Origin of the sequence: Pseudomonas fluorescens (assembly GCF_902497785.1) — a bacterium.
Taxonomy (GTDB): Bacteria; Pseudomonadota; Gammaproteobacteria; order Pseudomonadales; family Pseudomonadaceae; genus Aquipseudomonas; species Aquipseudomonas fluorescens_BO.
Map to the genome: position 1 here is coordinate 115,344 of NZ_CABVHK010000002.1, position 56,764 is coordinate 172,107.

Consider the following 56,764-nt stretch of genomic DNA (forward strand, 5'->3'; position numbering starts at 1 on the left):
ATCACCAGGTACATCGCCGCCACTGCGAGGAAGAAGGTGAAAGGCTCGCGGGTGGCATCGGCCGCCTGCTTGGCCTTGAACATCATGTCTTGCAGACCCACCACCGAAATCAGCGCGGTGGCCTTGGTCAACACCAGCCAGTTGTTGGTGAAGCCCGGAATCGCCAGACGGATCATCTGCGGCACCAACACCCGGAAGAACACCTGAAAACTGCTCATGCCGTAGGCCATGCCGGCTTCTGCCTGACCTTTGGGGATCGCCATGAACGCGCCACGAAAGGTTTCCGACAGGTACGCACCGAAGATGAAACCGAGGGTGCCGATACCGGCGACCAACGGGTTCAGGTCGATGTAATCGTCATAACCGAGCATCGGAGCGACGCGGTTGAGCAAGTCCTGACCACCGTAGAAAATCAGCAGGATCAGCACCAGATCGGGAATCCCGCGAATGACCGTGGAATACAGGTCGCCCAGCCAGGCCAGCCAACGCACCGGCGACAGACGCAGCGCAACGCCGATCAGCCCCAGAACGATGGCCAGGGCCATGGACGACAAGGCGAGCTGAAGCGTCAGCCATGCGCCATCGAGGATGACAGCCCCGTAGCCTTTCAACATGATTCAGGTCCTCGAATGTTGGGATGAAAAAATGGCGCAAACCTCAGAGATCCTGTTGCTTGCGCCATTTCGGACTTGTCGCCGGACGTGTTACTTGCCGTAGATATCGAAGGCGAAGTACTTGTCCTGGATTTGCTTGTATTTGCCGTTCTCGCGAATCGCAGTGATCGCGGTGTTGATCTTGTCTTTCAGCGCGTCGCCCTTGCGCACTGCGATACCCACGCCGTCGCCGAAGTATTTGACGTCGGTGAAGGCCGGGCCAACGAAAGCAAAACCTTTGCCGGCGTCGGTTTTCAGGAAACCGTCATCCAGCAGCGTAGCGTCTGCCACGGTGCCGTCGAGGCGACCGGCAGCCACGTCGAGGTAAATTTCGTTCTGCGAGCCGTACGGCTTGATCTCGGCACCCAGCGGGGCCAGGACTTCGCGGGCGAAACGCTCGTGGATCGAACCACGTTGCACGCCGATGTTTTTGCCCTTGAGCTCGGCCAGGCCTTCGCTGACTTGAGTGCCGGCCTTCATGACCAGGCGCGCCGGGGTGTTGTAGTACTTGTTGGTAAAGTCCACGGACTTCTTGCGGTCTTCAGTGATCGACATGGACGACAGAATGGCGTCGATCTTGCGCACTTTGAGTGCAGGGATCAGACCGTCGAACTCTTGCTCGACCCACACGCACTTGACCTTCATCTCTTCACACAGGGCGTTGCCGATGTCGTAGTCGAAACCAACGATGCTGCCATCCGGTGCTTTGGACGCGAACGGAGGGTACGCCGCTTCGATACCGATTTTTACAGGCTTGTCGTCGGCGAAGGTTGGCAGGGACAGCACGGACAGTGCCAGGGCGCCAAGCAGCACGAGTTTCTTCATCTTGGGACTCCATCGGTAAAGGGCTAAAACGGCAGAGTGAGCGACAGCCCAATATGCGAATGAGTACAACCGGTAAACAGTGCTGCGTCACAGGAATCGCGTGTTGATTTCAACACGGACAACGACGAGCGAGTGATCGGCATTCTAACGACAGGCCCGAAGTCGATATTTCTTCAATGCGACAACAAATTACAGAAGCACCGAGAAAGCCGATTGAGCACGTTGACAGCCTTGCAATTTCGTGCAAGAGCAAAAGACAGTGAACCGATCTATGCTGCAAATTGCGGGCCTATTATTGGCAAAGCCTTCTAATCCGGCAAGCTTGGCGTTGCTTCTTATTTCTGGCGGGGTGCATTGCTGCGTGAATGCGGGGGCTGGCGTTTCCCATCGCCCCGTATCGGCGCGGGCGGTTACACATTCAGTTACTTGAACTGTCGCGGGTAACAGTGGGAAAGGGCCTACGGATGAAGCCGATAATTATTGGTTGAGCGAAAGATCGCAGCCTTCGGCAGCTCCTACGCCGAACGCATTTCTCTGTAGGAGCTGCCGAAGGCTGCGATCCTTTGATCCTCAACAACAAAAAGCCCCACCAGACTCATCACCTGGCAGGGCTTCAAAAACGCCAAACGCTACTTACGCAACATTCATCGTCTTGTGCGTATCAATCAAATGCTGCACCACACCCGGATCCGCCAAGGTCGAAATATCCCCCAGGCCATCGTATTCCGCTGTCGCAATCTTGCGCAGAATCCGGCGCATGATCTTGCCCGAACGGGTTTTCGGCAGCCCCGGCGCCCACTGAATCACGTCCGGCGAAGCAATCGGACCGATCTCTTTACGCACCCAGTTTTTCAACTCGATACGCAGCTGCTCGCTCGGCTCTTCGCCGCCAATCAAGGTGACATAGACATAAATGCCCTGCCCCTTGATGTCGTGCGGCACACCGACCACGGCCGCCTCGGCGACTTTCGGGTGCGCAACCATCGCGCTTTCGATCTCGGCAGTGCCCATGCGGTGGCCGGACACGTTAAGCACGTCATCCACGCGACCGGTGATCCAGTAATAGCCATCCTCGTCACGACGCGCACCGTCACCGGTGAAGTACATGCCACGGAAGGTCTTGAAGTAAGTGTCGACGAAACGGTCATGGTCGCCATACAGCGTGCGCGCCTGGCCTGGCCACGAATCGAGAATCACCAGGTTGCCCTCGGTAACGCCTTCGAGGATGTTGCCCAGGTTATCCACCAGTGCCGGCACCACGCCGAAGAACGGGCGTGCCGCAGAGCCCGGCTTGAGGCCGTGAGCGCCAGGCAGCGGGCTCATCATGTTGCCGCCGGTTTCGGTCTGCCACCAGGTATCGACGATCGGGCAACGGGATTGACCGACGTTCTTGTAGTACCAGTCCCACGCTTCCGGGTTGATCGGCTCACCGACCGAACCGAGCAGACGCAGGCTGCTGCCGTCAGCGCCTTCAACCGCAGCTTTGCCCGACGCCATCATCGCGCGGATCGCGGTCGGCGCGGTGTAGAGGATGTTGACCTTGTGCTTGTCGACGATCTTCGCCACCCGGGTGATGTCCGGATAGTTCGGCACGCCTTCGAACAGCACGGTGGTCGCGCCGTTGGCCAGCGGGCCGTAGACAATGTAGGTGTGGCCGGTGACCCAGCCGACGTCGGCGGTGCACCAGTAGACTTCGCCCGGGCGATAGTCGAACACGCGCTCGTGGGTCATCGCCGCATAAAGCAGGTAACCGCCGGTGGTGTGCTGCACGCCTTTAGGCTTGCCGGTGGAACCGGAGGTGTAAAGGATGAACAGCGCTTCTTCGGCGCCCATCTCTTTCGGCGCGCAAACACTGCCCGCCACTTTCATCAGGTCTTCGTACCAGATGTCGCGATGCTGGTTCCACTTGATGTTGCCACCGGTGCGCTTGCACACGATGACCTTCTGAATGCTGCTGGTTTCCGGGTTGGTCAGCGCGTCGTCGACGTTGGACTTGAGCGGGATTTTCTTGCCGGCACGAATGCCTTCGTCCGCGGTGATCACCACTTTGGATTTGCAGTCGATGATGCGACCGGCCAGCGCTTCCGGCGAGAAACCACCGAACACCACCGAGTGAATCGCGCCGATCCGGGTGCAGGCCAGCATGGCGACCACGGCTTCGGGGATCATCGGCATGTAGATAGTCACCACGTCGCCGCGGTGCACATCCTGGCCGCGCAGGGCGTTAGCGAACTTGCAGACTTGTTCGTGCAGCTCGCGGTAGGTGATGTTACGGCTTTCGGCGGGGTCATCCCCTTCCCAAATGATTGCGACTTGATCGCCGCGCTCGGCCAGATGACGGTCGAGGCAGTTGTAGGAAACGTTCAGGGTGCCGTCGGCGAACCATTTGATGTCGACATGGTGATCGTCGAATGAGGTCTGTTTCACCGTGGTGAAAGGCTTGATCCAGTCGAGGCGCTTGGCTTGCTCGCGCCAGAAGCCGTCAGGGTTGACGACCGACTGCTGGTACATGGCTTTGTAGGTTGCCTCGTCGGTCAGCGTGTTGGCTGCTACCTCGGGACGAACGGGATACAGAGAAGCCGCACTCATCTTTCTTACCTCGGTGGAATAGTTGTTTTTGTATGACTCCGTTGTAGCCGGGCCGGGGCTATAGAACCATTCGACGATGGTAGTAACAAGCCCCTACAAAATGTCGTGAATACCTGAAAACACGCTCAATCCCGCTTATCTCCGCTCTCAGGTAGGAGCTGCCGAAGGCTGCGATCTTTTGACTTTTGGCGATTTTAGAATCAAAAGATCGCAGCCTTCGGCAGCTCCTACAGAGGACGCGGACATGCAACCTCTGGGTGATTGTTACGAAATTTGTCAAAGGTGTTTATCAAATCGCCACCTATATGAACGCAACCTCCACGCCTAAAATTCGCCTCGCCAACACGGCAAACCCTGATTAACCCAGTTGCAGCCCCCACGAAGGCAGTTAATCAACAACACCCGTCATCAAGTTCCACACGCAACCCCAAAAAGGTTGCGTGACCCCACTCGACCTCTAAAAGGTAAAACTGCAATGAAAGCTTTATTAGTTCTGGCCCTCTCCAGCCTGTGCGCAACCGCCATGGCAGACGAGGTCCCGACTGATGTCGCACAGCAACAACCGGTCATCGAGGAATACACTTACTCCACCCACCTCGACATCGCCAAAGTTATCTCCATGAGTGAAATCCCCAATGTGTGCGAAGTTGTTCCGATGAAAATGGAGTACGACGACTCCAAAGGTCAACGCCACATTCTGCGCTACAGCATCATGGGCAACGGCTGCTCCAGTGGCTGATCGAAACTGCCCCCAGATCAGGCCATTTCAGCCTGTCGCTGAAGGCCGATTCCAGCCCGACTCCGGTCGGGCTCCGTTGTGTTTTGAGTCAACCAAAACCGCTTCTAAACACAAGATGTAGTGAAAAACGCCGTTTTTGAGTGTTTTTTGTACAAATCTGATCTTGCGTCAAAATAACCGAAAAAAAATCTTCAGTGGCCAAAGCCCTGTATTCCCTCGGTTTGCTCGAAAAACCTTCCCTCTCGGCCCTTCGATGAGCCGATTCGTCGCACCACGCCGACCAAAATTTCCTTATAATGCCGCCTTAAACGGGCCTGCAATATTCCCTTACAGGGACGAAAGCCAGTCTGAAGCCCCGCAGCAGCGTACTACGCAGCCTGCGCCCATTAGTGGCTCTCGGAACCCCGTACAAAATTCTGTTATTTGCCTGCCTTGGTTGGTGCAAAAAACGATTCCTTAAGATCCAACGCGGTCAGAACGAACGTGTGACACACCATCACACGCGCATCTGACCCTCACGCAGGAGACGACACGTCATGCTGAGCTGGGACGAATTCGACAAAGAAGACAGCGGCGAGACCGTGGTTAAAGGCGCCAACGCCGGCCACGCGACTGAAGCCAACATGGACCGCCTCGACACCGCCGGTGGTGTTGCTGCTCAGGAAGCTCGCGCTGTCACCGCGTCCGACTCCGCCGCCATCGCTCGCGCCAAGGCTGCCCTCGACAACCTCGACATCGCCGAAGGCCTCGCCGAACTCGAAGGCGCCTCCGCCCGTGTCGCCGTCGACGAAAAGCGCATGATCAACTGCCGCGCCGACCTCAACCAACTCGTCCCCTTCAAGTACGACTGGGCCTGGCAGAAGTATCTGGACGGTTGCGCAAACCACTGGATGCCGCAAGAAGTCAACATGACCGCCGACATCGCCCTCTGGAAAGACCCGGAAGGCCTGACCGACGACGAACGCCGCATCGTCATGCGCAACCTCGGCTTCTTCTCCACCGCCGACTCCCTGGTTGCCAACAACCTGGTCCTGGCCGTGTACCGCCTGATCACCAACCCGGAGTGCCGCCAGTACATCCTGCGCCAGGCCTTCGAAGAAGCGATCCACACCCACGCCTACCAGTACTGCATCGAATCGCTGGCCATGGATGAAGGCGAAATCTTCAACATGTACCACGAGATCCCATCGGTCGCGAAAAAAGCCACCTGGGGCCTCAAATACACCCGTTCGATCTCCGATCCGAAGTTCGAAACCGGCACCGTCGACACCGACAAAGAGTTGCTGCGCAACCTGATCGCCTACTACTGCGTTCTGGAAGGCATCTTCTTCTATTGCGGCTTCACCCAAATCCTCTCCATGGGCCGCCGCAACAAAATGACCGGCGTCGCCGAGCAGTTCCAATACATCCTGCGCGACGAATCCATGCACCTGAACTTCGGCATCGACGTGATCAACCAGATCAAAATCGAAAACCCGCACTTGTGGGATGCTGAAATGAAGGAAGAGGCTTCGCAGATGATCTTGCAAGGCACTCAGCTCGAGATCGAATATGCGCGTGACACCATGCCTCGTGGGGTGTTGGGGATGAATGCGGCGATGATGGAGGACTACCTCAAGTTTATTGCTAACCGTCGTCTTTCGCAGATTGGTCTTAAAGAAGAGTATCCGGGGACTACGAACCCGTTCCCTTGGATGAGCGAGATTATGGACTTGAAGAAAGAGAAGAATTTCTTTGAGACGCGGGTTATTGAGTATCAGACGGGTGGGGCGTTGAGCTGGGATTGATTTCCGAGCTCGCCGCGATTTGACGATTGCTGTCTGTATCGGCAAATTGAAAAAGCAAAAGCCCCGATCTCATCGGGGCTTTTTATTCGCTCATGGATATTCACTTCCTCCTCACACTTGGAAAATTCCTACAACACTCACAGCAGTTTCCGCCTCAACGGCCACTCAAAACTCCAACTATTATGAAACCCGACCGGTGAGGCCTTTGCTAAAAAAATGAAATGGACCGAAAGCCTTGGCACATACCTAAATTCGGTGGAACTCGGCACCTCTCCTTAAAGTTCATTTCTTGCCCGGTACCTAGTGAACCGTTACCATTTATCAAGCAAAGGGCCTGCCACTTCTAGGCCGCAATCACCTGAGCGCGACAGTGCGCTTTTCTACTTTCGTCTTAGGCGCATCGACTAAATCAATGAAATATAAGGATTCTATCCCGGTCATCGACCTCTTTGCCGGCCCGGGCGGACTAGGGGAGGGATTCTCTTCAATCGGCGGCCCAGAGAAGGGAGTACGTAAGTTCCAGCTACGTGTCTCGATCGAGAAAGACCCTCTCGCTCACGCGACTTTATCTCTCCGCGCATTGTTTCGCGCTTTTCCGAAAGGTGAAGCGCCAGACGCTTACTACCAATACGTCCGGGGCGAAATTACTCGGGACGAACTTTTCAAACATCCGGATATCCCGGCGGAAGCCGTGGAGGCCTCGAAAGAAGCTAAGCTTGCAGAGCTTGGTAAAATTTCGCCAGACGAGGTCGACAACTGGATCAGGGAAGCTCTGATTGGCGCAGATGTATGGGTTCTTATAGGCGGCCCACCGTGCCAAGCATACTCTGTAGCAGGTCGAGCCCGTCGGACACGCGAGAGCCAAGAGAAGTTTGAAAGCGATGAGAAACACTTCCTCTACAAAGAATATCTGAGGATTATTCGCGAGTTCAAACCTACTATCTTCGTCATGGAGAATGTGAAAGGCATATTGTCCTCGAAGCACAGTGGCTCGAACATCTTCCAGCAAATTCTCGGGGATCTCTCGAATCCTGGTGGCGATCTTTCGTACAACATCCGCTCCTTGGTCGTTCCTAAAGATGTGGAGAAACCAGATCCACATGACTTTGTCATTCAAGCAGAACGCCACGGTCTTCCGCAGGCTCGACACAGGGTTATCCTGCTTGGAGTTCGTTCTGACGTTGCCTCGAACTGTCCTGCTCTATTGGAGCGTCCGCACAAGCTCGTAATGGAACGCAGCAAAACGGTTTTCACAGTTGGGCAGGCTTTATCAGGACTCCCTCCAATACGGAGCAAAATTTCAAGGGGAGGAGATTCCCCCGAAGCCTGGCTTTCAACTTTGGAGGAGGCTAGTTCTATGCTTTTCCGATCCTATGAAACTGGCCGGGGAGATTTAATAGACACTATGAAAAGTGCTGCTGAAGACGCACGGAGGCTGAAAACTAGTGGAGGTGGGTTCCTACCTTGGAAAGTTGCTCCAGAAATGAATACAAAGCAACGTGAGTGGTTCCTCGACCCTAGACTGAAAGGGGTACTACAGCATGAGGCTAGGAGCCATATGCGCTCTGACCTGCATAGATATATCTTTGCAGCAAGCTACGCAAAGTTGAATGGCACCTCGCCAAAAATACATCAATTCCCTGCTCAGCTCCTCCCAGCTCATGAAAACGTTTCTTCTGACTCCGTCCCCTTTAGTGATCGTTTCAGAGTTCAAATGGAAGATGGCCCGTCAACCACTGTCGTCGCCCACATAGCTAAAGATGGCCATTACTACATTCACCCGGATCCAAGTCAGTGCCGCAGCTTGACTGTTCGCGAAGCCGCACGACTGCAGACTTTCCCTGACAATTACTTCTTCGAGGGTAATAGAACACAGCAGTACACACAAATCGGAAACGCCGTCCCGCCGCTTCTTGCTAGAAAAATCGCAGCTGTTGTCGCTGAGATCATCGACTCCTATAGATCAGGGAAAAACCGCCAAGCGTCACTTGGTATTTGATCGAACCGGACAAACTATCGAGCAACGCAGTTAGCGCCGGAAGTGTCGTGGGGGGCCGCCCCCCCCACGACAGCGAATTTTCAGCGTGCCTCTGGGTAGTGAATGGGATGTCAGAGCGTCTCAGGAATATCTGCTAAGGGAGGAGAGAACGGTCGAGAGAACATAGCCTCTCGACACTCAGGACGCTTTGCCCATTCAGAGATCATCCTGCCATTTGCTGTCTCATGAAGGCGATCATTGACTTCCCTCGCCCAAATTTCGATCTGCTTAACAAGCTGAGGAGAAATACCTTGTCTGCTCCAGACGCGCTCGTGATTAAAGGACTTGCCATAAGCTTGAGAAATTAATGCGACAGTGTAAGCCGCAACGTTCGCGAGAAAGGCCGGTACCAATGGCCGCGCCGTCTTGTGGACTGCCTTGAACAGCAAAGCTTTTGAGACAATAGCCTTAAAATAAGAAACATCCGGAGTAAAACCCGTACCTTTAGCCTCAAGGTCAGTCATACCAGACATGAACCGATCAAAGCACTTCTGTGCGCCAAGACTGACCACATCAGCGTGGCCATCCCACGCTGTAGAGTACTTCGCCAACTCAGTTTTTGTTATTTTCCTCGAGGTTGGTACGGAGTCCCTCAGGGCGCGAAGCTTAGCTGGAGTGACACCTTCACGTGAAAGGAGGGTGTTATAACTGCCGGCAGCCCTCTCGTAGAACCATCGACCCATGCCATCAGGGCAATAGACGGAAAGCGATAACCGCTCAATATCAACATGGAATGGCTTGTTGGCTGATAGATCTGATTGCCGAACAGCATTTTGACTGTTGGCATAACGCGAGATGTCGGAGACCAGCGCCTCTTCTTTTGCGGGATCCTGCTCTTTCATAACGATGATTTTGGCTGGGACGCGCACCTTGCTCAAATCCGTATCTGCATACTTTTTCTTAGCAAAGAAAATTGAAGCTGTGGTTTGGCCGCCATTAACAATTTGCATGCCACGTAACCAAGCAATGCCCGGCGACCCATCTACAGCGCGATCCAACCGCATCTCGTCAGCGACCAATACAATCCCATTGTTGTAAGCCATGAATCTTTCAGGGGCATTCCGCAAGGTATTCTGCAGTCCCGCGTTAACACCTTTCGCCTTCACGCTTAAGAATGAGCGCACGTTGGCCTCAAGCAGTCGAGGGCCAAATTTCTCATAGATGAATCGAAGCGCCTCACCTGGAATTGCGGTAAGTGCATAGTCATAATCGCCTGTTTCACCTGGCACGAAAACGCAAGGAAGCGGAGAACCTGACACATCCTTGAAATCAACGACAAGTTCATCACGAGGCTTACCTTCAGAACGATGGCGATAAAGTCGCTCAATATCCATTACTTCAAGTTTCACGAGTTTGTCGCCAACTTCTCGAGCTTGGAAGCTTTTCGACTTGGCTATACCGTCCGTAAGTACATAAACACGAACCTGTTCGAGCCCGTCGTAAATTTCTCGAATCGTCAGCGCAAGGGAATGGACATCGCTTGACGGATCGAGCTTTTCGGCAATGCGTCCAGCCGCACAGAGCTCCAAAAAGCGAACACATTGAGCCGCAGCCGTCTTGACGTCTTGATCGGCAATCGGGCTCAAGCTTTCAAAGCCTTCGTAGAGGCTTACGAACAGGTCAAGTTGGTCTGCGTCTTCAGACATGGCATAACCGCTCAAGCGCAAGTTCGCATTGGCGATCTTTCCCTGAAAGTGGCAGACAACTGGATCGAAAGTCATTCCTGCTTCAACGAGGTGCTGCATCACCACTTCGGAAAAAACGAGCTCACCAAATGTGGCGCCGTCAGACATCTGGCTCGCAATCTCGCTCCTAGTCTCTGCGAAAAAGTCATCAAGCGTCATCCAGTTACTCCTAGTTGTTTCAGAGCCGCGTCGAGGTCCGAAAGGAAGTCTCCGGCGTGGTCCAGATTGATTTCGTAGAGGGCCCGCGTGACTCCAGTGGGAACTATTCCCGGTGTCAATCTTGGGAAGCCTTCGGATATAGAGAAGACCCGCCTCCCCTTCGATTCGAATTTTCGGGTGTAGTAACTTGAGTGGCCTTCGAAGTAACCCGCAACCATGAGCCTCTCTCTAAGAAAGTTGACAGCTCCAGGCTCATCACCTAGTCGTAGCTTGGCTTTGGCGATCAACTCGGGAAGAGTATGGCCGCCCGCTTCACGAGAAAAACGCTCGGCAGCGAGAAAGAGAGGCGATGCTACGGAGTCGTCCAACTGCTCAAGGGAGGTTATTTTTACAGGGAAGCCAGACGTGGACATCGTAGCCTTGACTTCAACCGCACCGTCTCCCAAAAGGAAATCTTGCGGAGCGTCATCTGGTCCCACCCAGCCTTGGAGTACCTCCCCAACCGATACTCCTGACTCCAGTAGAGCAATCATAAAGTTGAGTTCGCCTGTCAGACCGAGTTCTGCCTCGAGACTGAGAGGATTCGCACCACGCGACATGAACTGCTTCCAAGCAACTACTCGCCCAATTAAGACCCGCAACAACTTGGTTTCGTCTACGCCAGTGGCTGCGGTCTCGTCTAAAGCGCCAACTACATCGCAAACCATCGCAGCGAAGAGCTCAATGCTTCCAGCGTCTTGCCGCGTGAGCGCTAATCTAAGCCCTCCAGGATTTACTGCTTCGGCTCTCTCGATCAGGAAGCCTTGGCCCTCGGGCAATTTTTCCGTACGGGCCAACTTAGCAGTCGGAAAGCAGAACAATATTGCCTCGACATTGGCGGGCGAGCGCCGGCCGGCCTGCACTTCGACAGGCCCAGCAGGAGCAAGGGAAATAACCTGCCAGCCTGGTATGGTGTCGTTTCCGGAAAGCGACGACCAAGCCAGCAGGAACTCTTCATTCGGACGGACCATATTCTTGCATCCAGTAGAGGAGGTTAACTTCGTATTCCACGCTGATTGGGTTGTCACTGCTGGGGAACGCGATGGCGAAGGCCATAATGGGCTTGCTCCAATCAGGGACGATTAGTCGTTCAGGCGTCTTTTCGTTGTAGAAGTGCGGCGTTAGCGGGTAGAGCAAAAGCAATCCGCGGTCCGCGTCCCCACCATGTTTTCCACGAGTTTCGCGAATGCCCTTGCCACTCGGGAAGTTCGGCAAAGAGATACGGCCGCGCGAAGGTTCAGGCTTCCAAGCTGCACGAGTAAGAGCCAATGCCTCTCGCCAAACATCATCGCTGAGGTCGATACCTTCGTCTTTGGGGTCGGTGAGCACACCGATGGCGAAACTCTTTGGATCAACCCTCTCAGGATCGACAGGGTCCTCGGTCTTGCGAATCGAATAGTTGTCCGAAGGTTCGCCACCGGGGAATACGTGCTGATCTCCAACGCCATTACCACCGCCGAGCAGTGCGACGCTCCACTTTGTCAATTGTCCGGTGCCGACCATCTTAGTTATGAATTCCGACAGCAAGACAGCCTTTGCACTTGTGGCATTCGGATGCGTCGCATAAGCGCCAAGAAACGTTAGAACCTTGGATACGCTAACGTCCTTCCAAAGACGTGCATTTGGCCATGAGTCTGGATCACCATCGCGAGCATGCTTCGGCGAATCCGCCCATGAATTGCCGAGTGACCCGATTAGAGCGTCGGTAGCATCGAGATTCTGTTGCTGAATCTTGGCGTCACGATGAAATAGGATGGTCTGTGGTCGAGTCCCACTGTAAGTCAACGAAAGCGTCTGCGCGTTTCGCATTTTCAACGGAGAGGTGACAGTAAGCACCTCATGAGACATCACCTTGAGTCCGTACTGCTCCGGCGTCAGCTTCGCTTCGGCCATAAAGTCGAACTCCTCCCGTAGTTCCTCCGAAGCATCGGCAATGTGGCCGAACCACTTCACCAGATCAGGAGAGGTGTAGAGGCGACACAGATCAAGGTAACCAGGGCGATAGCCAAACCAGCGGCCCATTTGCATGAGCGTGTCATACATCTTGGTTGTACGCACGAAGTAGCTCACACATAGCCCCTCCAAAGTAAGGCCACGGGCAAGCTTGTCGCCGCCAATTGCAATCACTTTGAGCACCGCGCCGGGTGTCGCATAATCCAGCGCGTCCTTGGCCGTACCGTTGATAGAGCGGACGTCAATGTCATCCAGCACATCAGGCAAAACTGCAAGGATTTCATCCCAGGTTGGCATAGTTGGGGGACGATCCTCTATCGGGGAGAGCTCTGCCACTTGATCTCGGATGGGGAGAAAATCTTCAACCCAGAGCTTGCGCAACTGCTCTAGCTGCTCTTCGGCGTCAATGCCGCGGGTGATCTTCTGGCGCATGCGACGTACGGCCGCCTCAATCTGTTCGCGCACATGGTTTTGCACGTCTACGAAGCGGGTGACGTGAACCAGCATGGAATTGTGCTGGCCATCCTGGCCGCGTAACTCTCGCACCGCACAAGCCAGCACGAAAGCGCATATTGCCTCATTCAGGGAAGGCGGAATGATCTCCTGCCCCTTGTAGGTTGGGACGTGGGTCTTTTTGTGCTTGGGTGGCATCCATCCTGAATCCTTCTCGGCATCATAGTGATCTGCGATGCTCCGTGAGAGGGGAAGCGCACCCTTGCGTCCGTCCTTCGTCATCTTGCCGAACATGCGGGCAGGACCCACGTAGTTGGACGGGGCGGCAAGGTTGATTATGAAAGACCTAGGGAAGAGGTCCGGGCCTTCCTTAGCCGTCGCGCCTTTGTGATGAATGAAGATGTTCGCAAAAGGGGTAGCTGTGTAACCGACATAGGCTTTACGTGAGAATGCGTGTAGTAACTGACGGATCAGGCGATTAATAGTTTTAGGCTGATGCTCCTCGTCCGGAGTGCCGTCATCGTTGAACATTTGCTCACCTGTATCGACCGAGGCGTTATCTGCCTCGTCGTCGATCATCAGTAGAGGTAGCTTTGTGACGAGCTTTCGTCCATCACTCGCATCTGTGCTATCAGCTACTCGCTTTTGTATCCAATCCAACAGGGCAGTTAAAACAGTCTTCTGTTTCTTAACCACAAAAAGCCATGGGCGCTCCTCAGGAGAGATGCCGTGGAAGTGTCTAGCGATAGCGTTGTTAAAGTCGCCGTTTTCCGCGCGCGTGGTCGCAGAGTTGGTTTTCAGGTCTTCGCCGAACTCAGCTACGCCAATGGGCATGCCTGGATCGCGGTCAATTGTCGTCTCGTAGCCTAGAAAGCTTTCCTCTAGCCGCATTTGGGTTTGCGAGCGCAGGTTGTTGTGCATGCCCGCGAGCACGATGATTATTTTGTAACCCGCATCTGCCGCCTTACAAATGAGGCCGGAGTAGTTACTGGTTTTCCCGGACTGCACATGTCCGACAACAAGTCCTCTGCGATCCCAGTCATCTCCACGCTGTGGGTCTTCTAACAGACCTAGGATATCGTCGGTGGCCTCATCAATCCCTTCAACCACCGTGTCAGAGAGCTTGGACTCTAAAAAGTCCTCGTAACGCCGCCAGTATTGCCAATTACGTTTGCGCGCGGCTGTGAGCCAGTCAAAGTGCCCCGCGTTGTCTTTTAGCGTGGTCGATTTGCCAATCCAGTGGCTGAAGCGCTGGATCAGCGTAGCTACAGCCTTTCCCTGATCCACTATATAAGGTGAATCGCCAGAGAACATCTCCGTCGCAAGCCGGACCTTTTCGGCAATGAGGGTCGGGGTAATTTTGGACTTATCCTTCTCGGTCTTCACCAGCCGCTGCGCAGTAGCGATAACATTTTCCAGCAGCTCCACTTGCGCAGCTATCTCTTCCGCTGAGGTCATTCTTGCTCCCCTAATTTGGCAATCAATGTTGGATACTTTTGAAATGGCTCGGTCCTAAGCATCGATTTGCGAGCCTCTTCGACACTCAACCCCTTGCGTTCAATCAAGTCATTAAAGAGTACGCCTGCAACCTCGAACACAGCCGCGTTGGGTTCCCCCTCGAACCCGGTACGTGGCGTTTCTTTATTCTCGGCTGTATCGAGCCATATTCGCTGTACAGGCACAGTTTCCTCGACGACCCGAAGCATGGCCCGAACAAGGCTTGCGTTTCCGCCAACCGCCTCAATCACCGCGGCCACCGCCGGATGTCTCTCATCAATGCGGTAGCGAACACCATCCTTTAGCCTATCGACACGCCATGCTTGATGTTCAATCTTGATTCCACCAGGCCCAGGCATTGGCGTGCCCCGAAAAGCAAAGACTCTTCTGGCTCTTTCTCTCGTATCCTCGGCCAATTTCGTAAGCCATGGACGCACTGTTATCGGAGGCCGGGCGGTTGACTTCTTGACGTCGATCTTCCAAGCGGAATCGGCTGTATTAGGGATGTCCAACCTGATCCTAGCAAGCCGATGAGGCTCCTCTCGGTTCCATGCACGTCCCTGCCCAATCCCAAGCCAACCACCTGCAAGAAGTAGGCGATGATTGCGATATACGTAAAATCCTTGTTGAGAGGTCCACCCTTCTGCCCCACCCGACCTACGGAACTCTTCTTCAGAAAGCCGATCTTTGTGTGGTAAAACGTGGCATTGAGCCTCCACGAGGCCTGATGGTGTAAGGGTTCGAGCTACTGGCGAATGCCACGGCTTCGCAGGGTGCCCTGTCATAAAGGGATCCCATGGATTTACTATCCTGCCGTTGAGGATCAGCCGAAAAACCGGGCTCGGCCCTTCTAAAAGGCGATGGAAGACCATTGCCAAACGTAGCTCAACATCGTCTATCAAGTCGGCAAAGTGATCAGGGGTATAGCCGGCCGTGACGATTCGATCCAACTTTTCCCAGAGAACTATGGTTCCGGAGTGAAGTGCATCTGCCGGCTCAACGAATGCTTCGGAGCCATGAGCTGCCCCCTCAAACATTCTCCATCCAATGTCCGTCGATGCAGCTATAGCATCGAGATCCCAACGCAGGCAGGACACCGGACCATTCATCCGTCTAGATGCAACAGTGAGACAGCGGCACTGAGAAAAGGATGCGGTTTTTAAGCCCATCCCAAAACGCCCCAGATCATTAGGCGCACGGTCATCGAGAGGACTCTTAGCGCCGAGTGTCATTGCCGCCTCTAACTCGGCGTCGTCCATGCCTCGTCCGTTGTCCAATATGGAAATTCGACTTCTATTGCCATCCCAGTCGAACGTCACACGAATTTCTGACGCTTCGGCGGAAACACCGTTATCAATCACATCAGCTAAAGCTGCGGCAGTCGAGTATCCGAGACCACGTAGAGCTTCCAGCATCGCGCCGGCTCGCGGCGGGGCATACCTGGTGCGTTCGTTCATTTGACGTAGGTAGTTCCAGAAAGAAGTGTGAAACCGATGTCAACCATCCTGCGGGTTACTTTACGAACCCGAGCATCCGGCTGTGCTGGCAGCAATATGTGAATCCGGCAATCACCCGAATGCGGTTCCTCAACGCTAAGGCCAAGAGCCTTGGCCTCGTCCAGAAGATCGTATAACAGCCGCTCGTTACGGGCGGCCCTTGCCTCCACCGGAAAAATGGGCAATGCAGGCTTGTTTACGACCTGATGGAAGACCACTACGTCCTCGGATACCGGATGATAGGACTCGCCCGTACCAAGTGCGTAGTACCTTGATTCCTGGCCACCTCTGATTCGACTTCAGGAGAGAGAGGCTGTTTTACCTCGAAGTAGTCGCCCACATATAAGGTCAATTTCTCCATTCTGTTTGGATGGCATAGTTTTTTAAGTGCTTTGGACTCGATTTGTCGAATACGCTCACGAGTAACATCAAATAGGCACCCAATCTCTTCCAAGGTCATGGCGTCATCTTGGCCCAAGCCAAAACGGAGAGTGATAACCTTGGCCGAACGATCGTCAAGTTCTCCAATCATGTCTAACAAAATTGCCCGTAAAGAAGCGCTTTCTGCAGCGATCGCCGGGTCTGATGGCTCCTCCTCCATAAGGATATCGAGCAAGGAGGTTGTAGAGCCTTCAAAGCGTTCGTCCAAACTGCTGACCTTCTCGAATACGGTCAAAAGAAGCTTGAGCTTATCTAGGGCTATCCCCGTTCGATAGGATGTCTCGCGCTCGCTTTCAGGCCCCCCCATCTGAAACTCGAACTTATCCCGCTCACGTAAAATATTCCTTGCCAGGTCTTGCATGTGAACGGGAACACGGACCGCTCGCTCCTGATTAGCAATTGCACGCGTAATTTGCTGGCGAATCCACCATGTCGCATAAGTGGAAAACCTGAACCCTTTGCGCCAGTCGAAGCGTTCGACCGCCCTCATCAGACCTATATTGCCTTCCTGCACAAGATCATCAAAAGGAAGCTCAGACCATCGATACTTATTGGCTATAGAAAGCACCAAACGAAGGTTGGAAAGAATCATCCTTTCCCGTGCTGCCTCCTGGCGTCGAATTGCAGAAAAGAAGCCTGCACCTGCTAAATCACAATCTGCCTTTCTCGACAGCTCAATGAGAAAAACTCTGGAAAGATTGGCGGCAGCAAGGGCATCACGGACTTTCGAGGAGTCATTGCCGGCAGAACGTGCAGCTGAAACCGCAGAGACAAAGGTTGCTGCAACCGAATCAATTCCGAATTCATCGTCCTCGTGCTCAACATCCTCAACGGAAGATGTCTCACTAGCGCTCTCGCTACCCTCACCTTCGCCAACAAGATCATCTCGAGAGATGAACGCCTCATGACTTGCTTCCCCGCGAGCTACCTTATCGGCAGCTTCAAAAACGACACCAAGGCCCAAGGGCCAATACGAGAGAGCATTCAGCGCCTGCCTCTTTGCGTCCTCCATTTCCCGGCCTAAAGCTAATTCCTCTGCTGCCAGGAGTAGGTCTTTTTTCAACCCCTTTGCGTAGAATCTCAGCGGCTCGTTGCGACCTGATGCGAGATTTTCAACGAACTCCAAGGCCTCTGATAGCTCAAGTTCTTCGTCAGCAGTCGGTTCAAGAAGATCCGAATGCTCGGCCAACCGCGTCCACTCATCGATTACAATGCCGAGATCGCCCAAAACGAAAGTCAGAAGACGTTCAATATCTTCATTGCGAGAGGTGTCAACATCTCGACATACATCGATAAGAGTTGTCTCGGATACAGTACCTTCGCGCAATCCCCGGAAGAGCAAGCCACGGATGCCCTCGCCATCATCATTCGCTAACGGAAGCGCCCTTTCTGGAAGAAACAGATCGACATCGTCCCACTCCACATCGGTGTCGATCGCCTTGTGCTGACCTATCGTTCCTTGAAGCGTGCTGATTTCTTGAGCTACGGTCATGTCCCCATTCGGGGCAATCGCTTCGGACTCCGCTACCCAGTCATCTTCGAATCCAAAATCGAGAGACTCATCGTCTAAGTCAATTAGATTTGAGCGGGTCTCTGCTTCGCCATTCACGACGATATGCTCGCCAGTTCGGAGGCAAGGACGCTTCTCGTATATAGCGGGTTCAGCTACTGGGAAAGCGTCAGACACAAAGACTTCATCGACCTGAGACGCCACATCAGCATTTTCATCCGACTCATTGTGATACAACGATTCACTCGAAAAGGAGGGATGGAAGGACTCCGTCGCCTGCACGTCGGTCTGAGGCGAATCCTCATCACTTACGTCGTTTTCATTTACCTGGACAGAAGAACCAAGAGCCTCTCTCAACAGAGCGATACATTGGGCACACTTCCCCACCTCCGCGTGTTGGAGAGCGTTCCTGCCTTCGGGGTCGAGAAGCTGCGGCTTCGCGCCAGCAGCGAGAAGCAGCTGCACAATGCCCTTTTTCCTTCGGGCGCAGGCCAGCATCAGAGGAGTAGCGCCTCTCCCGTCTCGTGCATTGAGGTCGTCACCCCGCGCTATGTGGAGTTTGACTGCGACCTCAACACCAGCGATGGTCGCCATGCGCAACAGAGGGTTCAGCTTAACCACGGAGCGACCGACATACCCATGCGCCCGCCTCATAAGTCGCTTCCGCAACAATGACTCGAGAGATGAGTTGGCTGCAAATATCAATTTTCAGGGGCGACTCCTTGTCCATGTTGCACTCCTCTAAGACTCGCGACTCATAGCCAACCTCAAAGCCGGCATGACCTTAAGGACAAATTAATTGAATGTAAGGTCTTCAGAAATCAATTATGTGGATATGGCATTAAGAGGCTTGAAATGGCCCAATGCCATTCACAATATCCACTTGTCATAAGCACGTAAAGGCAGAGCGGAGCCACCGCCGGAGCCCGGAACAAAAAATCCAACGGTGATTGAAGAATCTTGAGTCCAAGCAGAGCGTATCGGTACCGTCCCTGTGGGAGAGATTCCTACATTGCGCACATGAATCCAGTCACTATAGGGATCAACCTGCGCGAACTTCAGCAAAGAGAAAGCTAAATTAAGTGAGGCGATACAGATCAAGCAGTTGAGTCAATTTACAAGCCCGGACGCATAAATTGAATGAGTGCAGACACAGTCACCCCAGAGCACCGCTCCAAGATCATGTCGATGATCAAGGGCAAAAACACGAAGCCTGAAATGGCCGCGCGATCGGTGTGTCATGAGATGGGGCTTCGTTATCGTCTGCATAGGAAGGATCTGCCAGGAAAACCGGACTTGGTCTTCCCCAAGCACCGACTATGCCTATTCGTCCACGGCTGCTTTTGGCACAGGCACCCTGGATGCAAGTATGCGTATACGCCCAAGAGTAGGCTCGACTTTTGGTTGCCGAAATTGGCAAAGAACGTCGAGCGAGATCTTGATGCACAGCAGGCACTAATCGCGCTTGGCTGGAGAGTGATGATCATTTGGGAATGCCAAACCAAAAACAGAGAAGTCCTACGTACCGAGATACAGAAAACGTTCGGCTTGAATGCCTAAGTCCTACACATTCTCGGCGGAAAAATGATGAATGATTTTGAAGGGTTGACCACCTGGTATTGACCCTCTAGGCTCTTACTTCGGCGCCTAAGAAACGCCTCAACCAGAGCGGCCATCCGCACCCGACAGTCATGCGGCTTTTTTTCGTCTGCGGTTCCTCTACGTCTGCGAAAAGATCCCCGTTATGTCGGGAGTGGGCGAATACAAGACCCGAAAGGGGAATATGTCCGGCCCGTCTCTGGTGGGTTTCTTAGCTCCCGACACCCATAACGAATGCCCTAAGAAAGCAGCCAGAGGTAAAGGATATGCCTAATATTCCGACCTTCACGATGAAGGTGACTCACCGTATCCGTATGTCCAATCGCGTGCTTCCGTTTCAGGAGGTCCGCCATGTCTGAACCGCTCGTTTCAACCCTGTTCCTTCGTCACGGTACCTGTCTTCGGGCCCTTCTGTTGGAGAACCAGGCGTGGTTCTGTGCTCACGACCTGGGACGATTGATGGGCAAACATCTCGACGAACGCATGTCACGCAAGCTGGATGCAGATCAGCGACAGATGATGCTCGTGGAGGCTCAAGGCAGTACTGAAGAACGACTTATGATCAGCGAGTCTGGTGTTTACGCGCTGCTGGTTTATCACTACTGCCCCGAGTATCGACTACTGAGGGAATGGCTGACTCACCAGGTTGTTCCGACGCTACGTGATGCGCGTCCATCACGTTCGGTGGAACGGCCAACGTTGAGCGTGCTGGACTGGCCGAAGATGTCGCTCTGCATGTTGCACTGGCAGGATGAACCGTGGATTCGGTTGCGGGATATGCCTTGTGTGTTGGTGGATGATCCGTTCAATCAGCGTGGTTCTTGGTGGCGAAAGGCGTCACGGGTGTTACGCGGATTCTGACTGCTCAAACGCGCCAACCGATCCGCTGCTTGAATTTTCAAGTAGCGGATTTGTTCATCTGACGCGGGGGACTGTGAAATTTCAGAGCTGCAATCGCGCAGGTCAGAATCCACCCCCACTACGCAACAACCTCAACATAACTCGACTTTCCTCCCCCAGTCGCACCCGACAACCAACCCCATACAAAGGCCAGCGTGGTGCGCCCTGCCTCATCAACACCCAGCGTGCCACGCGACCAGCCGGCCAGGATCTCGCCGTCGGTGATGATGCAGTGATAAAGCAGCAGCTTGGGTCAAAACCACATCAGCACCAAAGCCGGCTGCGATAGTGGCGGTTTTTTTGTTCAGTGATCCGCTTCTCCCTTGATGGCCAAAACGCTGCAGGGCACCTGATACAGAACATGCTCCGTGGTGCTGCCAATCAGCTTGTCCACCCCTTTGTGATGGGTATTTCCCATTACGAAGACATCCGCTCGAGTATGAGTGGCAAAGTCGGCCATCGCTTTGGTTGGCGGCCCTGCAATGAAGTGTTGTCGCTCGGGTGGCACGCCGTGGCGTGCAGCCAAGGCAATGAAGCACTTTTCAAGTGACCGGCGCACGTCGTTGCTGAAGCCTGGCATCGTCACGGCGCCAGCACCTGCATCAGAGAAATGCGTGTGTGTCAGTTCATAGGCATACAGCATGTGCAATTCAGCATCACATTGCGTCGCCAATTCGTTCGCCGCCTGAATGACGCTGTCGTTGATTCCGCTGATCTGACCCTCTGGATGCGATGGATCAACCGCTGCCACAATCACCCGAGGCAGCGGACACCTGACTTCGCTGACCAGATGTATGGGGGTTGGACATTCGCGCAACAACTGCCAATCCAAAGGCGTGACGAATACGCGTTTGAGCGCTGATTCATGATGTACGTCCTTGATAATTAGGTCCGGCTGCATTTCAGCCACATGCCCAAGGATCTCTTGCAGCGGGTCACGGGTCAATGCAACTTCGGTGGTCACATTGATGCCCTTCTTACGCATGAGTTCGGCCTCATCCGTCAACCACTGCAGGTTCTCCTGCCGGCAACTCTCACGAAGTTGTTCACTGTTGCTCATTAACCGCAAAAGGTCGAAGTCTTCGATGAACACCGCGATATGCAGCGCTGCACCTGTGGCATCGGCCAGTGCGATTGCCCGCTCCATCGCCGGCGAGTGACGCATGGTTGGACCTGCGATCAGAAAGAGTCGTTGATACTGCCTCATGTGACACCTCCAAACGTTCTGGGTTATCCGCTAGCGCCCCCAGCACTCTCGCTTGTCCCACCATTGGCGATCTTTTATCGCCTCAACTACCTGGATCGACACTATCAATATACGCCTGCATTACCGGCTTAGCAGTTTGTCAAAACCGCACCAGCACCAACACAGCGGTGTTCTCGGATTTTTCGCGAGCAAGCTCGCTCCTACAGGGGAGGTGTGTTGCCGTTGATTTTGCGGTGTGTTGAAAACAGTCAGTGCAACGCGCCGTGCCTCCCGCTATTAATACCCTTCCCCACTCAAGGACCCGAGCCCGCCATGAAATTCGACCTCGCCTACTGCCTCAGCCTCGACGACAAGCTGTCGATCTATGACGTGCGCGATCTCAATTTCGACGAGACGATGGATTTCGATTCCGCCAAGGAACACTTCCAATGCCCCAATGACGCCTGCCGTGCGGCGTTCGATGCGGCAAATGTGTTGACGACATTCAACGCCAAGAACATGAATTACGTTCGCACCCCGCACTTCAAGAACACGCCCAGCACCCGGCATTTGGCGGATTGTCCTTATGTCAGTCTCAAGGCGTCGGCGCCAGGTGTGGACGCGGATGGTGCGGAAACGGATGACAGTCGCGAGGAACATTTCCCGTCGGAGTTGTTGCTGACCCGACGTCAGTATGTGCGTAAGGCGTCGAACCCGGCTGTAGCGGCGGATGTGTTGCGGGACGATCCGCAACCTCTGTCAAAGCCCAACGATGCCGAGCACCCAAGCCACGAATCAGCACCAGACAAGACCAGCATCTTCGCCCACCCGGTGGAGTGTTTTGTGTCGAATTTCGAGGACAAGGAGCTGCTCAAGCGCATGCCGCTGAAGATTGGCGAGCACACGGCGCCTTATGGATCGTTCTTCAAGAAGATCGAGTATCTGCAGGACAACAAGGGGCTGATTTACTGGGGCAAGATCAAGGAGATCAAGGATTACACGCAGAGCTTTCGCATCGATTTCGAGCAGAAGGTCTGGTTCAAGCAGGCGGATGAGGCGAAGAAGAAGCCTTATTCGGTGAACGTTTATTTGAGCAAGAAGTTGATCGAGAACCACCGCAAGCGCAAAGCGTTTCTGGAGGAGATCAAGCATGCCATCGACAGTGAAGCGGAGTTGTTTTGTTTCTTTTATGGCGTGACGCCGGAGTTGAAGCAGGTGCCGAGCAAGAAAAACCCCGAGCAGACGTTCGGGGTGTTCAGTGCGAATATCGAGAATCTGGATCACTTCATTATTCGTGAGGCGCCGGGGTTGGAGGCGAAATGACGGCGTTCAATTCAGGCACATGCTGACCATCACCACTACCAGCAAACCGATGTACACCCGCGCATGCATCCGATCCGGAATCCGGCCAATCCACGGCGTAGCCAATCGAATCCCCACCAACGCGCCCATGGTCAAAACCGCAAACGCCAGCAGATCCACATAACCGACAAACCACGGCCCCAAATCAAAATCGGTAAACCCCGCCATCGCCATGTAAGTCAGCGTCCCGGCCAACGCCACGGGCAAACTCAAAGGATTGGCCATGGACGTCGCCTGCGACATGCTCAACCCGCAACGCCGAAGTAGCGGCACGGTCATGACGCTGCCGCCTACGCCGAGAAACGTGGCAATGGCACCAATTCCTACGCCGCCACCGGACACTTCCGCCCTCCCCAATCGTCGTGGGATGTTGTTGTCGGACTGCGTAAGAAATCCGCGCCTGAACAGGCAATCCACAATGGTCACGCCCAGGTAGGCAATGAACGCATAGCGAATCACCTCACCACTCACCCACATTGCCGCCATTGCGCCCACCACCGCGCCCAACCCGATGAAGCCACCCAGCGGCCACAGGTAATGGCGAATCAGATTACCCGCGCGGTGATGTTTTCCGGTGGCGACCAATGCGTTGACGATCATCACGCAGGTCGAGGTGGCGACGGCAATGTGCATCGCCGATTGTCCGATGGGGTCATCTACACCGTGGCTGGCAATGAGCATGCGGTACAGCAATGGCACGACGACGAAGCCGCCGCCGAAGCCGAATAGCACGGCGGTGACGCCGGTCATGCAGCCGAAGAGTGTCAGCAGGAGATAGAACATTGGGCGTCGTCCGTTGATTGGGGGTGGTCGACGATAATGCGATGTGGCTTGGCCTGCTTCAGCAAGTCAGCCAATAATGATTGCGTTTACGCCAACTTCTGGAAGCCACTCCGATGCGCAATGTTTCGATTAGTTTGCTGGATGACACGCCACGCTCGGTGGTGGCGATCGGTACTGATTATTCCTACGGCCATGTGCTGCCTCGTCATACGCACCGGCGGGCGCAGTTGTTGTACGGCGCTACCGGGGTGATGCAGGTCAGCACGCATGACGGCAATTGGGTGGTGCCGCCGCAGCGGGCGGTGTGGATTCCGGCGGGGGTGGCGCACGAGGTGTTGATGCTGGGGGTGAGCACGCGGAGTTTGTACGTCGAGCCGGGGGTGGCTGATCTGGGGAGTCGTTGCCAGGTGATCCGTGTTTCGCCGTTGATGCGGCATTTGCTGATGGAGGCGGTCGAGATGCCGTTGGCGTATGACGAGGCCGGGAGGGATGGGGCGTTGATCGATTTGCTGCTGCACGAACTGGCGCGCAGTGCTCACTTGCCGTTGCACATTCCGTTGCCCGTCGATGTGCGCCTGCTTGGGTTGTGCCAAGGCTTTTTGCAGCGGCCGGATGCGCATCAGTCGCCGCAGCATTGGGCGGATCAGTTGCACATCAGCCTGCGCACGTTCAATCGCCTGTTTCGCCAGCAGACCGACCTGAGTTTCAGCCAATGGCGGCAGCGCGCTTGCGTGGTTTTAGCGCTCGCGAAGCTGGCGGCAGGTGAGCCGGTGACGCGGATTGCACTGGATTTTGGCTATGAGAGCCCGGCAGCGTTCTCGACGATGTTTCGCCGTGTGTTGGGTCATGCGCCGTCCGTCTGGATGGAGGGTGCGAAATAGGACAAATCAAAAAATCCATTTGATCCGGGCGCAAAACAACTGTACAAAAACACAGTACATTTTGAATCAGCACTCTTGAGCCCGGAGAACACCATGGCCTCTTATGCGATGAAAATCACCCTGGAACGTATCGCCCTCTTCCAATTCACCCCTGCCCACTGCGCCCAGGCCCGGGCGATGCTGGGTTGGAGTGTTGATGAGCTGTCCCGGGAGTCTGGCGTTTCGGTAGACGCGATTGAGCGATTTGAGGCCCGGCGCGATGTGCCGGATGAAAACCGGCTGGCGTTGGCGTATCGATTTGAGTCGCAGGGGTTGGTGTTCTTCCCCGGGTTCGCACCGGGGCGGGGTATGAGTGTGAGCGGGGCTGCACCGGATTCGGTGGGGCGTGGGGATTTTGCGATGGTTGAGTGATGTGGAAGGTCGCAGCTCTAATGCTCGATGAGCGTTTTAGCTGCGACCTCGCTGCTTCGATCATCCACTACGGCTTAAACGCAGGCACTCGCCGAGCCTGAGACACCTGCTCATACCCATAGGCCAAGCCCAAAAGTCTCGCCTCGCTCCAGCGCGGTCCATAGAAGAAAACCGATGTCGGCACGCCGTCTTCGGCTATCCCGGAGGGCACCATGATGCCGGGGTATCCCGCCAGTGGTACGACGTTCATGGCGGGCGACTCGACATCCGATACGAGGGCATCGAGTTGATGTGTGCTCAGCCAATTATCGATGCCCGCGGCGTTTTCAATTTGAATTTTCTGCCAGAGTTTGTTGTAGGTCTGCTCATCAAACACAACCTTGCTGGCGGCTATTAACGTGTCTTGATTGTGCCCTTCGGCGTTTGGGGTATTTAACAATAAGAGGTCTTCCAGCGTCTGCGCCGGAATACCTGTTCGAGTCGCGAGGTAACGCGGCAATTCATGCTTGATGCCCATGTGGAATGCCTCCTCCACCTGTTCCGATAATGGGTCATTCAGTTCTACGGGGATCAACGTTGCGCCGGCAGCCTGCATGAGCTCCAACGCTTTGGAAAACTGAGGGTCGGTAAGCATCGGCGCACCGCTGCGGTCGAACTTGGCGGGGTAGCCGATTCGCTGTCCAACCAGTGCGTCTGGACGCAAGAGTGCTGTGTAGTCCACCGCGTCCAGCCACTGGGGCTTTTTGATCGGATCAGCGGGATCAGTGCCGGTCATGGCATTCAACAAGAGTGCCGCCTCGCGGACGGTTCGCGCCATGGGTCCGGGTGTATCCAGTTTGTGAGTCACGGGGATAATGCCGCTGCGACTCAACAAGCCCACCGTGGGTTTGATGCCCACCACGCCGTTCAGGGACGCCGGGCAGATGATCGAGCCAGCGGTTTCGGTGCCGACAGCCAGCGGGGCAAAACCTGCGGCGACGGCAGCAGCGGAACCTGAGCTGGAACCGCAAGGATCGGCGCTCAATACGTGCGGATTTTTGGTCTGCCCGCCGCGCCCGCTCCAGCCGCTGGGGAGGCCCGGGTCGCGAAAATTGGCCCATTCGCTGAGATTGGTTTTGCCAAGTATCACCGCTCCGGCGGCTCTGAGGCGTTGCACAATGAAAGCATCCTGCGCGGCAGGCGTCCCGACCATGGCCAAAGAGCCGGCGCTGGTCTGCATTTGATCGGACGTATCGATATTGTCTTTAAGCAGCACGGGAATACCATGCAAAGGTCCGCGGATGTACCCGGCCTTTCGCTCGCGGTCCATTGCCTCGGCCATGGCTAATGCATCGGGGTTGAGTTCGATGATGGCGTTGATCATCGGCCCCTGTTTATCCAGCGCTGCAATCCTATGTTGCAAGTGCTGCACGAGCCTGACGGCCGTCAATTGCTTGCCATCCATCTGCTGATTGATTTGATCGACGCTCAAATATTCGAGCCTCGATTCAGGTGCGGGCGTTTGTGCATGCACGGTGCCGGCGATCAACAGCAGGACACACCGGGCCAGCCACTTCATGCGGCCATTTAACGTAACTTCCATGTGGAAAAGATCCCTCGTGATGACTGATTGATGAGTGAAAAAGCTCACTTCCCTTCCAGCCTACAGACGCCGCTGGAAAAGTCCGTCATCACTTAGCGCTGGATCCTGTACGAACATTCGCGCTCATCTGTAGCCGCTTTAGCCAACACTGTGCTCGTAAACCTGCTGCTCGACCTCATACCACCAGGCACTGCCCCGTTGCGGATGGGTCAGAGTGAATGCCTCGCCCATTTGCGGCGTGGTAATCGAAACACTGCGCTCCCAGGCCAAGGCCAGAATCCGGTCAAACGGTTCGTACCAGGCGTGCATCGACAGATCGAAGGTGCCGTTGTGAATCGGCAGTAACCAGCGGCCTTTCAGGTCAATGTGCGCTTGCAGGGTTTGCTCGGGCTGCATGTGCACATGCGGCCACTCGACGTTGTAGGCGCCGGTTTCCATCAGCGTCAGGTCGAACGGGCCGTACTGTTCGCCGATGCGCTTGAAGCCGTCGAAGTAGCCGCTGTCGCCGCTGAAAAAGATCCGAGTGTCGCCGTCGATCATCACCCACGAGGCCCACAGCGTGCTGTTGCCATCGAACAGTCCGCGACCGGAGAAATGTTGCGACGGTGTAGCGACGAATTGGATGCCGTCGACGTCGGTGCCCTGCCACCAGTCGAGCTGGCGCACCTTGCCAGGTTCGATCCCCCATTTGATCAGCGTATCGCCGACGCCCAATGGTGTGAGGAAGTACCGGGTCTTGTCCGCCAGTTTCAGCACAGCCTGATAATCCAGGTGGTCGTAGTGATCGTGGGACAGAATCACCGCTTCAATTGGTGGCAACTCTTCCAGGCTTATCGGCGGTTGATGAAAACGCTTGGGGCCGGCCCATTGGACGGGTGAGGCGCGTTCAGCGAAGACCGGGTCGGTGATCCAGAACTTGTCTCGCAGTTTCAGCAGGACGGTGGAATGACCGAGGCGATAGATGCTGTGGTTGGGCGCGGCAATTAACGCATCGCGGGTCAGGCGTTGCACCGGCACAGCCGCGCTCGGCCGTGTACTGCGCGGTTTGTGGAAGATCATTTTCCACATGATGCGCAGCATTTTGCGAACGCCTTCGCGCTGCACAGGCGCATGATTTCGAAAATGCCCTGCTGTCTGACAGGAAGCTTCAGGTTCGGAGGCGTTGGTGGCATTGGCCATGACTGAATGACTCCAGGAAACCGCTCGAATCTCGGTATCTGCTTTAGGACGATATTGGCCAAGGCACGCACGCATCAGCCGGACACTTTATTCTTGGCCGTGCAGGATTAACAAAACATTACACTGCACAGTGTAGTTCCAAGGTTGCATCAATCCCGATCACAAGTAAACTGCTGAGTGTAATTCTTCACATTGTCCTGCCGAAGCGAACTTATGACTGCTCCACAGCGCCTGACTGACCGAAAACGCGAAGCGATCATTCAAGCGGCGATTGCCGAATTCCGTGCTCACGGTTTCGACACGACCAGCATGGACAGGATTGCCGCCAATGCTGGCGTGTCGAAGCGCACGGTGTACAACCACTTCCCGAGCAAGGAAGCGTTGTTCGCCGAAATCCTCCATCAATTGTGGACACGGTTGACGCAGGAACAGGACACGTCCTACAACCCCGACCAACCTCTTCGGGACCAGATGCGCGTGATGCTGATGGCGAAGATGCAGATGATGGCCGATGACAATTTTCTCGACCTCGCGCGCGTGGCCATCGCCGCCACTATTCATTCGCCGGAGCGTGCCCAGGACATGGTTTCGCGCATGGGCAAGCGCGAAGAGGGCCTGACCGTGTGGATTCGCGCCGCTCAGGCCGATGGACGACTGAAGCCGGTTGATCCGGAATTTGCCGCGCAACAGGTTCATGGACTGCTCAAATCCTTTGCCTTCTGGCCGCAGATTTCCATGGGGCTGACCGGCCTGGCGCCGGAGAGGCAGGCCACCGTAGTGGAATCGGCACTGGATATGTTCCTCGCCTGCTATCAGCTGTAAACCAAGCGCCCACGGTCGAGACATCGACTTTCAACAACGCCGAAGCCCGGGCCAACGAACCGCCCGCGTACCAGCGCGAGGATCAGAGACAGGTCGGAGTAATCCAGTCGATAGTGCGTGGCTGCATTGATCACTTGGGTAACGCCAATCTAAAGTGGGCTCCAGGAATCAACAAGCGTCGAGAGCACTCATGGAAAACACCACCCTGCGCATTGCCCTGATCGGCGATTACGACCCGCAAGTCACCGCCCACCAGGCGATTCCCATCGCCCTCGCAAGGGTGGCCGAACACTGCGGACTGGACGTGCAGTTCCAGTGGCTGGCCACCGACCACATCAAAGACGACACGCCGCTGGAAGGGTTCGACGGCTTCTGGTGTGTGCCGGCCAGCCCTTATCGCAATGAGGACGGGGCACTGCGAGCGATTCGCTTTGCCCGCGAACAACAGCGACCTTTCCTCGGTACGTGTGGCGGTTTTCAGCACGCCGTACTCGAATACGCCCGCAACGTTCTGGGGTGGCGGGATGCCGAGCACGGCGAGACATCAGCCGATGCGACGCGAGCGCTGCTAACGCCGCTGACGTGTGAACGGGTGGAAGTCATCGACAGCATTCATCTGGTTGAAGGTTCGTTGATCGCCCGAGCGTACGAAAGCGCCGAGATTCGTGAAGGCTATCGCTGCCGTTACGGTGTGAATCCTGAGTTCGAGCCAGCGTTGCTGAGCCAACAGCTGTGCGCCACAGGACATGATTCGACGGGCGACTTGCGGGCAGTGGAATTACGCGGGCATCCGTTTTTTGTCGCCACGTTGTTCCAACCTGAACGTGCCGCGCTTAAAGGTCTGTTGCCGCCACTGGTGAGTGCGTTGATCGAGGCTTGTAAAGGGCAGAAATCATGATTGCCCTTTAGCCTTTGAATGATGTGGTGTTTTTGAGGCCGTCTTCGCGAGCAGGCTCGCTCCCACATGGGTTTATGTGTACGACGCAGCACCTTGTGGGAGCGAGCCTGCTCGCGAAGAGGCCAGCATCAACACCACAAATACTCAGCCTTGCACCAAACTCCGCACCGCCGAAATCTCCGGCACTTCCCGCCGCGTCATGTACACCCGCAACGGCTCGGTGATGTTGATTCGGTCATCGATATTCTGATCCAGCAACAGCTGAATCAGCTCGCGCCTAAGCGTCATGGCCTGCTCCGGGCCCGGAGCCCAGACAAATTCACTCGCCGGAATGATGCCGTCATCCGCGACGTCCATGCCGAAGGAGTCTTCGCTGAAACGCACGATGTACTGGCCGGTCTTGCGATTGAGGCCAATGAAGCCTTTGAGCTGGTCGGCGGCCTGGCAGATGAGTTGGGAAGTGATGCGCATGATAAACCTCACACAAGTGATCGATGGTTTACACGCAAGGCAAGATGATTGGCTTTCCCTCTGCCGGGGAAACTTCCGGGGCCAAGAGTACTGCAAAGAACCGCACAAAAGCGCAGGAAAAATCTGCTTTAAACACGTTTATGTCGGTCTGGCGATAGCGCGAGGGGCGCTCAGTTGTTAAAAGGGACGTCTTTGAAAATACTCTGCGAAAGGATCTCGACCATGTCGGTTAATTTCACCAAGAGCGCCCTGGTGCTGAGCGTGTTGTTCGGCCTCGGCCAGGTACAGGCCGCCAGCGAGCCCAGCCCCACTGCACTGGCGACCCGTTCAGGCATTCCGCACCCGGCGGTGATCGCCCACCGTGGCGCATCTTTCGACGCCCCGGAATCCACCGCCGCCGCCTACAAACTGGCGCGCGACTTGGGTGCCGATTATCTGGAACTGGACCTGCAGCGCAGCAAGGATGGCGTGCTCTTCGCCCTGCACGACAACAACCTGCAACGCACCACCGACGTCGCCAGCAAGTTCCCGGAGCGCAAGGACAGCCCGGCGAACGCCTTCACTATTGCCGAGCTGAAAAGCCTCGATGCCGGCAGCTGGTTCAACACCGCATACCCGGATCGCGCGCGCCCTTCCTACGCGGGGCTGAAAATACTGACCCTCGACGAAATCATCGACATCGCGCAAGGCAATCCGCTGCACAAACCCGGCCTGTATATCGAAACCAAAGAACCCAAGCAATTTCCCGGTATCGAGCGCGACCTCAAGGATAAATTGCAGGATCGCGGCTGGCTGAGTCCGGCCGGTTCGAAACTGGCGAAAAGCAACCTGGCTGTCGGTCAGGGCAAAGGCAAGGTGGTGTTGCAAACCTTCGAGAAGAGCAGCCTCGAACTGCTGGAAAAAGAGATGCCGCAGGTGCCGAAGATTCTGTTGCTGTGGGTCGGCGAAGGCAGCATCGAGCCCAAGTCAAAGGTGTCGTTCGCCGAGTCCGGCGACAAGGACAAGGCCGTTTACTACGCCAGACAGGAACCGAAAGACAAAGCCGAATTCCAGCATTGGGTCGAGTATGCCAAGGCTCAGGGCGCGATCGGCACCGGCCCCTCTGCGGCGCTGACCAAGGGCGGCGATCAGAGCTACTCGGACCTGGTGAAACCGTGGATGAACCAGTACACCCACGATCAGGGTTTGTTGGTGCACGTTTACACCGTCGATGAGGCGGTGGATTACCAGAAGGTCATGGACGCCGGCGTCGATGGCATCTTCACCAACCGCGCCAGCGAACTGCTCAAGTTCTACAAACGCCCGGCGGCGGGCACTGTTGCGCAGTTGTTGCAGAACAACGGGTTTTGATCCGGGACCGAGGTGACTTCTTCGCGAGCAGGCTCGCTCCCACAGGGTCCGCGTTTGCCCGCGAAGCTTTTACAAACGACGCAGATCCGGGAATTAAGCCTGAATTAAGTTGCCACAGTTAATCTGGACTCACTTAAACAGCTCACCCAAGGAAAGAACCTCATGAAGACTTTGACTGCCCTGTTCACTGCTGCCGCCCTGACCCTCACCGCTGGTTTGGCCCAGGCCGACGTGCCTGTCGACCAAATTCCACAGTTGGTCAAAGACGGCAAGATCAAGCCGCTGGAAGAGTTGAACCAGATTGTGTTGAAGCTGCACCCGGGCGCCACAATTACCGACAGCGACCTCGACAACCACTTCAACAACTATGAGTACGAAGTTGAACTCAAAGATGCCAAAGGCGTTGAATGGGACGTGGATTTGAACGCCGCCACTGGCGAAGTCCTCAAAAACAAACAAGACGACTGATACCCTCACACCAAAAAGCCGCACGATTTTCGGATCGTGCGGCTTTTTTGCGTTTGCGGTGACGCTTACGCGCTCAAACGCGCCGTCACCTCATTCAACTGCCCCGACAACCCATGCAGGTTGTGACTGGCCGCTTCGGTGCGCTGCACATTGTCCAGGTTGGTGCTGGCGATGCTGGTGATCTCGGTGAGGTTGCGCGAGATGTCCTCGGCCACCGAGGTTTGCTCTTCGGCGGCGGTGGCGATCTGGCGGTTCATGTCGCGAATCGCTTCCACGGCATGAGTGATACGCTCCAGCATGGCGCCGGCCTCGGTGACTTGCTGAACGCTTTCTTCGCTACGCGACTGTCCGCTTTCAATCGCCTGGGCAGCGTCCACCGCGCCGGTTTGCACGGTTTGAATGATCTGGTTGATCTCGATGATCGAAGCCGCCGTGCGCTGGGCCAGGCTGCGCACTTCATCGGCGACCACCGCGAATCCGCGCCCCGCTTCACCGGCACGCGCCGCTTCGATAGCCGCGTTGAGTGCCAGCAGATTAGTCTGTTCGGCGATGCCGCGAATCACTTCCAGCACTTTGCCAATACGGCCGCTGTCGGTTTCCAGCTGTCGAATGACCGTCGCGGTGTTGGCAATTTCACCGCGCATGCGGGTGATGGTGTGGATGGTGCCCTGCATGACTTTTTCACCCTGCTGGGCTGACTGGTCGGCGTCATCTGCCGCACGCGCAGCATCGGCGGCGTGACGCGCGACTTCCTGCGCAGTGGCGGACATTTCGTTCATTGCCGTGGCCACCTGATCGGTGCGGTTGAACTGCTCGTTGGTGCCGCTTGCCATGAGGCCGGCGATCGCTTTCAGCTCACCGCTGGCGCCGTCCAGATTTTTCGCACTGGTTAACAAGCGGTTGAAGGTGTCGGCGAGGAAGTCGCGCAACGTGTTGGCCGCTATCGCCAGTTTGCCCAGTTCATCCTGACGGGTGCTTGCCACGCGTTCGGCAAACTTGCCCTGACTGAGTTGCGCCACGTAGTCGATCAGTTTGCGAATCGGCTCGACCAGGTTGCGGTTGACCAGCCACAGGCTCAACACGCCGATCAACAGACCCGAAGCGAGCATCACGATGATCCCCAGCAAGACGGTGCGATCGGCGCTGGCGCTGATCAGCTTCGATTGTTCGATGCCCTGCTTGCGCAATTCGCTGACCAGTTCACTCATCTGATCGCTGGTCGCCCGGTCCACCCCCTTGACCGCGGAGTCGCCCGCCGCAGGATCGGCACCGGCCGCCACGTAGGCATCGCGGCCCTTCTGGTAGGCCGCGCCTAACAAGCGGTGTTCGTCACGCAGGCGTTCGATGCGGGTTTTGAGTTGCGGTTCAATGCCTTTTTGCCCGGCCAGTTCGCTGAGGATGCCCTGCACATCGCGCTGACGGTCCTCGAACTGCTTCCAGTACTTGGCAAGATCCGCCGGTTGCTTGCCGCGCAACAGGACGTTTTTCCATTCCTGAACCTGCACCTTGAATTGCAGATTGGCTTCATCGATCAATTGTGAGGTGCGCAGCGGCCCCTCGATCAGATTCGCGAAGCTCTGAACGCCGTTGGACAAAAAGTGAAAGCAGGCCAATGCGATCAACAGCATCGCAATCAGGCTGCCACTCAACAGAGCGAGAATTTGCGCTCTCAAGGACTTTTGCAAAAACATCGAAAGGTACTCATGACAGGAATGAGGCACGCCCGGGTAAGGCGTGAAAGTAGTCCGGACATCCCTGTCTGCGGCTTTGGCCGGTGGCCTGAAGCGCGCAACTCAACCCAAGCGTAATCGGCGTGCCAGAGCGGTTCTTGAAGAGAATCCGACCATCGGTAGACGTTATCTGACCGTCACAAAACCGTCATCACGCGTTGCGATGATGCGGCTCACGTGAACCTGTAAAACCCGCGACAGGCGCCTCCGCACAGCGAGACCTCATGAACCGCAGCATCGACCAAAGCCATCGCGATCCGGACCTGTTCGGCCTGCTGTACGGTTTCAGTTTTCGTCCAGGCGAACGGGGTCGGGAAATCGATTCGGCGACGGCGTTGCAGCGCCTGCAACAACCGGACGACAGCGACGAATTTCTCTGGTTGCACCTCAACCTCGCCCACGCCGCGTGCGAGCGCTGGATGAAAAGTCATCTGGAATTGCCCGACGAGTTTTTTGAAGCCTTGCATGAAGGCTCGCGGTCGACGCGAATCGAGCATGTCGATTCGGCATTGCTGGCGGTGGTCAACGACGTGGTGTTCAACCTCAGCAGCATGGTTTCCTCGGACGTGTCGACGCTGTGGGTGTGCGCTCGCAGTCGGCTGATCGTCAGCGCGCGCCTGCAACCGCTGCATTCGGTGGACAAGTTGCGTTCCTCGGTGAAGGCCGGTGAGCGGTTTCGCTCGCCGCTGGAATTGCTCGTGCATCTGCTGCGCGACCAAGGCGAAGTGCTGACGCAGATCGTGCGCAAGACCAGCCAGAGTGTCGATCAGATCGAAGACGAATTGCTCTCTTCGCGGCTGTCGACCAACCGCGCGGAACTCGGCGCCAACCGCCGGGTTTTGGTGCGCCTGCAACGGTTGCTGGCGCTGGAGCCGGGCTCGCTGCTGCGCCTGCTCAATCGCCCGCCGCAATGGCTGCAAAAGGAGGACGTGAAGGAGTTGCGCAAGTCCACCGAGGAGTTTGCCCTGATCATCAACGACCTCACGGCACTGGGTGAGCGGATCAAGCTGTTGCAGGAAGAGATCGCTGCCAACCTCAATGAACAGAGCAACCGCACGCTGTTTACCCTGACGGTGGTGACGGTGCTGGCGTTGCCGATCAATATTATTGCCGGGTTCTTTGGCATGAACGTGGGCGGCGTGCCGCTATCCCAGGACCCGGAGGGGTTCTGGATTCTCGTGGCATTGGTGGCGACGTTTACCGTGATTGCCGGGCGTTGGGCGTTTCGCAAGCGCCAGGATTATTAAGATCAGAAGATCGCAGCCTGCGGCAGCTCCTACATAGAATTGCGATCCCATGTAGGAGCTGCCGCAGGCTGCGATCTTTGCTTTCAGAACAACGAACAAACGAAAACCCCAAACACTGACCCAACGCAGCCTCTCTGTAACATTTAGCAACGATCATGACGAACACTCCTCCCCTCCTCAGGATTGTCCGCTATGGCTACTCCTTCCTTCACTGCCGCCCAGGCGCCTGCCAGCAGCGCCAAGCCGCAATTCGACAAGAAACCCGGCCTGCTCACCCTGCTGATTTTCTTCGGTGTGCTGGCCAGCGGGCTGTTGTTCACCGCCTACAGTCTGATGCACGACATGAACGAGCTGGGCACAGTCGTGACCACCTGGACGCCGTTTTTGCTGCTGGGCGTGGCGTTGGTAATTGCGCTGGGCTTTGAGTTCGTCAACGGTTTCCACGACACCGCCAACGCCGTGGCCACGGTGATTTACACCCATTCGTTGCCGCCGAATTTCGCAGTGGTCTGGTCCGGGTTCTTCAATTTTCTCGGGGTGTTGCTGTCCAGCGGCGCAGTGGCTTTTGGCATCATCGCCCTGCTGCCGGTGGAGCTGATTTTGCAAGTCGGATCGTCCGCCGGTTTCGCGATGATCTTCGCCCTGTTGATCGCCGCGATCCTGTGGAACCTCGGCACCTGGTGGCTGGGTTTGCCGGCGTCGTCGTCGCACACCCTGATCGGTTCGATCATCGGCGTCGGCGTGGCCAACGCGCTGATGCACGGGCGCGACGGCACCAGCGGTGTGGACTGGGCGCAAGCGACCAAAATCGGCTATGCACTGTTGCTCTCGCCACTGGTCGGCTTCGGCTGTGCGGCGTTGTTGCTGCTGGCCATGCGCGCCTTCGTCAAGAATCGCGCGTTGTACAAGGAGCCCAAGGGCAACACGCCGCCACCGTGGTGGATTCGCGGCATGTTGATCCTGACCTGCACCGGCGTGTCGTTCGCCCACGGTTCCAACGACGGGCAGAAAGGCATGGGCCTGATCATGTTGATTCTGGTGGGCACGTTGCCGATGGCGTACGCGCTGAACCGCACCATGCCGGCGGATCAGGCCTTGCAGTTCGCTGCCGTCGCCGAAGTCACCCAGCAAGCACTGGTGAAAAGTTCGCCGCTGCCGGCGCCGGCCGACCCACGTCCAGTACTGTCCGATTACGTGCGCAGCAAGGAAGCCACGCCGCAACTGATTCCCGCCCTCGCCGCGCTGGCCGGCAGCATCGGCGCTGAAGTGAAGGGGTATGGATCGCTGGCGAAAGTCCCGGCCGAGGCCGTGGGTAACGTGCGTAACGACATGTACCTGACCAGCGAAACCATTCGCCTGATGGACAAGAACAAGGTCGGCAACTTCGACGCGGACACTCGCGACAAGCTGCAACTGTTCAAACAGCAGATCGACAACTCGACGCGGTTTATCCCGCTGTGGGTGAAGATCGCGGTGGCGATTGCGCTGGGCCTGGGCACCATGGTCGGCTGGAAACGCATCGTGGTGACGGTCGGTGAAAAAATCGGCAAGACGCACCTGACTTACGCGCAGGGCGCTTCGGCAGAAACCGTGGCCATGCTGACCATCGGCGCGGCGGACATGTTCGGGCTGCCGGTGTCGACCACCCATGTATTGTCATCGGGGGTCGCCGGGACCATGGTCGCCAACGGCGGCGGCTTGCAGATGCGCACCATCCGTAATCTGCTGATGGCCTGGGTGTTGACCTTGCCGGCGGCAATTGTGTTGTCGGGCAGCTTGTATTGGCTGTTCACCCAGATTTTCTAGTTTCAACACCCTCCCCTGTGGGAACTGCTGCTCTGTGGGAGCGAGCCTGCTCGCGAAGATCGTCAAGACAACCCGGTCATTTAGACAGCCCGCGTTATCGTTGACGTCCTTCGCGAGCAGGCTCGCTCCCACAGGGATTTTTTTTATCCGTAGAACGCTATTCGTCGCAAATTCAGGGGATGACGCTTTTATTGGTCCCCCGCCCGCCCTATTGCACTTCAGTTTGCTACCGTGTGGCCGACTCTTAAGAGACTCGATGCATTCAGGAGTGGGATCGTGAATCTGTACATCAATCAGCTGCAACACAAAGCTGACTTTAAAGAAGCCATCTACGCCGGCGACATCTTCCTGAACACTCAGCTGCGCGCCGCCAAAGAGTTGTGTGCGTTCGCTCAGGAAAGCATCACCGCCGCCTTCGACGGCGAGACCCGGCACCAGGCGCTGCACACGCTGATGCCGGTGGAAGAATTCGTGGTTCTGGTGACGCGCCTCAAGGGCCAGTTCACCAATAGCCTGCGCGCCAAAGAGCTGATTCGCAGCTTCACCGACGAGATCGGTGCAGCGCCCGAGGAATTCATCTTCGACGTGCCGCGCATCCGCGTCGTGCCCAACTACGACTACCTGCACGCGGGCGTCAGCTATGCCTATAAACCACATCGCGACACCTGGTACGGCGGCGTCGATTGCCAGATCAATACCTGGATGCCGGTCTACACGATCCAGCCGGACCAGACCATGATGATCAACCCGGCCTACTTCGATGCCCCGGTGAAAAACACCTCGGCGCAATGGAGCCTGTCGGACTGGATTGATGTACAACGTCAACGCGCCAAAGACAACGTCACCGAAGAAGCGCGCCAGCACCCGGTGCCCACCGAAGCGATCAACACCGCGTCCGAAATACGCATCGCCGGCAACACCGCCGAGATGCTGGTTTTCTCGGGTTCGCACTTGCATGGCACGGTGCCCAACTACACGCAACAAACCCGCTTCAGCGTGGACTTCCGCCTGATGCACCTCGACGACCTCAAACACCAGCGCGGCGCGATCAACGTCGACAGCGCCTGCCCTGACGTCGGCGCCGGCTTCAAAGACTATTTCCACGCCCACGACTTTTCTAATTTCCAAGGAATCGAAGCATGACCAAGCGTCGCATCACGCCTGCCGAGGCCCAGTACAACGAAACCCGTGCGAACGTTCTGAAACGGGTCGATGCCGAGTACGTGGCCGACGCGCCGTTCGTCTTCGCCAACCGCATCGGCGTGACGGCTGCCCTGTCGCGCATGGAGCTGTTCAAGAAAGTCGCTGAAATACCGGGCGCGATCATTGAGTGCGGCGTGTACAAAGGCAACTCGCTGATGCTGTACATGCACTTGTCGATGATTCTCGAGCCTTACGCGATCAACCGTTCGATCGTCGGCTTCGACACTTTCGAAGGCTTCCAGAGCATCGACAAAAAAGAAGACCCGGCCGACGTCAACGAGACCATGTTCTCCGACACCGACCAGTCGCTGATCCAGGACATGATCGACGCCAACGACCTGCTGCGCCCGGTCAACCGTATCCCGCGTTGCGAGCTGGTCAAGGGCGACATCGTCAAGACCGTGCCGGAATGGGTCCAGACCCGTCCGGACCTGGTCGTGGCCATGCTGATCCTCGACACCGACCTGTACGAATCGACCAAAGTCGCGCTGGAAACCTTCCTGCCGTACATGCCAAAAGGCGCGATTGTGGTACTGGACGAAGTCGCTTACCGCAACTTCCCGGGCGAAACCAAAGCCCTGCGCGAAGTGCTCGACCTGAACAAAATCGAACTCAAGCGTTTGCCGTTCGACAGCTGCGTAGGCTACTTCCACGTCTGACGCAAACGTTCTGAACTGAAACACAACCACTGTGGGAGCGAGCTTGCTCGCGATAGCGGTCTGACAGTCAATGATGATGTTGAATGTGCAGGCCCCATCGCGAGCAAGCTCGCTCCCACAGGTTATGCGTTGTGTGCTTTTACCCTTCGCAAGACTGGCGCTGGAAAAACCGCTCGCGCACCACGTCATACACCCAGTGATAAACGTAGGTGTACGGCAGGAAAAACAGCAGCACCCCGGCATCCAGCAGGAACGCCTGCCACAGGCTGACGTTCAGCCACCAGGCAATCAGCGGCACGCCGACTGCAACCAGGCCGCCCTCAAACAGCAACGCATGAACGACGCGGGTCCAGGCGTTGCGCACAAGGTCGAAACGCTCAAGCAGGCGGTCGAAAATCCCGTTGAAAATCACGTTCCAGGCCAGGGCCAATGCCGCGATCACCACGGTAACGACGCCCATGTCGAGCAGCGGTTTGTCCATGATCCACGCCAGCAATGGCGTGCAGATCACGATGGCCAGCAGTTCGAAGCCGATGGCCTGAAAAATACGTTCGGTGATGGATTTGTTGGCGTTCATGACAAGCACTTCCTGAGTGACAGTGGTTGCCATCATCCCTCCACACCTCGATACTTCATAACCAATAACCATCGACCAAGGCGATAGATCATGGCGTCTCAGGAAGTGTTGCAAGCGTTCGTGCAAGCGGCGACGCAAGGTTCGTTTTCCGCAGCGGCGCGCAAATTGGGGCGCAGTCAGTCGACCATCAGCGCGGCCGTGGCGAGCCTGGAAATCGATCTGGATTTGACGTTATTCGACCGCAGCAGCCGCAAGCCGACCCTGACGCCCGCCGGGCACGTGATGTTGCAACGGGCCGAGGAAATCCTTGCGGCGACCAGCCGTCTGGAAATGACGGCCAGTCAGCTCGCCCAAGGTGTCGAGCCGAAGCTGACGGTCGCCATTTCCGACACCTATCAGTCCGACCGCTTCGAAGCGGCACTGAGTGCCTTCGACCAGCGTTACCCGGACCTCGAGCTCGAATGCCTGATCGCCGAATGCGACGACCTGGTGGCGCTGGTGCAAAGCGGTCGGGCGCATGTCGCGTTCGCCGAGCAGCAGGCTAGTTACCCGCCGGACCTGGTCAGTTCGACGGTGCAGGAGCGCACGGAAATTGCCTTGTTCGTGTCTCGCGCGCATCCGTTGGCGGCACTGGCCGTCGTCGATCAGGACGCGTTGCAACAGCATCGGGAGTTGCGGCTGGCGACCATCGTCAATCCCTATGAATCCCGTGCGAAGGGGCGTGTCTGGTCGGCACCGAGTTACCTGATGCTGCTGGAAATGGCCCAGGGCGGGTTCGGCTGGGCGCCCTTGCCGCGCTGGCTGGTAGCGCGGTTCGATGCCGGGACGTTGCAGGAATTGAAAGTGCGCGGCTGGCCAAAACCGTTATTTGTGGATGCGCTGTGGTCGCGGCTGCACCCGCCGGGGCCGGCCGGGAGTTGGTTGTTGGGCAAGATGCTGGAATAGCGGTGCGGCCATTCGCGAGCAGGCTCGCTCCCACATTAGTCCTGTGGGCCGGGAGTTGGTTGTTGGGCAAGATGCTGGAATAGCGGTGCGGCCTTCGCGAGCAGGCTCGCTCCCACATTAGTCCTGTGTACACCGATCCATTGTGGGAGCGAGCCTGCTCGCGAAGGGGCCGGTGAATTCACCCTCACTTCAAAGCCCTGATCCGCGCCTCGATAAACCGCCGCTCCGGCACTTGCCGAGTCAATTCCAGCGCCCGTTCATAGGCCGTCCGCGCCTCCGCCACCCGCCCCAACTGCCGACAAAATTCCGCCCGTGCCGAATGCGCCAGGTGGTAATCAAGCAAATCCCCGCGCTGCAGAATCCCTTCAACCAAGGTCAGTCCCGCCAACGGCCCATCCCGTTTGGAGATTGCCGCCGCGCGGTTCAACTCGATCACCGGCGAAGGCACCGCCGCCAGCAGCACATCATACAAACCGACAATCTGCAGCCAGTCCGTCTCCCCCGCTGTCGGCGCTTCGGCATGCACTGCCGCAATGGCTGCTTGCAGGCAATACGGTCCGAATCCCTGCGTGGCCAGCGCCCTCTCGATCAGCGCGCAACCTTCGGCAATCAACCCGGCATCCCACAATGAACGGTCCTGCTCGTCCAGCACAATCAGCTCGCCACTTGCCGAGGTGCGAGCCGGGCGCCGCGACTCATGCAGCAGCATCAGCGCCAGCAGCCCCATTACCTCGGCCTCGGGCAATAACTCCATCAACAACCGCCCGAGACGGATGGCCTCGCGGGTCAGTTCTTCGCGCGTCAATTCAGCGCCGACAGACGCCGAATAGCCTTCGTTGAACACCAGATAAATCACCCGCAGCACACTGTCGAGGCGCTCGGGCAGTTCCGCCAGGGTTGGCACTTGATAGGGAATTTTCGCGTCACGGATTTTCGCCTTGGCCCGCACGATGCGCTGGGCGATGGTGGCGGGTGCGGACAAAAACGCCCGGGCAATTTCCTCCGTCGTCAGGTCGCAGACTTCGCGCAACGTCAGCGGTACTTGCGCATCCGCCGCGAGTGCCGGGTGGCAACAGGTGAAGATCAGGCGCAGGCGATCGTCTTCCACGTCTTCGGCACTCCACTCGGCGTCTTCCAGCGCCTCGAGCTGCGCAATCAACATCGGCCGGGACGCCGCAAACCGCGCGCGTCGACGCAGCACGTCAATGGCCTTGAAGCGCCCGGTGGACACTAGCCACGCGCGCGGATTATCCGGCACGCCGTCCCGCTGCCAGCGCTCGACCGCGATGAAAAAAGCCTCGTGCAGCGCCTCTTCGGCGAGGTCGAAATCACCGAGCAAGCGGATCAGCGTCGCGAGTATTCGTCGCGACTCTTCACGGTAAACCTGCTCGACCCGAGCCTTGACCGACACCCCGGGCATCAGTCCCGCAGGCCTTCGGTCACCAACTGTCGGACGGGGCGCACCTCGACACAGCCGACCCGGGCCGCCGGAATATTGCCGGCGACCTGCAAGGCCTCATTGAGGTCCTTGGCATCGATCAGGTAAAAGCCGGCCAACTGCTCCTTGGTTTCTGCGAACGGGCCATCGGTGATCGACAGTTTGCCGTTGCGCATGCGCACGGTGGTGGCGGTCTGCACCGACTCCAGCGCCTCCGCCGCGATCATCCGGCCGCTGCTTTCAATCGCATCGGCGTAGGCCATGCACTCAGCGTCATGGGGGCTATCGGGCAGCGAGTGCAGTTCCCGCTCATTGCTGTAGACCAGGCATAAATACTTCATGGGGCTCTCCCGGATCGAACGGATCAACTATGGCTGCTGTTTGGCGTTTGAGAGTTGCTTTCCGATAAATAGCCCGACGCTCAGGGCTCCAGATTGAACAGCGCTGTACCGCTCATCATGTCGAACGGCGCCGACCAGTGTTCGTGAACGATGCGCCATTGCCCGGCCTCGCGCCGATAACAGGCGGTCACGCGCATCCAGCAGGCCTGGGTTTCACCCTTGTCGTTGGTGCCACCGCAATGGGCCAGCCAATGGGCGAAGGCGATGTGCTCGTCGGCCACGACGTTCATCTGGTCGAAGTCGAAGGTGTGCGTGCCCTGGCACATTTCCATGCACTCCAGCCAATGTGCGCGGTAGGCCGCCTTGCCGCGAAATTGCAGGGCCTTGACCGCGTCGTAGGAGACGATCTCCTCGCCATAAAGGGTCATCAGCTTTTCGACGTCCTTGGCGATGACTGCCTGGCGATAGGTGTCGATCAGGGACTCGATTTCGTGAGTAGCGCTCATGGTGGTTCTCCGTGGTTTTTGTTGTGAAGACACCTTTAGTCGTCTGGCAAAACGCCAAATCGACAATCAAATTAACAATAATCCATGGGCGCAAAATCGTTAGAATCCGAAGCTCATTTCTGTTGGAAAAGGACACTCCAGTGACAGCCCGACTCGTGCCTTACGAAACCCTGAACGCGCGCCAGCGCCAGCAGGTCGAGGCGATCGAAATTCACAAGGAACAAATCAAATTCTCCGGCGACATCCACGGTGCGTTGCACACCTTGCTGTCGAAGCCGGGCCCGGGCGTCAAAGGATTCGCGCTGCTGGTCGAGGACATTCCCGTCGCCTTCCTGCTGCTCAAACGCCCGCCGGTGCTACCCGCCTGGGCCGATGAACACAGCGCCACCCTGCATGCGCTGCAAGTCGATCAGCGTCATCAAGGCAAAGGCCTTGGCAAGGCCTGCCTGCAAGCCTTGCCCGACGTCGCCCGTCAGGCGTTTCCGGAGATCAACGGGCTGGAGTTGTCGGTGGATGCGGACAATGCAGCGGCCATCGCGCTGTATTCCAGGTTCGGCTGGGTCGACAGTGGCGAAGCCTATAAGGGCCGGATTGGTTACGAACGGCGGATGGGCCTGAAGTTCTGAAGTAAACACAAAACCTGTGGGAGCGGGCTCGCCCGCGATGACAATGGCAGATCCAATCGAGATTTCGCCCCTACTACCGTCAATCGCGGGCAAGCCCGCTCCCACAGGGTTCTTCAGTGTTCTATAGGCTTGTCACAACGCCAACACCATCTCATGCCACGCCATCCCGCCATGATCCGACGCGGAAGGCTTGACGTAGACAAACCCGAAGCCGGCATAGAGCGGGATGTGCCGCTCCTTGCACATCAGGTGAATGTTGGTTTTGCCCAAGCCACGCATGCGTTCGATAAACTCGCCCATCAAGCGTTTCGCCACGCCCTGCCCCTGATAATCCGGGTGTACCACCACCGACATGATCACCACCTGCGGGCCGGCCGGGTCGTGGCCGATCAATTCCTTGAACGCTTCGTCCGACATCTCGACTTGAAACGCCGCACCGGAGTTGATGAAACCGGCTACAGCGCCGTCCACTTCGGCGACGATAAAACCCTCAGGCCAGGTGGCGATGCGCGTGGCGATTTTTTCCCGGGTGGCGGCTTCGTCGCCTTCATAGGCGAGGGTTTCGATGGCGTAACAGCGGTCCAGGTCAGCGGGCAGGACGTGGCGGATAAGGAGGGTCATGGCGGCTCGATTTCAGCGTTGAACAAGCCGCCAATCATAAGTGATCAAGGCTTCAACGGCAGCCAGATTTCCAGCACGCCAGTATTGAGCTTCGGGTTGAAGTCTTCGCTGTAGCGTTCGAACTCCGGCGCGTCCGCCGCCTCTTTACCGGACTGCGGCAGCCAGGTTTTCCAGATGTACTGGAAGGTCGCGGGCAATTGATCCAGCGCACCCTGGTGTTCGAACACCGCGTACTGCTGCGGTTGGACTTCAACCCAACGGTACTGTTCGGGAAGGTCATCGAGCTTGTCGATCTCGACGCCGGCAATGTATTCGAAGCCGCCCTTGCCATCCGGATTGCAGCAGATGCCGTAGGTGACTTCGCTTTTCTGACCGGGAATTTTGCCGAGGTGCGGGATGAATTTTTCCCAAAGGTCGGGAATCCCTTGTGTGGTGTCTTGGGTAAATCGCCCGCCGAGCCCTGCAATGAGCATGAAGTGCCCATGTTCGAATCGCGGTTCGACCTGTTTCACGCCTGTTTGCTCATCCATGACTCGACTCCTGCATCAAAAAATGGGTTCGGCTGGGAGTATAGAAGCCAAACCCGATTAGCCCAGTTAAAGGCTATGTAACGCTTCGACTGCACCCGTTCCAACAAACTCGTTGTATCCCGATAGAATCACGTAGACCGCGAAATAGCAGAAGATCGCCGCTGATGCCATGTAGGAATAGCGCAGCAACTTGTCACCGAGCAATTTGCCGCCATGGCTCGCCGCGAAGCACAGGCCGGCGGACCACAACAAACCGGCGCAGAGAAATCCGCCAAGGAACAATGCCGAACTCAGCGTCCCGCCACCGCCGGAACGTGCGATCAGCGTGCCGCCCACCGCGGCGAACCAGAGAATGGCGCTGGGTGACGACATCGCCAGGAAAATCCCGCGAAAAAACTCTTTGCGGTGGGAGTTGTGACCGACTTCGGCGGTCTGGGCCAACACTGCTTCATGGTGAATCGCCGAATAGATCATCTTCGCCGCGAAATACATCAGCAGCGCCGAACCGCCGATCCACAACACCCAGCGTACGCTTTCGTATTGCAGCAAAACGGTCATCCCCGCCAGCGCCAGCACCGCGTAAATCAAGTCGCCGACACAGGTGCCCAGTCCCAGCGCAAACCCTTGAAAATAGCCGCGCTGCATGGCCAGGGTAATCATCGCGATATTGGCCACGCCGATATCCAGGCACAACGAAAGGCTCAGCAAAAAGCCGCTGCTAAATTCCATCAACCGATTTCCTTCGGAAAAATTTGTTTACGTGGAGGCTGGACAGTCTGCCACAGCTGCCCTTACATTCCGTCACAGGTCACCGCAGTGACCAGCGTCGCTCGGACGGTTCCGGGCGCTTACGTTATCCGAGGCAACAATGGCCGAACAAGGTTCGCCGCGCCGCTTTGCGCGCATAGATCGACTCCCCCCTTACGTTTTCAACATCACCGCCGAGCTGAAGATGGCCGCCCGTCGTCGTGGTGAAGACATCATTGACTTGAGCATGGGCAACCCCGACGGCCCGACGCCGCCGCACATTGTCGAAAAACTGGTCACCGTCGCCCAGCGCGAAGACACCCACGGCTACTCCACGTCCAAGGGCATTCCGCGCCTGCGCCGGGCGATTTCCAACTGGTACAAGCAGCGTTACGCGGTCGACATCGACCCGGAAACCGAAGCCATTGTCACCATCGGCTCCAAGGAAGGCCTGGCGCATTTGATGCTGGCCACCCTCGATCAGGGCGACACGGTGCTGGTACCGAACCCGAGCTACCCGATTCACATCTACGGTGCCGTTATTGCCGGCGCCCAGGTGCGTTCCGTGCCGCTGATTCCGGGGGTGGATTTCTTCGCTGAGCTGGAACGGGCGATTCGCGGCTCGATCCCGAAACCGAAAATGATGATCCTCGGTTTCCCGTCCAACCCGACTGCGCAGTGCGTGGAGCTGGATTTCTTCGAGCGCGTCATCGCCCTCGCCAAGCAGTACGACGTGCTGGTGGTGCACGACCTGGCTTACGCCGACATCGTCTACGACGGCTGGAAAGCCCCGTCGATCATGCAGGTGCCTGGCGCCAAGGACATCGCGGTGGAGTTTTTCACTCTGTCCAAGAGCTACAACATGGCGGGCTGGCGCATCGGTTTCATGGTCGGCAATCCGGAACTGGTCAACGCGCTGGCGCGGATCAAGAGCTACCACGACTACGGCACCTTCACCCCGCTGCAAGTCGCGGCGATTGCGGCGCTGGAAGGCGATCAGCAATGCGTCAAAGACATCGCCGAGCAGTATCGGCAACGGCGTAATGTGCTGGTCAAAGGCCTGCATGAACTGGGCTGGATGGTCGAAAACCCGAAAGCATCGATGTACGTCTGGGCAAAAATCCCCGACGCGTATGCGAACCTGGGTTCGCTGGAGTTCGCCAAAAAACTGCTGGCCGAAGCCAAGGTCTGCGTCTCGCCGGGCGTCGGGTTCGGTGAGTATGGGGACGATCACGTGCGCTTCGCGCTGATCGAAAACCAGGACCGGATTCGCCAGGCCGTGCGCGGGATTCGCGGGATGTTCAGGGCGGATGGGCTGGTCAATAAAATCATTTACTAAGTAGAAAATCCGGGAGCGATCTTGTTGCTCCCGGAGTGTACAACTGCAGCTGGTAACCAGGCCAAAACCACGTACATTCCAGATTGGTACCACACTACGTGACTGTAAAGTTTCGCAGTGCTGTCCAGGGAGAATGGTTTCCCCCTACGGTCTGTCTGGCCCGAACTGCATATGCACCCGGAATCCATGCAGTTTGTGAAGTCACTTGCCACTGGCCTGACGAGAGCACCTTAGCTGTGCCCACAGGCGTTCCATCACTTTTTTCGACCGTTATATCTCCTGCTTCATCTCCCTTACCAATAAACGTTGGTCTAGGACCTTGGTCAGAGTTTTCTGCTGGAACCAAGATTTCCGGAATTCCTAACGATGATGTGCCCATAACCCGCTCCTTGTCTTCGACAGTATTGATTCATCAGCAAGCCATGTCGGCATCGCCTCGACCGCAATACTCGCCCCGAATGCGAGAGACGGTCTACCTGTGATAAATGACAGTTCAGACAGGCGGTCCCCTGTCGGCCCTCACATTAATTATTGGCAACTTCATTTGCCACCTACAAAAAAACCGCATCACTGCGGTTTTTTTGTGGTTGCCGATCGTGTCAGACGAACATCGACAACAGCAGAATAAAGCCCAAACCCACCACCGACAGAATGGTTTCCATCGCGGTCCAGGTCTTGAAGGTTTCCGCCACGGTCATGTTGAAGTACTGCTTCACCAGCCAGAAACCCGCGTCGTTGACGTGAGACAGGATCAGCGACCCGGCACCGGTGGCCAGCACCAGCAGCTCACGGTTCACGCCCGGAATCATCCCCACTACCGGCACCACAATGCCTGCACCGGTAATGGTCGCCACCGTCGCCGAACCGGTTGCAATGCGGATCACCGCCGCCACCAGCCACGCCAGCAAAATCGGTGAGATCTGCGCGTTGACCGCCATGTGGCCGATCACGTCACCGACACCGCTGGTCACCAGCATCTGCTTGAAGCCACCACCGGCACCGATGATCAGAATGATCGCGGCGGTCGGCGCAAGGCTGGCATCCAGCAGTTTCAGAATCTGATTGGAGCCGATGCCCTGACGATGGCCGAAGGTGTACAGCGACAGCAGCAACGCCAGCAGCAGCGCGGAGATCGGGTGGCCGATCAGGTCCATGAAGGAGCGGAAGAAATTGCCTTCAGGCAACACCACGTCGGCGAAGGTCTTGAGCAGCATCAGGAATACCGGCAGCAGCACGGTGATCAGGGTGATGCTGAAGCTCGGCAGTTCTTTCGCGTCGGGTTCGCGTGCCAGTTGATCCACCAGTTCCTGATTCGGATGACCGGGGATGTATTTGGCAATGAAAGTGCCGTAGATCGGGCCGGCAATAATGGCCGTCGGCAATGCGACGATCAGGCCGTAGAGAATGGTTTTGCCGATGTCGGCACCGAACACGCCGATGGCCAGCAACGGGCCCGGGTGCGGTGGCACCAGGCCGTGCACGGCGGACAGACCGGCCAGCAGCGGGATACCGATCTTGATGATCGACACGCCGGTACGCCGGGCGACGATGAACACCAGCGGGATCAGCAGCACGAAACCGATTTCGAAGAACAGCGGAATACCGACGAGGAACGCGGCGAACATCATCGCCCACTGCACCTTGTCCTTGCCGAATGCGCGAATCAGCGTCTGCGCAATCTGATCCGCCCCGCCCGACTCGGCCATCATTTTGCCGAGCATGGTGCCCAGCGCCAGGATGATCCCGACGAAACCGAGCACGCCACCGAAGCCGTCCTGGAACGCCTTGATGATGGTGCCGATCGGCATGCCGGACGTCAGCCCGAGAAAGGCTGCGGCAATGATCAGGGCGATGAACGGGTGAAATTTGAACTTGGTGATCAGGATAATAAGCCCGATCACCGTGACCACTGCATCAAGCAGCAGGAACGTCTCGTGGGACATGCCAAACATTAGGGGTGTCTCCTGGTTGTTGTTGTTATTAAAGCGGGAAATTCGAAAGTCATGAGGACAGCGCTATCTCTGCAAGCAAAATTAACCGACGCGTTTCAAGCCGTGCTCTAGCCACCAGTGGTGTGCCTGAACGGCCAGTTCATCGACGCTGTGGGTCGACGCATCAAGGGCCAGGGTCAGCGGTTCGCCGACGGGCGACTCAAGCGTGGCGAACTGGCTGTCGATCAGGGTCGACGGCATGAAGTGGCCCGGACGATGGGAAACACGGTCGGCGGCGACTTCAGGCGTGAGTTCGAGAAACACGAAGCCCAGGCCCGGCAAGGCGCTGCGCAGTACTTCGCGGTAACTGTGTTTGAGGGCCGAGCAGGTCAGCACCGGGCGCTGGCCCGTGGCATCGACGCGGCGCAGTTCATCGCACAGGCTGTCGAGCCAGCCGGCGCGGTCGTCGTCGTTCAGGGGAATGCCGGCGCTCATCTTTTCGATGTTGGCCGCCGGGTGAAACGTGTCGCCTTCAATGGCCGTGGCGCCGCTGAGCTCGCACAGGGCTTCGCTGACGCAGGTTTTGCCGCAACCGGCCACGCCCATGATGACCAGGGCGGTGATGGGATGATTCATGTAACACCTCAGCGCGCAGACAGCGCTACCTTTGAAACCTCTGACACAGTTCAAAAGCAGAAGTTGCCGACGCCTTCTTGTCATTTTTGTGGGTTGCAGCGTGTTCGTTCCCGACGCCGAAAAGCGAGGTTCAGGCAAAACTCGCTTACGCATTTGCAGCCGCTTCGGGACAGCGCTACCTTAGTGCCTTGAATTTTGTTTGGCAAGCCGCCCGATGACCTCCCCTAAAAACGATAAAAATACGCGAACCACTGGCCGTCCGACCCTTAACGAAGTGGCGCGAATGGCCGGCGTCAGCCCGATTACCGCCTCCCGCGCCTTGCGTGGCGTGAGCACCGTGGCCACCGAACTGGTGGAAAAAGTCCAGAAAGCGGCGCTTGAACTCAATTACGTGGTCAACCCCGCCGCTCGCGCCTTGGCCTCGGCCCAGAGCCATTCCGTGGTGGTTTTGGTGCCGTCACTGTCCAACTTGCTGTTTATCGAAACGCTGGAAGCCATTCATCAGGTTTTGCGCCCCAAGGGCTTCGAAGTGCTGATCGGCAACTTCCATTACTCGCGCGATGAAGAAGAAAACCTGCTGCGCAACTACATGGCCTATCAACCACGCGGTCTGCTGCTGACCGGGTTTGATCGCACTGAAAGTTCGCGGCGAATGGTCGAGGCGAGCAACATTCCCTGCGTCTACATGATGGAACTCGACAGTGCCGCGGGCGTTAATTGCGTGGGTTTTTCGCAACTGGCGGCCGGCGAAACGGCGGCCGAGCATTTGTTGTCCCGCGGCCGCAAGCGCCTGGCTTACATCGGCGCGCAACTGGACCAGCGCACGCTGCTGCGCGGCGAAGGTTTCCGCAAAGCCCTGCAAAAAGCCGGTCGTTATGACCCGGACCTGGAAGTGCTGACACCACGCGCGTCCTCGGTCGGGCTGGGCGGCGAGCTGTTCCTGCAACTGATTGCCAGTCATCCCGATGTCGATGCGATCTTTTTCGGCAACGACGACCTGGCGCAGGGCGCGCTATTGGAAGCGCTGCGCTGCGGGATCAAAATCCCCGAGCAAGTGGCGATTCTCGGTTTCAACGACCTGCCGGCCTCGGCCCACATGGTTCCGCGCCTGAGTAGCATCAGTACCCCGCGCGAAGCCATCGGCCGATGTGCGGCGGAGCAGATGCTGACCTTGATGGCGGGCAATAGTGTGGCCAGACCGGTGCTGGACATGGGGTTTGAACTCAAGGTACGGGAAAGTACTTAACCCCTGTGGGAGCGAGCCTGCTCGCGAAGCTGTGTACCAGGCAACATCGGGCTGATTGACACACCGCCTTCGCGAGCAGGCTCGCTCCCACAAGAAATCTCCGCACGCACCCGCACCATCAAGCTGCGCATCGCCGACGCCACGGGTTTCAACTAACCTAGATAATGCGTCTCGACTTCGGCACTACCCGACCCCGCTTGAGTCGCACAGTGGCCGACACGCTGTTAAATTCCTGAAGTGTCTAATCGCTGAAGGAGTAGCTCAATGGAACATGCACTGAAAATTTTGGGTAAAGCGTCCTCTATCAACGTCAGAAAGGTCCTGTGGACCTGCGACGAGCTGGGCATTTCCTACGAACGGGAAGACTGGGGCAGCGGCTACGCGTCGACTCACAGCCCGGAATTCCTCAGGCTCAACCCCAACGCTCAAGTGCCGGTGATCATCGATGAAGCCGGCGTGCTGTGGGAGTCCAATACCATCTGCCGCTACCTGGCCGGTAAACATCCCCATCATGACCTGCTGCCGCACGAGCCGGCAGCGCGTGCCCGGGTGGAGCAGTGGATGGATTGGCAGGCTACCGAACTCAATCGGGCCTGGAGTTACGCGTTCACGGCGCTGGTGCGCAAGGACCCCGAGTACCAGGACCCGCACCTGATTGCCACCGGCCTGCGCGGCTGGAATCAGAAAATGAGCATTCTCGAACACCAATTGGCGACGACCAAAGCCTATGTTGCCGGGCCACGGTTCTCGCTGGCGGATATCGTCATCGGGTTGTCGATCAACCGCTGGCTGATGACGCCGATGGATCGGCCGGACTTCCCCGCCATCGACGAATATTTCCAGCGTCTGGCGCAGCGCCCCGGGTTCCTCAAACACGGATGCAACGGTTTGCCGTAACGCAGCGGTCGACCTCTGCCGGAGGGCGGCAAAGGTTAACCGCGAACAATTCGTGAAACGGCGCGCAGAAATCGCAACCCGTTGACTAACAAGGAATTTCACAGACAGGCACACTATTTGCTCAACGCACTGCACCACAAAAACCCACAAGGTCTACTCATCATGTTGGTCAGTGCTAACAAACAGACGTTAATGACCCCGATCCCGAAGAAGCCCGGCGAAGATCCGACCGCCGAAGCCGCTGCCGGACTGCAGGGGGCGATGCTGCAAACACTGCAAAGCAATGTGCAGGCGCAAACCGCGCAGGTGCAAAAGTCCGCCACCCAGAACGCCACGCAGCAAGTCAGCGAGGCGAACAAAATCAGCGACAACGTTGATGAAGCGTTCGCGAAAACGCGGGTGGGACTGCAACTGACTTACGCCCCGCTTCCGGCCGATGTTCAGGGCAAGTTCAAGGGCGGCACGGCCACCGACGCCTTCAAGGAGTACATGAGCAAAACGCCAGAGGAGCGCATTCAGGACGCCATTCTGGAAGAGATGGGTCTGACCAAGGAAGAAGTGGCGCAAATGCCGCCGGAGCAACAACAGGCGGTCGCCAAGGAAATTGCCGAGCGCATGCAGGACAAGATCAAACTGGCTGAAGCCGAGAAGAACTCCGGTAACGGCGAACATGGCAGCAGTCAGGTGGCCGACAAGTTACTCGCGGCGCTGTAACAACGCGGTTATTTATGTAGCAGCGAGCTTGCTCGCGATGGTCGTGAACGAATACGTGTATTACCTGAGTAAACGTGTCGTTCCGAAGCCCTTCGCCAGCAAGCTGGCTCCTGCAAATCGGTGTTTCAGTTCAATTGCAGCGTTGAATTGAACTGACTGATCGCATCCACCACATGCCGCGAGCCCTGCTGGATTTCCAGAATCACCTCCCCCGCCTCATTCGCCAGCTCCACGCCCAATCCCGTCCGGCTCAGACTCGACTGCATGCTCGACACCGCACTCAGCGACAAGTCGTGGTTCTTGCGCACCACCTCGACAATCTCCAGCGTCGCTTGACTGGTGCGTGCGGCAAGGCTGCGCACTTCATCGGCGACCACCGCAAAACCTCGTCCGTGCTCACCGGCCCGCGCCGCTTCAATCGCCGCATTGAGCGCCAGCAAGTTGGTTTGATCGGCGATACCGCGAATGGTCTGGACGATGGTGCCGATGATGTCGGACTGTTTGCTGACCGCGTCGATACTCAACGCCGCTTCGTTCAGATCTTTGGAAATGTCCTGAATAATCTGTACGGTTTGCTGCACCACCTGGGAGCCCTTCTGCGCGCACGCGTCATTCTGCACCGAGGTGCTGTGGGCCGATTCGGCGGCGGTTTGCAGGGTCGTCACTTGCTGGGTGATGTCGCTGGCGAACTTCACCACTTTGTACAACCGGCCCTTGGCGTCGAACAGCGGGTTGTAGGACGCTTCGAGGAAAATCGTCCGGCCCTGTTTGTCTTTGCGTTCGAAACGGTGCGAGTGGTACTCGCCGCGATTGAGTGACGCCCAGAATGCCTTGTACGTGTGAGATTCGGCATCGGCGCGATGACAAAACAGACTGTGATGCTGGCCGACGACTTCGTTAAGCGAGTAGTGAGTCGTCGTCAGAAAGTTTTCATTGGCGGTGATGACGTTGCCTGCGGGGGTGAACTCGATGACCGCCATGGAGCGGCCGATGGCCGCGAGCATGCTTTCGTTTTCGTGCTCTTTGTTGACCCTGTCAGTGATGTCGGTGGCAACTTTGATCACACTGCTGACGTGTCGGTCGGGGCCGAAGACCGGCATGTAACTGGCTTCGAGCCAGATCTCCTTGCCACTCTTGTTCAGGCGCAGGAAGGTTCCGCTGACCGGTTCGCCCCGGGCCAGATCACGCCACAATCTGGCGTAATCTTCGCTGCGATAAAACGCCTCTTCACAAAAGATCCGATGATGTTTGCCGCGTACTTCATCAACGCTGTAACCCAGGGTGGCGCAAAAGTTGTCGTTGGCGTCGAGTACGATGCCGTCAGGCGTGAATTCAATCATTGCCATCGAACGGCTGACGGCGGCGAGCTTGGCGTTGGCCTCGCTCAGCGCACAGCTGAAGCGTTGGATTTCCAGCAGGTCAGCCTTGTGATGAAGGTTAAACATGGTCGTATCACCCTAAGCGCGTTTTTTTGATTGATGAAAGTTCTTCGGTCTTTCAACGTATCCACCACAACGTTCCATGGAACAGGCACACGCATCCCTCCACAGGAAGGATTTTTCAGGTGATCAATGATGTTGAATCGGAGAGTCCGTGTGACGACGCTCGGATCAAGACATCCGTCTCTTGATAGCCCGGGACCGGGCCAGCCCTGATGTTTTCATAAGTCACTCCCTGAACCGAAAAGCTCCCTGCTGGCCAGCGTCGGTGCCTTGGTTGCGCACTCTTGGGCCGTAGACGGCGGTCATCAGATGGCGACCGTCATCGTTGTCACGAGTGAGCATAGACAGCCGGAATAGGCTTGCAAGGCCACTAGTCGGCCAGTATTAAGGACAAAATCGGTTCAGCTGAAAAACAGATGGCTGCAACACTGTCGAGGGCAGTGTGAAACGTGGTGTGGGTGCAGGTCTTGAGACCCTCGCGAGCAGGCTCGCTCCCACAGGGGGAAGGGGTTTGCAGTCAGTGAAATGGATGATTCGGGCTGTCGATGGCTTGCAGAGTATTTGATCGCTGCCCCCCGTAGGAGCTGCCGCAGGCTGCTCCTACCGGGGTGTTTTTAGACCTTAATGGCCGAACACATCCACCTTCTTGGCCTTCTTGTCTGCGCGCTTTTCATCGGCGGTTTTTGCCGGTTTCTTCTTTGCCGCTTTCTTTGAATCCATGCCTTTGGCCATGATACGTACTCCACTCATACGGGATGTGAGATCAGGTATACACCTATCCCCGGCCGCGCGTTCTTTTATAATCGTCCGCTTTGCGCACACACAGACTCCGCTTATGCCCGACACCCAGTACACCCTGCTCGCCGAGCCATTATGGCCGTTGATGAACAAGTTTTATCGCGCTCACCAATCGCCGATGAAAGCGGTCCGCGACGCTCAGCTGTGGGTGGCCCGGCGTGAGGAAATCATTGGCGCCTTGTGCTTGCGCCCAGTGTCGGGCGGACATTGGTTGACCGGTCTGTTTGTCGATCCGGCCTGTCGCGAACAGGGGATCGCTGCGGCGTTGATTGCCGCAGCGGTAGAAGATCTTGAACAACCGGTGTGGCTGTTTTGCCATCCGGACTTGCGAGAATTTTATGAGCGCCGCGGATTCACGTTCGATCCGCCAATGCCTTACGCGATGGTCGAACGCCTGAGCCGTTACGCGCGCAGCAAACCGATGATTGCCATGGGGCTGGAGCCAGTCAGGTAGGGCTACGCAGATCCCATGTGGGAGCGAGCTTGCTCGCGATTGCGATATATCAGTCACCAACAGTATTGGCTGACATGGCCTCATCGCGAGCAAGCTCGCTCCCACAATGTTTAGTGGTGATACCTGCGTTAATCGTCAGCGTTGGGGTCGAGGTCGGGGAACATCACTTCGGTAAACCCGAATTTGCTGAAGTCGGTAATCCGTGAGGGGTATAACCGGCCGATCAGGTGATCGCATTCATGCTGCACCACCCGCGCATGAAAGCCCTCGGCAACGCGCACGATCGGCTCGCCCTTGGGATCGAAACCCTCGTAGCGAATCTGCTGGTAACGCTCCACCGCGCCCCGCAGGCCGGGCACCGACAGGCATCCTTCGAAACCCTCTTCCATCACCGGGCTCAACGGCGTAATCAGCGGATTGATCAGAATGGTCTGCGGCACCGCTTCGGCATCCGGGTAGCGCTCGCTGTGCTCGAAACCGAAGATCACCAGTTGCAGGTCGACGCCGATCTGCGGCGCGGCCAGGCCGACCCCGCCGACGCTTTCCATGGTCTGGAACATGTCGTCGATCAGTTGCCACAACTCGGGGCTGTCGAACATCTCGGCGGGCACTGGCGGGGCAATACGCAGCAGGCGCTCATCGCCCATTTTGAGGATTTCACGGATCATTTGATGACTTCGTCAGCGTTCGGCTTGATCGAGTGATCCCGACCCAGTCCCGAAACGTGTTGTTTAGGTTCAACGTCGAGCTCGCCGGGGACCTTTTCACCAGGGTCCTTGCCTTCGGTCGACATGTGTTCGATCACCGCATTCATCTCCGCGCCGAGCAACAGCACCGCCGCAGAAATATAGAAGTACAGCAACAGCACGATGATCGCGCCGATACTGCCATACATGGCGTTGTAGTCGGCGAAGGTCTTCACATAAAACGCAAAGCCCAGGGACGCGACGATCCACACCGCCACCGCCAGCACCGAGCCGGGCGTGATGAAGCGAAACTCTTGTTTGACGTCAGGCATGACGTAATAGATCAGCGCCACGGCGATCATCATCAGCACCACGATCACCGGCCAGCGGGCGATGGTCCAGACGGTGACAATGAAATCTTCGAGGCCGACCTGCGAGGCGATCCAGCCCATCACTTGCGGCCCGAGCACCATCAGCGCGGCGGCGATCAGCAACATGCCGGCAATACCGATGGTGTAGAAAATCGACAACGGGAAGCGCTTCCACAGTGGCCGGCCCTCGACCACGTCGTACGCAGCGTTCATCGCGCTCATCATCAATCGCACGCCGGCCGAGGCCGTATACAGCGCAATCACGATACCGATCGACAGCAAGCCACCCTTGGATTGCTGCAGCTGATCAATGACTGGATTGACTTGCTCCAGCGCCTGGGGTGGCAAGACCAGTTCCGATTGCAGGCGCAGCCAGGAGAAGAAGTCCGGCAGGTGCAGGAAACCGATCAGGGCGATCAGAAACAGAATGAACGGGAACAGCGAAAACAGCATTTGATAGGCCAGCGCCGAGGCGTAAGTCGACATCTCGTCGTCGACGAACTCGGTGACTGTGCGCACCATCACTCGGTGGATGGGCAAGCCTTTCATGTCAGGGAAAATCATGAGCGTCTCCTTTCGCCGCAAATCGGTTGAAGTCGTGGCGACTCAGGGGCCGTTTTCTACATCAAAATAGCCTGTTTGGCGACTTTGAAACAATTTTCGGGCGCGAGTTCAGGCTGACACAAAAACGGCCATCCGTGGATGGCCGTTCCTGATTCGCATCAAAGCCTGAATCAAGCCTTGTCGACGCCTTTCTTGACGGCGTCTTTGGCTTTGCCCACTGCTTGTTGAGCTTCGCCTTTCTTTTCCTGCACCACGCCTTCGGCGCGGACTTTATCGTTGCCGGTGGCTTTGCCGACGCCTTGCTTGACGTTGCCGACTGCTTCGTTAGCCATACCTTTTACTTTATCGCCAGTGCTGCTCATGGTGTTTCTCCTGTGAACAATTGAACGAGAAAAGTCGTTACACAAAGATTGACCGGAGGCGTTTGGACGGAGTTTCATTTATTTTCACGGCGACATTTCATCGTTCAGTGCACGTTGGGCTTTATGTTTGCCGAGCAACCCCCGAGAATGCGCAACGTATTCAGGCCTTGGCGCTGAAGATCCAATCCCGTAGGAACGTTATGAAACTCGATAAAAAGCAGGCCATTGCCCGCAGAAACCAGGAACTCGGCGGTGCTGTGCTTGGCGTCAACAACTGCCATTTCAGTGAATTGAACCGCAACCGCAACATCTGGTGGTTCGATCTCCCGGTGGCTCGCCTGGCCATTGGTCAGTACGAATGGATTCACCTGCTGATGCACACGCCGGACACCGACGAACTGCTGCACCTGAAAGTGCCGACGGTGTTCCTGCGCGAGAAACTCGAGGGGCTGGTGGTGCGCAACGAAGGCAAGCGCAAAGCGGCGCTGAGCCTTGAATTGAGCGCGGACAAGGATTCGTACTTGCAGGACATGCGCCCGGCGGGCACCAACGTCAATTTCGCGCAGTTCCGCCTATAAGCGCAAAGATCGCA

52 protein-coding genes and 2 pseudogenes (1 of these 54 running past the window's edge) are annotated in these 56,764 nt (G+C 56.9%); 24 read left to right on the top strand and 30 right to left on the bottom strand.

The genetic code is table 11. From position 1 onward, the window contains the following. The 3 genes from F8N62_RS03400 to acs form a co-directional block, all read right to left on the bottom strand. A protein-coding gene (locus F8N62_RS03400) for an ABC transporter permease (RefSeq protein WP_150639869.1) crosses the window boundary here: on the bottom strand, window positions 1-614 show its 5' portion. The gene continues 76 nt to the left of window position 1, outside the view; 614 of the gene's 690 nt are visible here — the first part of the coding sequence; it begins with the start codon at window positions 612-614; its stop codon lies off the left edge, out of view. A 90-nt stretch (window positions 615-704) separates the two neighbouring features. Then, complete coding sequence (locus F8N62_RS03405; protein ID WP_150709635.1) at window positions 705-1,478, bottom strand: ABC transporter substrate-binding protein; 774 nt, start codon at window positions 1,476-1,478, stop codon at window positions 705-707. A gap of 633 nt (window positions 1,479-2,111) precedes the next feature. Beyond that, entirely contained in the window at window positions 2,112-4,067 is a 1,956-nt protein-coding gene (acs, locus tag F8N62_RS03410) for an acetate--CoA ligase (protein WP_150709636.1), read from the bottom strand. 475 nt (window positions 4,068-4,542) lie between these two features. Here acs and F8N62_RS03420 point away from each other — a divergent pair, with 475 nt between their 5' ends. The 3 genes from F8N62_RS03420 (at window position 4,543) to F8N62_RS03430 (ending at window position 8,592) form a co-directional block, all read left to right on the top strand. Continuing rightward, on the top strand, window positions 4,543-4,806 hold the full coding sequence (locus tag F8N62_RS03420; protein ID WP_150709638.1) for a DUF2790 domain-containing protein: 264 nt from the start codon (window positions 4,543-4,545) through the stop codon (window positions 4,804-4,806). A gap of 536 nt (window positions 4,807-5,342) precedes the next feature. Then, complete coding sequence (locus F8N62_RS03425) at window positions 5,343-6,593, top strand: ribonucleotide-diphosphate reductase subunit beta (protein ID WP_150657174.1); 1,251 nt, start codon at window positions 5,343-5,345, stop codon at window positions 6,591-6,593. A gap of 412 nt (window positions 6,594-7,005) precedes the next feature. Continuing rightward, complete coding sequence (locus F8N62_RS03430) at window positions 7,006-8,592, top strand: DNA cytosine methyltransferase (RefSeq protein ID WP_150709639.1); 1,587 nt, start codon at window positions 7,006-7,008, stop codon at window positions 8,590-8,592. Between the two features lie 110 nt (window positions 8,593-8,702). Here the strand turns inward: F8N62_RS03430 and F8N62_RS03435 are convergent, their stop codons facing one another. The 5 genes from F8N62_RS03435 to F8N62_RS03455 all read right to left on the bottom strand — a co-directional run bounded on the left by F8N62_RS03435 (window position 8,703) and on the right by F8N62_RS03455 (window position 18,518). Next, window positions 8,703-10,475 (bottom strand): AIPR family protein, encoded by a 1,773-nt coding sequence (locus F8N62_RS03435; RefSeq protein WP_150709640.1) that lies wholly within the window; start codon window positions 10,473-10,475, stop codon window positions 8,703-8,705. Next, window positions 10,472-11,485 (bottom strand): PD-(D/E)XK motif protein, encoded by a 1,014-nt coding sequence (locus tag F8N62_RS03440; protein ID WP_150709641.1) that lies wholly within the window; start codon window positions 11,483-11,485, stop codon window positions 10,472-10,474. The genes F8N62_RS03435 and F8N62_RS03440 overlap by 4 nt, the downstream gene beginning before the upstream one ends. Beyond that, window positions 11,469-14,378, bottom strand: a complete 2,910-nt coding sequence (locus tag F8N62_RS03445; protein ID WP_150709642.1) for a Z1 domain-containing protein — start codon at window positions 14,376-14,378, stop codon at window positions 11,469-11,471. Before F8N62_RS03445 ends, F8N62_RS03440 begins: the two co-directional genes overlap by 17 nt. Then, on the bottom strand, window positions 14,375-15,832 hold the full coding sequence (locus tag F8N62_RS03450; protein ID WP_224791334.1) for an ATP-binding protein: 1,458 nt from the start codon (window positions 15,830-15,832) through the stop codon (window positions 14,375-14,377). The genes F8N62_RS03445 and F8N62_RS03450 overlap by 4 nt, the downstream gene beginning before the upstream one ends. 298 nt (window positions 15,833-16,130) lie before the next feature. Beyond that, complete coding sequence (locus F8N62_RS03455) at window positions 16,131-18,518, bottom strand: sigma-70 family RNA polymerase sigma factor (protein WP_150709644.1); 2,388 nt, start codon at window positions 18,516-18,518, stop codon at window positions 16,131-16,133. 486 nt (window positions 18,519-19,004) lie between these two features. Here F8N62_RS03455 and F8N62_RS03460 point away from each other — a divergent pair, with 486 nt between their 5' ends. After that, window positions 19,005-19,424: a very short patch repair endonuclease gene (locus F8N62_RS03460; protein ID WP_150709645.1), complete on the top strand. Its 420-nt coding sequence runs from the start codon at window positions 19,005-19,007 to the stop codon at window positions 19,422-19,424. A 390-nt stretch (window positions 19,425-19,814) separates the two neighbouring features. After that, on the top strand, window positions 19,815-20,324 hold the full coding sequence (locus F8N62_RS03465; protein ID WP_150709646.1) for a Bro-N domain-containing protein: 510 nt from the start codon (window positions 19,815-19,817) through the stop codon (window positions 20,322-20,324). Between the two features lie 343 nt (window positions 20,325-20,667). On the opposite strand, the gene F8N62_RS03470 is transcribed toward F8N62_RS03465, so the two are convergent. Further along, window positions 20,668-21,570: a universal stress protein gene (locus F8N62_RS03470; RefSeq protein ID WP_150709647.1), complete on the bottom strand. Its 903-nt coding sequence runs from the start codon at window positions 21,568-21,570 to the stop codon at window positions 20,668-20,670. Between the two features lie 312 nt (window positions 21,571-21,882). Between F8N62_RS03470 and F8N62_RS03475 the strand changes: the two genes are divergently transcribed. Continuing rightward, window positions 21,883-22,872, top strand: coding sequence for a hypothetical protein (locus F8N62_RS03475; protein ID WP_150709648.1), 990 nt, complete (start codon window positions 21,883-21,885; stop codon window positions 22,870-22,872). Between the two features lie 6 nt (window positions 22,873-22,878). On the opposite strand, the gene F8N62_RS03480 is transcribed toward F8N62_RS03475, so the two are convergent. Further along, window positions 22,879-23,694, bottom strand: a complete 816-nt coding sequence (locus F8N62_RS03480; RefSeq protein ID WP_150709649.1) for a sulfite exporter TauE/SafE family protein — start codon at window positions 23,692-23,694, stop codon at window positions 22,879-22,881. A gap of 113 nt (window positions 23,695-23,807) precedes the next feature. On the opposite strand from F8N62_RS03480, the gene F8N62_RS03485 reads away from it, so the two are divergent. Together F8N62_RS03485 and F8N62_RS03490 are read left to right on the top strand one after the other, a co-directional pair. Continuing rightward, window positions 23,808-24,575 (top strand): AraC family transcriptional regulator, encoded by a 768-nt coding sequence (locus tag F8N62_RS03485; RefSeq protein ID WP_150709650.1) that lies wholly within the window; start codon window positions 23,808-23,810, stop codon window positions 24,573-24,575. A 93-nt stretch (window positions 24,576-24,668) separates the two neighbouring features. Further along, window positions 24,669-24,986: a helix-turn-helix domain-containing protein gene (locus F8N62_RS03490; RefSeq protein WP_150709651.1), complete on the top strand. Its 318-nt coding sequence runs from the start codon at window positions 24,669-24,671 to the stop codon at window positions 24,984-24,986. 67 nt (window positions 24,987-25,053) lie between these two features. Here F8N62_RS03490 and F8N62_RS03495 read toward each other — a convergent pair whose 3' ends face one another. Beyond that, window positions 25,054-26,568, bottom strand: coding sequence for an amidase family protein (locus tag F8N62_RS03495; protein WP_150709652.1), 1,515 nt, complete (start codon window positions 26,566-26,568; stop codon window positions 25,054-25,056). 138 nt (window positions 26,569-26,706) lie between these two features. Then, entirely contained in the window at window positions 26,707-27,747 is a 1,041-nt protein-coding gene (locus F8N62_RS03500) for an MBL fold metallo-hydrolase (RefSeq protein ID WP_150709653.1), read from the bottom strand. Between the two features lie 213 nt (window positions 27,748-27,960). Between F8N62_RS03500 and F8N62_RS03505 the strand changes: the two genes are divergently transcribed. Next, the gene (locus F8N62_RS03505; RefSeq protein ID WP_150709654.1) at window positions 27,961-28,569 is read left to right on the top strand and encodes a TetR/AcrR family transcriptional regulator; all 609 of its coding nucleotides are present in this window, start codon (window positions 27,961-27,963) and stop codon (window positions 28,567-28,569) included. Between the two features lie 10 nt (window positions 28,570-28,579). Here F8N62_RS03505 and F8N62_RS31685 read toward each other — a convergent pair. Then, window positions 28,580-28,718 (bottom strand): annotated as a pseudogene (locus F8N62_RS31685) (LysR family transcriptional regulator); the annotation flags it as partial. Window positions 28,719-28,759: 41 nt separating this feature from the next. Here F8N62_RS31685 and F8N62_RS03515 point away from each other — a divergent pair. Further along, a complete protein-coding gene (locus tag F8N62_RS03515) occupies window positions 28,760-29,467 on the top strand; it encodes a CTP synthase (protein WP_150709655.1) in 708 nt (235 codons plus the stop codon). 144 nt (window positions 29,468-29,611) lie between these two features. On the opposite strand, the gene F8N62_RS03520 is transcribed toward F8N62_RS03515, so the two are convergent. Next, window positions 29,612-29,938 carry a DUF2025 family protein gene (locus F8N62_RS03520; RefSeq protein ID WP_150709656.1) on the bottom strand — a complete coding sequence of 109 codons (327 nt, stop codon included), beginning with the start codon at window positions 29,936-29,938 and terminating at the stop codon, window positions 29,612-29,614. 222 nt (window positions 29,939-30,160) lie between these two features. Between F8N62_RS03520 and F8N62_RS03525 the strand changes: the two genes are divergently transcribed. Together F8N62_RS03525 and F8N62_RS03530 are read left to right on the top strand one after the other, a co-directional pair. Continuing rightward, complete coding sequence (locus F8N62_RS03525; protein WP_150709657.1) at window positions 30,161-31,288, top strand: glycerophosphodiester phosphodiesterase; 1,128 nt, start codon at window positions 30,161-30,163, stop codon at window positions 31,286-31,288. 162 nt (window positions 31,289-31,450) lie between these two features. Continuing rightward, entirely contained in the window at window positions 31,451-31,756 is a 306-nt protein-coding gene (locus F8N62_RS03530) for a PepSY domain-containing protein (protein WP_150709658.1), read from the top strand. 65 nt (window positions 31,757-31,821) lie between these two features. Here F8N62_RS03530 and F8N62_RS03535 read toward each other — a convergent pair whose 3' ends face one another. After that, window positions 31,822-33,447: a methyl-accepting chemotaxis protein gene (locus tag F8N62_RS03535; RefSeq protein WP_150709659.1), complete on the bottom strand. Its 1,626-nt coding sequence runs from the start codon at window positions 33,445-33,447 to the stop codon at window positions 31,822-31,824. A 263-nt stretch (window positions 33,448-33,710) separates the two neighbouring features. Here F8N62_RS03535 and F8N62_RS03540 point away from each other — a divergent pair, with 263 nt between their 5' ends. From F8N62_RS03540 to F8N62_RS03555, 4 genes are all read left to right on the top strand, one after another. Continuing rightward, window positions 33,711-34,733: a transporter gene (locus F8N62_RS03540; RefSeq protein WP_150709660.1), complete on the top strand. Its 1,023-nt coding sequence runs from the start codon at window positions 33,711-33,713 to the stop codon at window positions 34,731-34,733. 192 nt (window positions 34,734-34,925) lie between these two features. After that, window positions 34,926-36,539, top strand: coding sequence for an inorganic phosphate transporter (locus tag F8N62_RS03545; protein WP_150709661.1), 1,614 nt, complete (start codon window positions 34,926-34,928; stop codon window positions 36,537-36,539). Between the two features lie 276 nt (window positions 36,540-36,815). Then, window positions 36,816-37,682 carry a hypothetical protein gene (locus tag F8N62_RS03550; RefSeq protein ID WP_150709662.1) on the top strand — a complete coding sequence of 289 codons (867 nt, stop codon included), beginning with the start codon at window positions 36,816-36,818 and terminating at the stop codon, window positions 37,680-37,682. Next, window positions 37,679-38,401: a TylF/MycF/NovP-related O-methyltransferase gene (locus F8N62_RS03555; protein ID WP_150709663.1), complete on the top strand. Its 723-nt coding sequence runs from the start codon at window positions 37,679-37,681 to the stop codon at window positions 38,399-38,401. Before F8N62_RS03550 ends, F8N62_RS03555 begins: the two co-directional genes overlap by 4 nt. Before the next feature lie 139 nt (window positions 38,402-38,540). Here F8N62_RS03555 and F8N62_RS03560 read toward each other — a convergent pair whose 3' ends face one another. Next, entirely contained in the window at window positions 38,541-38,978 is a 438-nt protein-coding gene (locus tag F8N62_RS03560) for a multidrug/biocide efflux PACE transporter (RefSeq protein ID WP_150709908.1), read from the bottom strand. 90 nt (window positions 38,979-39,068) lie between these two features. On the opposite strand from F8N62_RS03560, the gene F8N62_RS03565 reads away from it, so the two are divergent. After that, window positions 39,069-39,923, top strand: coding sequence for a LysR family transcriptional regulator (locus F8N62_RS03565; RefSeq protein WP_150709664.1), 855 nt, complete (start codon window positions 39,069-39,071; stop codon window positions 39,921-39,923). A gap of 184 nt (window positions 39,924-40,107) precedes the next feature. On the opposite strand, the gene F8N62_RS03570 is transcribed toward F8N62_RS03565, so the two are convergent. The 3 genes from F8N62_RS03570 to F8N62_RS03580 all read right to left on the bottom strand — a co-directional run bounded on the left by F8N62_RS03570 (window position 40,108) and on the right by F8N62_RS03580 (window position 42,208). Then, the gene (locus tag F8N62_RS03570; RefSeq protein WP_150709665.1) at window positions 40,108-41,343 is read right to left on the bottom strand and encodes an RNA polymerase sigma factor; all 1,236 of its coding nucleotides are present in this window, start codon (window positions 41,341-41,343) and stop codon (window positions 40,108-40,110) included. Then, window positions 41,343-41,702, bottom strand: coding sequence for a YciI family protein (locus F8N62_RS03575; protein WP_150709666.1), 360 nt, complete (start codon window positions 41,700-41,702; stop codon window positions 41,343-41,345). The genes F8N62_RS03570 and F8N62_RS03575 overlap by 1 nt, the downstream gene beginning before the upstream one ends. Before the next feature lie 80 nt (window positions 41,703-41,782). Next, entirely contained in the window at window positions 41,783-42,208 is a 426-nt protein-coding gene (locus tag F8N62_RS03580; RefSeq protein ID WP_150709667.1) for a YybH family protein, read from the bottom strand. 140 nt (window positions 42,209-42,348) lie between these two features. Here F8N62_RS03580 and F8N62_RS03585 point away from each other — a divergent pair, with 140 nt between their 5' ends. Continuing rightward, window positions 42,349-42,834: a GNAT family N-acetyltransferase gene (locus F8N62_RS03585; protein ID WP_150709668.1), complete on the top strand. Its 486-nt coding sequence runs from the start codon at window positions 42,349-42,351 to the stop codon at window positions 42,832-42,834. Between the two features lie 132 nt (window positions 42,835-42,966). Here the strand turns inward: F8N62_RS03585 and F8N62_RS03590 are convergent, their stop codons facing one another. The 3 genes from F8N62_RS03590 to F8N62_RS03600 all read right to left on the bottom strand — a co-directional run bounded on the left by F8N62_RS03590 (window position 42,967) and on the right by F8N62_RS03600 (window position 44,714). Further along, window positions 42,967-43,455 carry a GNAT family N-acetyltransferase gene (locus tag F8N62_RS03590; RefSeq protein ID WP_150709669.1) on the bottom strand — a complete coding sequence of 163 codons (489 nt, stop codon included), beginning with the start codon at window positions 43,453-43,455 and terminating at the stop codon, window positions 42,967-42,969. A 44-nt stretch (window positions 43,456-43,499) separates the two neighbouring features. After that, window positions 43,500-43,985 (bottom strand): GyrI-like domain-containing protein, encoded by a 486-nt coding sequence (locus F8N62_RS03595; protein WP_150709670.1) that lies wholly within the window; start codon window positions 43,983-43,985, stop codon window positions 43,500-43,502. A gap of 66 nt (window positions 43,986-44,051) precedes the next feature. Next, window positions 44,052-44,714, bottom strand: coding sequence for a LysE family translocator (locus F8N62_RS03600; protein ID WP_150709671.1), 663 nt, complete (start codon window positions 44,712-44,714; stop codon window positions 44,052-44,054). A gap of 139 nt (window positions 44,715-44,853) precedes the next feature. Here F8N62_RS03600 and alaC point away from each other — a divergent pair, with 139 nt between their 5' ends. Then, window positions 44,854-46,071, top strand: a complete 1,218-nt coding sequence (gene alaC / locus F8N62_RS03605) for an alanine transaminase (protein WP_150709672.1) — start codon at window positions 44,854-44,856, stop codon at window positions 46,069-46,071. A gap of 94 nt (window positions 46,072-46,165) precedes the next feature. On the opposite strand, the gene F8N62_RS32245 is transcribed toward alaC, so the two are convergent. The 3 genes from F8N62_RS32245 to F8N62_RS03615 all read right to left on the bottom strand — a co-directional run bounded on the left by F8N62_RS32245 (window position 46,166) and on the right by F8N62_RS03615 (window position 48,638). After that, window positions 46,166-46,450, bottom strand: a complete 285-nt coding sequence (locus tag F8N62_RS32245; RefSeq protein WP_224791335.1) for an Ig-like domain-containing protein — start codon at window positions 46,448-46,450, stop codon at window positions 46,166-46,168. Between the two features lie 220 nt (window positions 46,451-46,670). Further along, a complete protein-coding gene (locus tag F8N62_RS03610; RefSeq protein ID WP_150709673.1) occupies window positions 46,671-48,023 on the bottom strand; it encodes a GntP family permease in 1,353 nt (450 codons plus the stop codon). A gap of 81 nt (window positions 48,024-48,104) precedes the next feature. Further along, on the bottom strand, window positions 48,105-48,638 hold the full coding sequence (locus F8N62_RS03615) for a gluconokinase (RefSeq protein ID WP_150709674.1): 534 nt from the start codon (window positions 48,636-48,638) through the stop codon (window positions 48,105-48,107). A gap of 214 nt (window positions 48,639-48,852) precedes the next feature. Here F8N62_RS03615 and F8N62_RS03620 point away from each other — a divergent pair, with 214 nt between their 5' ends. The 3 genes from F8N62_RS03620 to F8N62_RS03630 all read left to right on the top strand — a co-directional run bounded on the left by F8N62_RS03620 (window position 48,853) and on the right by F8N62_RS03630 (window position 51,495). Further along, window positions 48,853-49,884, top strand: a complete 1,032-nt coding sequence (locus F8N62_RS03620; protein ID WP_150709675.1) for a LacI family DNA-binding transcriptional regulator — start codon at window positions 48,853-48,855, stop codon at window positions 49,882-49,884. 264 nt (window positions 49,885-50,148) lie between these two features. Continuing rightward, window positions 50,149-50,781, top strand: coding sequence for a glutathione S-transferase family protein (locus tag F8N62_RS03625; RefSeq protein ID WP_150709676.1), 633 nt, complete (start codon window positions 50,149-50,151; stop codon window positions 50,779-50,781). A 162-nt stretch (window positions 50,782-50,943) separates the two neighbouring features. Then, window positions 50,944-51,495 (top strand): hypothetical protein, encoded by a 552-nt coding sequence (locus F8N62_RS03630; RefSeq protein WP_150709677.1) that lies wholly within the window; start codon window positions 50,944-50,946, stop codon window positions 51,493-51,495. Window positions 51,496-51,620: 125 nt separating this feature from the next. On the opposite strand, the gene F8N62_RS32250 is transcribed toward F8N62_RS03630, so the two are convergent. Together F8N62_RS32250 and F8N62_RS32255 are read right to left on the bottom strand one after the other, a co-directional pair. After that, on the bottom strand, window positions 51,621-52,190 hold the full coding sequence (locus F8N62_RS32250) for a methyl-accepting chemotaxis protein (protein WP_263597205.1): 570 nt from the start codon (window positions 52,188-52,190) through the stop codon (window positions 51,621-51,623). Beyond that, window positions 52,164-52,940: pseudogene (locus F8N62_RS32255) on the bottom strand (PAS domain-containing protein); the annotation flags it as partial. The gene F8N62_RS32250 and the pseudogene F8N62_RS32255, both read right to left, overlap by 27 nt. An 832-nt stretch (window positions 52,941-53,772) precedes the next feature. Here F8N62_RS32255 and F8N62_RS03640 point away from each other — a divergent pair. Continuing rightward, a complete protein-coding gene (locus F8N62_RS03640) occupies window positions 53,773-54,189 on the top strand; it encodes a GNAT family N-acetyltransferase (RefSeq protein ID WP_150709679.1) in 417 nt (138 codons plus the stop codon). A gap of 128 nt (window positions 54,190-54,317) precedes the next feature. On the opposite strand, the gene def is transcribed toward F8N62_RS03640, so the two are convergent. The 3 genes from def to F8N62_RS03655 form a co-directional block, all read right to left on the bottom strand. Beyond that, window positions 54,318-54,857 (bottom strand): peptide deformylase, encoded by a 540-nt coding sequence (def, locus tag F8N62_RS03645; RefSeq protein WP_150709680.1) that lies wholly within the window; start codon window positions 54,855-54,857, stop codon window positions 54,318-54,320. After that, window positions 54,854-55,810 carry a YihY/virulence factor BrkB family protein gene (locus F8N62_RS03650; protein WP_150709681.1) on the bottom strand — a complete coding sequence of 319 codons (957 nt, stop codon included), beginning with the start codon at window positions 55,808-55,810 and terminating at the stop codon, window positions 54,854-54,856. Before F8N62_RS03650 ends, def begins: the two co-directional genes overlap by 4 nt. A 170-nt stretch (window positions 55,811-55,980) precedes the next feature. Continuing rightward, window positions 55,981-56,172: a CsbD family protein gene (locus tag F8N62_RS03655; RefSeq protein ID WP_150709682.1), complete on the bottom strand. Its 192-nt coding sequence runs from the start codon at window positions 56,170-56,172 to the stop codon at window positions 55,981-55,983. A 200-nt stretch (window positions 56,173-56,372) separates the two neighbouring features. Between F8N62_RS03655 and F8N62_RS03660 the strand changes: the two genes are divergently transcribed. Continuing rightward, entirely contained in the window at window positions 56,373-56,750 is a 378-nt protein-coding gene (locus tag F8N62_RS03660) for a hypothetical protein (RefSeq protein WP_150709683.1), read from the top strand. The last annotated feature ends 14 nt before the right edge of the window (window positions 56,751-56,764 follow it).

Coding starts and splice junctions, on each gene's coding strand:
- F8N62_RS03405 (WP_150709635.1), bottom strand. CDS start 1,478: ATGAAGAAACTCGTGCTGCTTGGCGCCCTGGCACTGTCCGTGCTGTCC.
- acs (WP_150709636.1), bottom strand. CDS start 4,067: ATGAGTGCGGCTTCTCTGTATCCCGTTCGTCCCGAGGTAGCAGCCAAC.
- F8N62_RS03420 (WP_150709638.1), top strand. CDS start 4,543: ATGAAAGCTTTATTAGTTCTGGCCCTCTCCAGCCTGTGCGCAACCGCC.
- F8N62_RS03425 (WP_150657174.1), top strand. CDS start 5,343: ATGCTGAGCTGGGACGAATTCGACAAAGAAGACAGCGGCGAGACCGTG.
- F8N62_RS03430 (WP_150709639.1), top strand. CDS start 7,006: ATGAAATATAAGGATTCTATCCCGGTCATCGACCTCTTTGCCGGCCCG.
- F8N62_RS03435 (WP_150709640.1), bottom strand. CDS start 10,475: ATGACGCTTGATGACTTTTTCGCAGAGACTAGGAGCGAGATTGCGAGC.
- F8N62_RS03440 (WP_150709641.1), bottom strand. CDS start 11,485: ATGGTCCGTCCGAATGAAGAGTTCCTGCTGGCTTGGTCGTCGCTTTCC.
- F8N62_RS03445 (WP_150709642.1), bottom strand. CDS start 14,378: ATGACCTCAGCGGAAGAGATAGCTGCGCAAGTGGAGCTGCTGGAAAAT.
- F8N62_RS03450 (WP_224791334.1), bottom strand. CDS start 15,832: ATGCTGGAAGCTCTACGTGGTCTCGGATACTCGACTGCCGCAGCTTTA.
- F8N62_RS03455 (WP_150709644.1), bottom strand. CDS start 18,518: ATGAGGCGGGCGCATGGGTATGTCGGTCGCTCCGTGGTTAAGCTGAAC.
- F8N62_RS03460 (WP_150709645.1), top strand. CDS start 19,005: ATGAGTGCAGACACAGTCACCCCAGAGCACCGCTCCAAGATCATGTCG.
- F8N62_RS03465 (WP_150709646.1), top strand. CDS start 19,815: ATGTCTGAACCGCTCGTTTCAACCCTGTTCCTTCGTCACGGTACCTGT.
- F8N62_RS03470 (WP_150709647.1), bottom strand. CDS start 21,570: ATGAGGCAGTATCAACGACTCTTTCTGATCGCAGGTCCAACCATGCGT.
- F8N62_RS03475 (WP_150709648.1), top strand. CDS start 21,883: ATGAAATTCGACCTCGCCTACTGCCTCAGCCTCGACGACAAGCTGTCG.
- F8N62_RS03480 (WP_150709649.1), bottom strand. CDS start 23,694: ATGTTCTATCTCCTGCTGACACTCTTCGGCTGCATGACCGGCGTCACC.
- F8N62_RS03485 (WP_150709650.1), top strand. CDS start 23,808: ATGCGCAATGTTTCGATTAGTTTGCTGGATGACACGCCACGCTCGGTG.
- F8N62_RS03490 (WP_150709651.1), top strand. CDS start 24,669: ATGGCCTCTTATGCGATGAAAATCACCCTGGAACGTATCGCCCTCTTC.
- F8N62_RS03495 (WP_150709652.1), bottom strand. CDS start 26,568: ATGGAAGTTACGTTAAATGGCCGCATGAAGTGGCTGGCCCGGTGTGTC.
- F8N62_RS03500 (WP_150709653.1), bottom strand. CDS start 27,747: ATGGCCAATGCCACCAACGCCTCCGAACCTGAAGCTTCCTGTCAGACA.
- F8N62_RS03505 (WP_150709654.1), top strand. CDS start 27,961: ATGACTGCTCCACAGCGCCTGACTGACCGAAAACGCGAAGCGATCATT.
- F8N62_RS03515 (WP_150709655.1), top strand. CDS start 28,760: ATGGAAAACACCACCCTGCGCATTGCCCTGATCGGCGATTACGACCCG.
- F8N62_RS03520 (WP_150709656.1), bottom strand. CDS start 29,938: ATGCGCATCACTTCCCAACTCATCTGCCAGGCCGCCGACCAGCTCAAA.
- F8N62_RS03525 (WP_150709657.1), top strand. CDS start 30,161: ATGTCGGTTAATTTCACCAAGAGCGCCCTGGTGCTGAGCGTGTTGTTC.
- F8N62_RS03530 (WP_150709658.1), top strand. CDS start 31,451: ATGAAGACTTTGACTGCCCTGTTCACTGCTGCCGCCCTGACCCTCACC.
- F8N62_RS03535 (WP_150709659.1), bottom strand. CDS start 33,447: ATGTTTTTGCAAAAGTCCTTGAGAGCGCAAATTCTCGCTCTGTTGAGT.
- F8N62_RS03540 (WP_150709660.1), top strand. CDS start 33,711: ATGAACCGCAGCATCGACCAAAGCCATCGCGATCCGGACCTGTTCGGC.
- F8N62_RS03545 (WP_150709661.1), top strand. CDS start 34,926: ATGGCTACTCCTTCCTTCACTGCCGCCCAGGCGCCTGCCAGCAGCGCC.
- F8N62_RS03555 (WP_150709663.1), top strand. CDS start 37,679: ATGACCAAGCGTCGCATCACGCCTGCCGAGGCCCAGTACAACGAAACC.
- F8N62_RS03560 (WP_150709908.1), bottom strand. CDS start 38,978: ATGAACGCCAACAAATCCATCACCGAACGTATTTTTCAGGCCATCGGC.
- F8N62_RS03565 (WP_150709664.1), top strand. CDS start 39,069: ATGGCGTCTCAGGAAGTGTTGCAAGCGTTCGTGCAAGCGGCGACGCAA.
- F8N62_RS03570 (WP_150709665.1), bottom strand. CDS start 41,343: ATGCCCGGGGTGTCGGTCAAGGCTCGGGTCGAGCAGGTTTACCGTGAA.
- F8N62_RS03575 (WP_150709666.1), bottom strand. CDS start 41,702: ATGAAGTATTTATGCCTGGTCTACAGCAATGAGCGGGAACTGCACTCG.
- F8N62_RS03580 (WP_150709667.1), bottom strand. CDS start 42,208: ATGAGCGCTACTCACGAAATCGAGTCCCTGATCGACACCTATCGCCAG.
- F8N62_RS03590 (WP_150709669.1), bottom strand. CDS start 43,455: ATGACCCTCCTTATCCGCCACGTCCTGCCCGCTGACCTGGACCGCTGT.
- F8N62_RS03595 (WP_150709670.1), bottom strand. CDS start 43,985: ATGGATGAGCAAACAGGCGTGAAACAGGTCGAACCGCGATTCGAACAT.
- F8N62_RS03600 (WP_150709671.1), bottom strand. CDS start 44,714: ATGGAATTTAGCAGCGGCTTTTTGCTGAGCCTTTCGTTGTGCCTGGAT.
- alaC (WP_150709672.1), top strand. CDS start 44,854: ATGGCCGAACAAGGTTCGCCGCGCCGCTTTGCGCGCATAGATCGACTC.
- F8N62_RS32245 (WP_224791335.1), bottom strand. CDS start 46,450: ATGGGCACATCATCGTTAGGAATTCCGGAAATCTTGGTTCCAGCAGAA.
- F8N62_RS03610 (WP_150709673.1), bottom strand. CDS start 48,023: ATGTTTGGCATGTCCCACGAGACGTTCCTGCTGCTTGATGCAGTGGTC.
- F8N62_RS03615 (WP_150709674.1), bottom strand. CDS start 48,638: ATGAATCATCCCATCACCGCCCTGGTCATCATGGGCGTGGCCGGTTGC.
- F8N62_RS03620 (WP_150709675.1), top strand. CDS start 48,853: ATGACCTCCCCTAAAAACGATAAAAATACGCGAACCACTGGCCGTCCG.
- F8N62_RS03625 (WP_150709676.1), top strand. CDS start 50,149: ATGGAACATGCACTGAAAATTTTGGGTAAAGCGTCCTCTATCAACGTC.
- F8N62_RS03630 (WP_150709677.1), top strand. CDS start 50,944: ATGTTGGTCAGTGCTAACAAACAGACGTTAATGACCCCGATCCCGAAG.
- F8N62_RS03640 (WP_150709679.1), top strand. CDS start 53,773: ATGCCCGACACCCAGTACACCCTGCTCGCCGAGCCATTATGGCCGTTG.
- def (WP_150709680.1), bottom strand. CDS start 54,857: ATGATCCGTGAAATCCTCAAAATGGGCGATGAGCGCCTGCTGCGTATT.
- F8N62_RS03650 (WP_150709681.1), bottom strand. CDS start 55,810: ATGATTTTCCCTGACATGAAAGGCTTGCCCATCCACCGAGTGATGGTG.
- F8N62_RS03655 (WP_150709682.1), bottom strand. CDS start 56,172: ATGAGCAGCACTGGCGATAAAGTAAAAGGTATGGCTAACGAAGCAGTC.
- F8N62_RS03660 (WP_150709683.1), top strand. CDS start 56,373: ATGAAACTCGATAAAAAGCAGGCCATTGCCCGCAGAAACCAGGAACTC.